Genomic DNA, 55,001 nt, shown 5'->3' on the forward strand with positions numbered 1-55,001 from the left:
ACATGAATGCGTCTGACACACCGCTTTCGCGAGCAAGCCCGCTCCCACAGGGGTTTCACTGCATATTGCGAATCGCACCCGTCCCCGCCCAATCCTTTCCAGACACTTCTGGCATAACACTTGCTCTTGCCTTGCCGTGCGACTGTGAAAACCCGAATAGTGACGGATTATTGGCATGGCGAAGAGCGACGCAGCAGTTAAAGACCCCGCAACCAAAGGCAAACTCAAGCTGATTATCGTGATCGTGGTGGCCCTGCTGCTGGCGATCGGTGTGTCCGTGGGGGCGACCTGGTACTTCATGCACAGCGCTCAGAGCAAGCCTGCCGCCACCGTGGCAGAAACCGCTGCCATCGGCAAACAGCCAGCGATTTTCGAGGCGATGGCGCCGGCCTTCGTGGCCAACTTCAACCAGAACGGCCGCCAGCGCTACATGCAAGTGAGCATCACCATGCTCGCGCGCAACCAGGCGGATCTGGAGGCGCTCAAGGTCCACATGCCGGTGATCCGCAATAACCTGGTCATGCTGTTCTCCGGGCAGGACTTCGCGACCCTCGCCTCGCCGGTCGGACAGGAAATGCTGCGGCAGAAAGCCACCGCCAGCGTCCAGGAAGTGGCGCAGAAAGAGCTCGGCAAAGTGGTGATCGAACAGTTGCTTTTCACTAATTTCGTACTGCAGTAGGAACACGACATGGCCGTGCAGGACCTGCTGTCCCAGGATGAAATCGACGCGCTGTTGCATGGCGTCGACGATGGTCTGGTACAGACCGAAAACGCTGCCGAACCCGGCACCGTCAAAAGCTATGACCTGACCAGCCAGGATCGCATCGTCCGTGGACGCATGCCGACCCTGGAAATGATCAACGAACGTTTCGCCCGCTACACCCGCATCAGCATGTTCAACATGCTGCGTCGCTCGGCGGACGTGGCGGTCGGCGGCGTGCAGGTGATGAAGTTCGGCGAATACGTGCATTCGCTGTACGTGCCGACCAGTCTGAACCTGGTCAAGATCAAACCCCTGCGCGGCACCGCGCTGTTCATCCTCGACGCCAAACTGGTGTTCAAGCTGGTGGACAACTTCTTCGGTGGCGACGGCCGGCACGCCAAGATCGAAGGGCGTGAATTCACCCCGACCGAACTGCGTGTGGTGCGCATGGTGCTGGAGCAGGCCTTTGTCGACTTGAAGGAAGCCTGGCAAGCGATCATGGAAGTCAACTTCGAGTACATCAACTCGGAAGTGAACCCGGCCATGGCCAACATCGTCGGCCCGAGCGAAGCCATTGTGGTGTCGACCTTCCACATCGAACTCGATGGCGGTGGCGGCGACCTGCACGTGACCATGCCGTACTCGATGATCGAGCCGGTGCGCGAAATGCTCGACGCCGGCTTTCAGTCGGACCTCGATGACCAGGACGAGCGGTGGGTCAACGCCCTGCGCCAGGACGTGCTGGACGTCGACGTGCCGATCGGGGCGACGGTGGCTCGTCGTCAGTTGCGCCTGCGCGACATCCTGCACATGCAGCCGGGGGATGTGATCCCGGTCGAGATGCCGGAAGAAATGATCATGCGCGCCAACGGCGTGCCGGCCTTCAAGGTCAAGATGGGCTCGCACAAGGGCAACCTGGCGTTGCAAGTGATCGAGCCGATCGAGCGCCGTTGACCGGCGCTCGTACCCATTCGCGATTAACCGAATTCTGAATTTTTGCTCGCCGAGGACACTGACAATATGAACACGCAGGACGATCAGGCGCTGGCCGATGAATGGGCTGCGGCCCTGGAAGAAACCGGTGATGCCGGGCAGGCTGACATCGACGCTTTGCTGGCCGCCGATTCCGGCAGTTCCGCGTCTAACCGTTTGCCAATGGAAGAGTTCGGCAGCGTGCCGAAAAACAACGACCCGGTCAGCCTCGAAGGCCCGAACCTGGACGTGATCCTTGATATCCCGGTGTCGATTTCCATGGAAGTGGGCAGCACCGACATCAACATCCGCAACCTGCTGCAACTGAACCAGGGTTCGGTGATCGAGCTTGATCGCCTGGCCGGCGAGCCACTGGACGTGCTGGTCAATGGCACGCTCATCGCCCACGGCGAAGTGGTGGTGGTCAACGAGAAGTTCGGCATCCGCCTGACGGACGTGATCAGCCCAAGCGAACGCATCAAGAAGCTGCGCTGAGTGAAAAAGGTTCTGGGGTTTGTGCTCGCAATGCCGCTCAGCGTGCTGGCGGCCGAGCCGGTTGCGACAGCTGTTACCGCCGCTGCGCCGGCGGTGAGCAGCGGTGTGGCTGGCCAGTTGACGCAACTGGTGTTCGGCTTGCTGCTGGTGCTGGGGCTGATCTTTCTCCTCGCCTGGTTGCTGCGTCGGGTCCAGCAGGCCGGTCCGGCAGGCAAGGGGCAGGTGATCGAGATTGTCGGCTCCCGCGCGCTGGGGCCTCGTGACCGCCTGATGCTGGTGCAGGTCGGCAACGAGCAGATTCTGTTGGGCCTGAGCCCCGGCAACATTGCTGCGCTGCACGTTCTCAAGGAACCGGTGCAAGTGCCGAGTACCGAAAAGCCGACGCCGGAGTTTGCACAGCGCCTGCTGGAGATGCTGGGTAAAGATCAGAAGGATAAGAAGTAATGGGTGCGCTACGCATCGTCTTGATGCTGGCCCTGATGCTGGCCGCGCCGCTGGCATTCGGTGCCGATCCGCTGTCGATCCCGGCCATCACCCTGGGCACCAATGCGCAGGGTGCGCAGGAATACTCGGTCAGCCTGCAAATCCTGCTGATCATGACCGCGCTGAGTTTTATCCCGGCGTTTGTCATGCTGATGACCAGCTTCACCCGGATCATCATCGTGTTCTCGATCCTGCGCCAGGCCCTGGGCCTGCAGCAGACACCGTCGAACCAGATCCTCACCGGCATGGCACTGTTCCTGACCCTGTTCATCATGGCGCCGGTGTTCGACCGGGTAAATCAGGACGCCTTGCAACCGTACCTGGCAGAAAAAATGACCGCCCAGGATGCGGTCGCCAAGGCCCAGGTGCCGATCAAGGACTTCATGCTCGCCCAGACCCGCTCCAGTGATCTGGAGCTGTTCATGCGCCTGTCCAAGCGCACTGACATCGCGACGCCGGATCAGGCGCCGTTGACCATCCTGGTGCCGGCCTTCGTCACCTCCGAGCTGAAAACGGCGTTCCAGATCGGCTTCATGATCTTCATTCCGTTCCTGATCATCGACCTGGTCGTGGCCAGTGTGTTGATGGCCATGGGTATGATGATGCTCTCGCCGCTGATCATTTCCCTGCCGTTCAAGATCATGTTGTTCGTGCTGGTGGATGGCTGGGCGCTGATCATCGGCACGCTGGCCAGCAGCTTCGGTGGTGTCTCGCCATGACGCCAGAAGTCGCGGTCGACATCTTTCGCGAAGCGTTGTGGCTGACCACCATGATGGTGGCGATCCTGGTGATTCCAAGTTTGCTTGTGGGCCTGCTGGTGGCGATGTTCCAGGCCGCCACCCAGATCAACGAACAGACCCTGAGCTTCCTGCCGCGCCTGCTGGTGATGCTGGTGACGCTGATCGTCGGCGGTCCATGGATGGTGCAGACCTTCATGGACTACATCCTGCAGTTGTACGGCAGCATTCCTCAGGTCATCGGCTAAACCATGTCACTGCTAGCGCTGACCGATACGCAGATCAGCACCTGGGTGGCGACGTTCATGCTGCCGCTGTTTCGCGTCGGCTCCTTGCTGATGGTCATGCCGGTATTTGGCACGACCCTGCTGCCCCGGCGCATCCGCCTGTATTTCGCCTTGGCCATTACCGTGGTCATCGCGCCGGGCCTGCCGCCGATGCCGCCGGTGAATCCACTGGATTTGAGCGGGTTGTTGCTGATTGCCGAGCAGATTCTCATCGGTGCGGTGATGGGTTTTTCCTTGCAGCTGTTCTTTCAGGCCTTTGTGGTCGCCGGGCAAATCGTCGCCATCCAGATGGGCATGGGCTTCGCTTCCATGATCGACCCGGCGAACGGTGTATCGACGGCGGTGATCGGGCAGTTTTTCACCATGCTGGTGACGCTGCTGTTCCTATCCATGAACGGTCATCTGGTGGTGTTCGAGATCCTCACCGAGAGTTTCACCACGTTGCCGGTGGGTGGCGGCCTGATGGTCAATCACTACTGGGAGCTGGCCGGCAAGCTCGGCTGGGTGCTCGGTTCGGCGTTGTTGCTGGTGCTGCCGGCGATCACCGCGTTGCTGGTGGTCAACATCGCGTTTGGCGTCATGACCCGGGCGGCGCCGCAACTCAATATTTTCTCTGTCGGCTTCCCGCTGATCCTGGTGCTTGGGCTGTTCATCGTCTGGGTCGGGCTGGCGGACATTCTCAACCAGTATCAACCGCTGGCCACTGAGGCATTGCAGTTGTTACGCGAAATGGCACGGGCGAGCTGAGTCATGGCTGAGAGCGAAAGCGGTCAGGACAAAACAGAAGACCCCACGGAGAAGCGCAAGCAGGACTCCCGTGAAAAGGGGGAGATAGCGCGGTCCAAGGAACTCAACACCCTGGCGATCATGCTGGTCGGTGCCTCGGCGCTGCTGATTTTTGGCGGCGCCATGGCGCAGGACATGATGGAGCTGATGCGCATCAACTTCTCGCTGCCGCGGGAAGTGATTCTGGATCAGCGCTCCATGGCCACCTACCTGATGCGCTCGGGGCAAATTGCCCTGTGGTCGATCCAGCCGGTGATGATCACGCTGGTGCTGGCCGCCATCATCGGTCCGATTTCCCTGGGTGGCTGGTTGTTCGCGGCGAGTTCCATGGCGCCCAAGTTCAGTCGCTTGAACCCCGGTCCCGGCCTCAAGCGCATGTTCTCCACCAAGTCGCTGATCGAACTGCTCAAGGCTCTGGCCAAGTTCATCATCATCCTGTTCGTGGCGCTGGCGGTGTTGTCATCGGACATCGATGACCTACTGCGCATCGCCCATGAGCCCTTGGACATGGCGATCATTCACAGCCTGCAAGTGGTGGGCTGGAGCACCTTGTGGATGGCGTGCGGGCTGATCCTGATCGCTGTGGTGGATGTGCCGGTACAACTCTGGGAAAGCCACAAGAAACTGCTGATGACCAAGCAGGAAGTGCGTGACGAGCATAAGGACCAGGAGGGGCGGCCGGAGGTCAAGCAGCGGATTCGACAGCTGCAACGCGAGATGTCCCAGCGGCGGATGATGGCCGCCATTCCCGAGGCCGACGTGGTCATCACCAACCCGACGCACTATGCCGTGGCCCTGAAGTACGACCCGGAAAAGGGTAATGCGCCGGTGTTGCTGGCCAAGGGTAGCGACTTCCTGGCCCTGAAGATCCGCGAGATCGCGGCGGCCAACGAGATCCTGCTGCTGGAGTCGCCGGCGCTGGCGCGATCGATCTACTACTCCACCGAGCTTGAGCAGGAAATCCCCGGCGGGCTCTACCTGGCGGTCGCGCAGGTGCTGGCTTACGTTTATCAGATTCGACAGTACCAGGCGGGCAAGGGCAAGCGACCGGATCCGCTCAAGGATGACCTGCCGATTCCGCCGGATCTGCGGCGCGATTCCTGAGATTCGCGCTGTCGCTGATGGCCCCTTCGCGGGCAAGCCCACAGGTTCGGCGATAACTTGTGGGAGCGGGCTTGCTCGCGAAGAGGCCAGTCAAGGCACTACATAACCCCCTGAAAAACTCTGTATTTCTCCCTCTGCAAAAGTTGGAAAGCTTCTTGCAGTAGCCGTTCTGCGCCTGCTTCAGGCGTCAAAAGTTTGCTTTAAAGGAACGGGGAAAACCGGTGGATCGCTCTCAGTTAATCAACAGTGCCCGCACAAACATTGCCGACCTCAGTCGAGGCAATCTGGGCGTGCCGCTGTTGCTGCTGGTCATGCTGGCGATGATGATGTTGCCGGTGCCGCCGTTCCTGCTGGACGTGTTCTTCACCTTCAACATTGCCCTGTCCATCGTCGTGCTGCTGGTGTGCGTCTACGCTTTGCGGCCGCTGGATTTCGCGGTGTTCCCGACCATTCTGCTGGTGGCGACGCTATTGCGCCTGGCGTTGAACGTGGCCTCCACGCGGGTGGTGATGCTCCACGGCCAGGACGGTCATGCGGCGGCCGGCAAGGTGATCCAGGCCTTCGGCGAGGTGGTGATTGGCGGTAACTACGTGGTTGGTATCGTGGTCTTCGCGATCTTGATGATCATCAACTTCGTCGTGGTGACCAAGGGCGCAGGGCGGATTTCCGAGGTGAGCGCGCGTTTCACCCTCGATGCGATGCCCGGCAAGCAAATGGCGATCGACGCCGACCTCAACGCCGGCCTGATCGATCAGGCCCAGGCCAAGGCCCGTCGTTCGGAAGTGGCCCAGGAAGCCGAGTTCTACGGTTCCATGGACGGTGCCAGCAAATTCGTCCGCGGTGACGCCATCGCCGGCCTGCTGATTCTGTTCATCAACCTGATCGGCGGCATGGCGGTCGGTATCTTCCAGCACAACATGAACTTCGCCGACGCCGGCAAGGTGTATGCGCTGTTGACCATCGGTGACGGATTGGTGGCGCAATTGCCATCACTGTTGTTATCGACAGCCGCCGCGATCATGGTGACCCGTGCTTCCGGTTCGGAAGACATGGGCAAGCAAATCAATCGCCAGATGTTCGCCTCGCCCAAGGCGCTGGCGGTGGCGGCAGGCTTGATGGCGGTCATGGGCCTGGTGCCCGGCATGCCGCACTTCTCGTTCCTCAGCATGGCGGCCCTGGCGGCCGGTGGCGCCTACCTGTTCTGGAAAAAGCAGAACGTCGCCAAGGTGCAGGCCCTGCAAGAGGTCAAGCGCCAGCAGGAGTTGTTGCCGTCGCCGGCCCGTGCCCAGGAAACCAAGGAGCTTGGCTGGGATGACGTGACGCCCATCGACATGATCGGCCTGGAGGTGGGTTATCGCCTGATTCCGTTGGTGGACCGCAACCAGGGCGGCCAGTTGCTGGCGCGGATCAAGGGTGTGCGCAAGAAGCTGTCCCAGGATCTGGGTTTCCTGATGCCGACCGTGCATATCCGCGACAACCTCGACCTGGCGCCCAGTGCCTATCGCCTGACCCTCATGGGGGTAATCCTGGCCGAAGCAGAGATTTACCCGGATCGCGAGCTGGCGATCAACCCGGGGCAGGTCTACGGCACGCTCAACGGCATTACCGCCAAAGATCCGGCTTTCGGCCTGGAGGCGGTCTGGATCGAAATCAGCCAGCGCGCCCAGGCGCAATCCCTCGGTTATACGGTGGTCGATGCCAGTACAGTAGTGGCTACCCACCTGAACCAGATTCTCTACAAGCATTCCAGTGAACTGATCGGTCACGAAGAAGTGCAGCAGCTCATGCAATTGCTGGGCAAAAGCTCGCCGAAACTGGCCGAGGAGCTGGTGCCGGGCGTGGTTTCGCTGTCGCAGCTGCTCAAGGTGCTGCAAGCGCTGTTGGCCGAACAAGTGCCGGTGCGCGACATCCGCAGCATTGCCGAAGCCATCGCCAACAATGCCGCCAAGAGTCAAGATACCGCCGCGCTGGTGGCTGCCGTGCGTGTTGGCGTATCCCGTGCAATCGTCCAAAGCATTGTAGGCACTGAGTCGGAGCTGCCAGTTATCACGCTGGAGCCAAGGTTGGAACAGATATTGCTCAATAGTCTGCAAAAGGCCGGGCAAGGCTCGGAAGAGGGTGTTCTGCTGGAGCCAAGCATGGCTGAGAAGCTGCAACGTTCGTTGATCGACGCAGCGCAGCGCCAGGAGATGCAAGGTCAGCCGGTGATTCTGCTGGTGGCCGGTCCGGTTCGCGCGATGCTCTCGCGATTCGGCCGGCTCGCAGTCCCGGGTTTGCACGTGTTGGCTTACCAGGAAATCCCTGACAACAAGCAAGTGACCATCGTTGCGACAGTAGGGCCCAACGGCTGAGGTAGTGGTTTATGCAAGTTAAGCGTTTTTTCGCCGCCGATATGCGTCAGGCCATGAAGCTGGTTCGCGATGAGCTGGGCGCTGATGCCGCCATCATTGGCAACCGCCGGATCGCAGGAGGTGTCGAACTGACGGCTGCACTGGATTACAAGTTGTCGGCGCTGGCACCGCGGGTTCCGAACATGGAACTCGAAGACGAGCTGCGCAAGACTCAGTCGCGGATCGTCACTGCCCAGGCCGAACTGAGCCTGCGTGGCGACGGCGAGAGCGACAATGCGACCAATCGCCAGTTGTTCGCCGGCTTGCCGCTCACCGCAGCCGAGCCGTTGATCGAACCAACGTACGCCGAACCCCGTCGCCCCGCACCGGCTGCTGCACCAGCCTCCACTGGCGTGGACCCGCGCGCGTTCGACTCGATGCGTTTCGAACTCAACAGCCTGCGCGAACTCATGGAAGTCCAACTCGGCTCGCTGGCCTGGAATCAGCTGCAGGGCAGCCGTCCGGACCAGGCCAACCTCTGGCGTCGCCTGCAACGCATCGGCCTGTCCGGCCCGCTGTCGCGCGACCTTTTGACGATGATCACCGATATCGAAGAGCCTCGTCAGGCCTGGCGCATGTTGCTGGCGCACCTGGCGCGCATGATCGTGACACCGGAAATCGAGCCGCTGGAAGAGGGCGGTGTGATCGCCATGGTAGGCCCGGCCGGCATGGGCAAGACCACCACCCTGGCCAAGCTGGCTGCCCGTTACGTGCTCAAGTACGGCGCGCAGAACATTGCGCTGGTGAGCATGGACAGCTTCCGCATCGGTGCCCAGGAGCAGCTCAAGACCCTGGGGCGCATACTCAACGTGTCGGTGACCCACGTCGATCCGGGCCAGTCGCTGGTGCAGGCGCTGGAACCCTTGCTGCGCAAGCGCGTGGTACTGATCGATACCGCCGGCCTGCAGGCCAGCGACCCGGCCCTGCGCATGCAGCTCGAAAGCCTGGCCGGTCGAGGCATCCGCTCGAAAAATTATCTGGTTCTGGCAACCACCAGCCAGAAACAGGTTCTAACCGCCGCTTATCACAGTTACAAGCGTTGTGGGCTCGCTGGCTGCATCCTGACTAAACTGGATGAAACGGCTAGTCTGGGCGAGGTGTTGAGCCTGGCCATCAGTCATGAGCTGCCGGTGGCCTACCTGACCGATGGCCCGCGGATTCCGGATGATCTCCATCTGCCGCGCCGTCATCAGTTGGTCAGTCGCGCCGTCAGCGTGCAAATGCAGGAAGAACCCAGCGAAGAAGCCATGGCTGACATGTTCGCTGATATTTACCACAGCCAAACCAAGCAGGTTGGCTAAGGTAGTAATGAACAGTTTTTGTACCTACATCGATGGTCTGCCATGCATTGTTCCGTTTGTGAACGCGCAGCCAGTAATGTGGCCTCCGTCTATGCAAGACAAGGTAAAGAAATAACATGGGCAGCATGCATCCCGTACAGGTGATCGCGGTGACCGGCGGCAAAGGTGGCGTCGGGAAAACTAATGTGTCAGTGAACTTGTCCCTGGCTCTGGCTGAGCTTGGCCGGCGCGTCATGCTGTTGGACGCCGACCTGGGACTGGCGAACGTTGACGTTCTGCTGGGCCTGACACCCAAACGTACCCTGGCCGACGTGATCGAGGGCCGCTGCGAACTGCGCGATGTACTGCTGCAGGGACCCGGCGGCATCCGTATCGTTCCGGCCGCATCCGGCACTCAGAGCATGGTGCATCTGAGCCCCGCGCAACACGCCGGCCTGATCCAGGCCTTCAGCGATATCGGCGACAACCTCGACGTATTGGTGATCGACACCGCGGCGGGCATTGGTGACTCGGTAGTCAGTTTCGTTCGCGCAGCCCAGGAAGTGCTGCTGGTGGTGTGCGACGAGCCGACCTCGATCACTGACGCCTACGCATTGATCAAATTGCTTAACCGTGACTACGGCATGAACCGCTTCCGCGTCCTGGCCAACATGGCCCAGAGCCCGCAGGAAGGGCGCAACCTGTTCGCCAAGTTGACCAAGGTCACGGATCGCTTCCTCGACGTCGCCCTGCAATACGTCGGCGCGGTGCCCTACGACGAAAGCGTGCGCAAGGCGGTGCAGAAGCAGCGCGCCGTCTACGAGGCCTTCCCGCGTTCCAAGTGCTCGCTGGCATTCAAGGCGATCGCACAGAAGGTCGATACCTGGCCGCTGCCTGCCAACCCGCGCGGGCACCTGGAATTTTTCGTCGAGCGCCTCGTGCAGCAGACAGCAGGACCGGTTCTATGACGGCAAGCGGTTACAACCTCTACAAAACATCGGCGCGTGATGCGCAGTACGAGCTGATCGAGCGTTACGCGCCGCTGGTTAAACGCATTGCCTACCACTTGTTGGCGCGCCTGCCGGCCAGTGTCCAGGTCGAAGACCTGATCCAGGCCGGGATGATCGGCCTGCTTGAAGTGTCGACCAAATATGACGCCAGCAAAGGCGCCAGTTTCGAGACGTACGCGGGCATTCGAATCCGCGGCGCCATGCTCGATGAAGTGCGTAAGGGGGACTGGGCGCCACGTTCGGTTCACCGCAATACACGCATGGTCAGCGACGCCATTCGCTCGATTGAAGCGAAAACCGGTCGTGATGCTAAAGATCACGAAGTTGCGGCCGAACTCCAATTGAGTCTCGACGATTACTACGGGATTTTGAACGACACCCTGGGCAGCCGGCTGTTCAGTTTCGACGATCTGTTGCAGGACGGCGAACACGAAGGGCTGCACGAGGATGGGGCGAGTGCTCATATCGAGCCGTCACGCGACCTGGAAGATGAACGCTTCCAGGCTGCGCTGGCAGATGCGATTGCCAATTTGCCGGAGCGTGAGCGACTGGTGTTGGCGCTGTACTACGACGAAGAGTTGAACCTCAAGGAAATCGGTGAGGTCCTTGGGGTCAGCGAATCTCGGGTCAGCCAGTTACACAGCCAGTGCGCGGCCCGTTTGCGGGGGCGTTTGGGGGAGTGGCGAGCGCGCTGAAGGCAGTGTGGGGGACACTGCGAACGAGGCCGGTGTGGTGTTGAACTGCGCCGGTCGCGATCTGTTGTGCTCCAGACAGTCATCGAGTGCTTTGCCGGATTGATTGAAATGGCGTGTCCAGGTGCTGGGCGCGTTTAAGACTGCTTGGAGGTCGAATTGGACAAGAACATGAAAATCCTCATCGTTGATGACTTCTCAACGATGCGGCGGATCATCAAGAACCTGCTGCGTGACCTTGGGTTCACCAACACCGTCGAGGCCGACGATGGCACTACCGCCATTCCGGTGCTCAACAGCGGAAGCATCGACTTTCTGGTAACGGACTGGAACATGCCTGGCATGACCGGTATCGATCTGCTGCGCCATGTGCGTGCCGATGAAAAGCTCAAGCACCTGCCGGTGCTGATGGTGACCGCTGAAGCCAAGCGTGAGCAGATCATCGAAGCGGCCCAGGCCGGCGTTAACGGCTATGTGGTCAAACCCTTCACGGCCCAGGCGTTGAAAGAAAAAATCGAGAAGATTTTCGAACGCATCGGTTGATGAGTGCGCCATGGGGGAGCTATGGGCAATAACGAAACTTCATTGGGCGATTTTGAATCGACCCTGAAAAAACACGCCGTCGAATTGGTCGCCAGCCTTGAAAAAGGCAAGTTCGGCGACGCGGTGCAATTGATCCATGAGCTCAACCAGACCCGTGACCGCGGCCTGTATCAGGAAGTGGGCAAGCTCACTCGCGAACTGCATAGCGCGATCGTCAATTTCCAGATTGACCCGCACATGCCGCAAGCCGAAGAAGTGTCGCAGATCACCGACGCCACCGAGCGTCTGGGGTATGTGGTCAAGCTGACCGAGGCCGCGGCCAACCGCACCATGGATCTGGTGGAAAGTGCCACGCCGCTGGTCAATGGCCTGGCGGATGAAGCCAAGGTGTTGAGCGCGGACTGGGGGCGCTTCATGCGTCGCGAAGTCGGCGCGCAAGAGTTTCGTGAACTGGCCCGGCGGGTCGACGGGTTCCTGGCGCGCAGCGGCACGGACAATCGCGCGGTGTCGGGCAACCTCAACGACATCCTGCTCGCCCAGGATTACCAGGACCTCACAGGCCAGGTGATCAAGCGTGTGACCCAGTTGGTCACCGAAGTTGAAAGCAACCTGCTCAAGCTCGTGCTGATGGCCAGTCAGGTGGACCGCTTTGCGGGCATCGAACATGACCGCGAAGCGATGCTTGCTGAAAAAGATCCACAAAAACATCTATCTCAGGGTGAAGGTCCGCAGATTCATGCCGATAAAAGAGAAGACGTTGTGTCCGGTCAGGACGATGTGGACGATTTGCTATCCAGCCTTGGATTTTAGGTAGACCTGTTAGGAGCATCCCCTTAATGAGCTTCGGCGCCGATGAAGAGATCCTTCAGGATTTCCTGGTTGAGGCCGGCGAGATTCTAGAGCAACTGTCCGAGCAACTGGTCGAGCTGGAAAGCCGTCCGGATGATGCGGATCTGCTCAATGCAATTTTTCGCGGTTTTCACACTGTAAAAGGGGGCGCCGGCTTCCTCCAGCTCAACGAGCTGGTGGAGTGCTGCCACATCGCCGAGAACGTGTTCGACATCCTGCGCAAGGGTGAACGTCGCGTCGACTCGGAACTGATGGACGTGGTTCTCGAAGCGCTGGACGCGGTGAACAGCATGTTCAGCGAAGTCCGCGAACGCCGCCCGATCACGGCTGCGACACCTGAATTGCTTGCGGCGCTGGCCCGCCTGGCCGAGCCGCAATCGGCTGACGAGGTGGTATCCGCGCCTGTCGCTGCTGTGGTTCAAACGCCTGTGGCTGAAGCCGAATCGGGCGACATCACCGACAATGAATTCGAACAACTGCTGGACTCGCTGAACGCCGTCAAGGCGCAGGCCGAGGCCCCGGCGGCTGCTCCAGCGCCTGCCAGCAATGCCGCTGCCAGCGACGAAATCACCGATGCCGAGTTCGAGTCGTTGCTCGATCAACTGCATGGTAAAGGCCAGTTCGCCGTTGACGCAGTGGTCCCTACGCCGGCTGCGCCAGAAGCACCGAAAGCGGCCGGCGACAGCTCCGATATTACTGACGACGAATTCGAAGCACTGCTCGACCAACTGCACGGCAAGGGTAACTTTGCTGTCGATGCGCTCGAGTCGGCCATTGCTTCTGTGCCAGCACCTGCCGCGCCAGCCGCCGCAGCGGTCGGCAGCGATCTGATCACCGATCACGAATTTGAATCGCTGCTCGATGAGTTGCACGGCAAAGGCAGGTTCAGCGAAGTCGGCAAGGCGACGGTTGCCAGCGGATCGAACACGTCCGTTGCCGCGCCGGCCGCGAAGGCTGCGGCGCCGAAACCAGTGACCAAGGCACCCGAACCAAAAGCTGAAACGCCGGCTGCTGCCGCTGCACCTGCTGCTGCGCGTGCCCCGGCCGCGCCACCGGCGGAAAAACCGGCGAGCGAAGCCGAGACCACCGTGCGCGTCGATACCGCGCGTCTCGACGAGATCATGAACATGGTCGGCGAGTTGGTGCTGGTGCGTAACCGCCTGGTCCGCCTCGGCCTCAACAGCGGCGACGAAGCCATGTCCAAGGCTGTGTCGAACCTCGACGTGGTCACCGCCGACCTGCAAACCGCGGTCATGAAGACCCGGATGCAACCGATCAAGAAAGTCTTCGGGCGCTTCCCGCGCCTGGTTCGCGACCTGGCTCGCCAGCTCAAGAAAGAGATCAACCTGGAACTGGTCGGCGAAGAAACCGACCTCGACAAGAACCTCGTCGAGGCCTTGGCCGACCCGCTGGTCCACTTGGTGCGCAACGCGGTCGACCACGGTATCGAGTCACCGGAAGAACGCGAAGCCTCGGGCAAGGCCCGGGGCGGCAAGGTGATTCTTGCAGCCGAGCAGGAAGGCGACCACATCCTGCTGTCGATCTCCGATGACGGCAAAGGCATGGACCCGAACGTCCTGCGATCCATCGCGGTTAAACGCGGTGTGATGGACAAGGATGCGGCGGACCGTTTGAGCGACACCGAATGCTACAACCTGATCTTCGCCCCGGGTTTCTCGACCAAGACCGAGATATCCGACGTATCGGGTCGCGGCGTGGGCATGGACGTGGTGAAAACCAAGATTTCCCAGCTCAACGGTTCGATCAACATCTACTCGGCCAAGGGCCAGGGTTCGAAGATCGTCATCAAGGTCCCGCTGACCCTGGCGATCATGCCGACGCTGATGGTCATGCTCGGCAACCAGGCCTTTGCGTTCCCGCTGGTGAACGTCAACGAGATCTTCCACCTCGACCTGTCGACCACCAACGTCGTGGACGGTCAGGAAGTGGTGATCGTGCGGGACAAGGCACTGCCATTGTTCTATCTCAAACGCTGGCTGGTCAGCTCCGCCGCTCACGAAGAGCAGCGCGAGGGCCATGTGGTGATCCTTTCGGTGGGCACGCAGCGGATCGGCTTTGTCGTCGATCAACTGGTGGGTCAGGAAGAAGTGGTCATCAAGCCATTGGGCAAAATGCTCCAGGGAACGCCGGGTATGTCCGGCGCCACCATCACCGGTGACGGCCGCATTGCGCTGATTCTCGATGTTCCGAGCATGCTCAAGCGTTACGCCACACGGCGTATTTGATTCTGGTGGAGCGGGGCGCCTGGCCTCGCTCCATCTAATGGAGTGTTTATGGCAGTCAAAGTCCTGGTGGTGGACGATTCGGGGTTTTTCCGCCGCCGCGTCTCGGAAATTCTTTCAGCGGATTCCAATATCCAGGTCGTCGGCACGGCGACCAACGGCAAAGAGGCGATCGATCAGGCACTGGCCCTCAAGCCCGACGTGATCACCATGGACTACGAGATGCCGATGATGGACGGCATCACCGCCGTGCGGCACATCATGCAACGCTGCCCGACCCCGGTCCTGATGTTCTCCTCGCTGACCCACGAAGGCGCCCGGGTCACCCTCGATGCGCTGGATGCCGGCGCGGTGGACTTCCTGCCGAAGAATTTCGAAGACATCTCGCGCAACCCCGAGAAGGTCAAGCAACTGCTGTGCGAGAAGATCCTGAGCATTGCGCGCAGCAATCGTCGTGTCAGTGCCTACAGCGCTCCGGCCCCTGTGGCCGCACCCGCTCCAACACCTGCGCCTTCGAGTGTCGGCAGTTACGGCAGCAGCGCGCCCGTGCGTCCGGCACCGGCACCGATCCCTGTGCGTACGCATGCGGCCACCGCGCCGTCGCCCGCGCCGAAACGCAAAGCCTACAAACTGGTGGCCATTGGTACGTCCACCGGCGGCCCGGTTGCCCTGCAGCGGGTGTTGACCCAATTGCCGGCCAACTTCCCGGCCCCGCTCGTGCTGGTTCAACACATGCCGGCCGCCTTCACCAAGGCCTTCGCCGAGCGCCTGGACAAGCTGTGCCGCATCAGCGTCAAGGAAGCCGAGGATGGCGACATCCTGCGTCCGGGCCTGGCGCTGCTGGCGCCGGGTGGCAAGCAAATGATGATCGACGGCCGCGGTGCGGTGAAAATCCTCCCGGGTGACGAACGTCTGAATTACAAGCCATGCGTGGACATCACGTTCGGTTCGGCAGCCAAGTCCTACGGCGACAAGGTTCTGGCGGTGGTCCTGACCGGCATGGGCGCCGACGGCCGTGAAGGCGCGCGCCTGCTCAAGCAGGGCGGCAGTTCGATCTGGGCACAGGACGAAGCCAGTTGCGTGATCTACGGCATGCCGATGGCCATCGTCAAAGCCGAGCTCGCCGACGCGGTGTATAGCCTCGACGACATTGGCAAGCACCTGGTCGAGGCCTGTATCTGATGGATGTTCTAAGCCTGATCGGCATCATCATGGCCTTCGTCGCCATCATCGGCGGCAACTACCTCGAAGGCGGTCATCTCGGCGCCCTGGCCAACGGCCCGGCAGCGCTGATCGTGCTCGGTGGCACCATTGGCGCCGCGCTACTGCAATCGCCGATGAGCGCCTTCAAGCGCGCCATGCAGATCCTCGCCTGGATCCTGTTCCCGCCCCGTGTCGACCTGGCCGGTGGCATCGATCGCGTGGTGAACTGGAGCCTGACCGCACGCAAGGAAGGCCTGCTGGGCCTTGAAGGTATCGCCGACGCCGAACCCGACAACTACGCACGCAAAGGCCTGCAACTGCTGGTCGACGGCGCCGAGCCGGAAGCGATTCGCAGCATTCTCGAAGTGGACTTCTACACCCAGGAAAGCCGCGATGTCGAAGCTTCGAAGGTCTTCGAAAGCATGGGCGGTTACGCGCCGACCATAGGCATCATCGGTGCGGTGATGGGCCTGATTCACGTCATGGGCAACCTGGGTGATCCGTCGCAACTGGGTAACGGCATCGCCGTGGCCTTCGTCGCCACCATCTACGGCGTGGCCAGTGCCAACCTGGTGCTGCTGCCGATTGCCGCCAAACTCAAATCCATTGCGTTGCGCCAGTCGCGTTATCGCGAAATGCTGCTGGAAGGGCTGCTGTCGATCGCCGAAGGTGAAAACCCTCGCTCCATTGAGTTGAAGCTCCAGGGCTTCATGGATTAAGGGAAAAAACTCATGGCCCGTCGTCGCCAGCAAGAAGAGCATGTAAACCATGAACGTTGGCTGGTTTCCTATGCCGACTTCATCACCTTGCTGTTCGCCTTTTTCGTGGTGATGTACTCGATCTCTTCGATCAACGAAGGCAAGTACAAGGTCATTTCCGAAGCGCTGATCGGGGTCTTCACCGATTCCGATCGTTCGCTCAAGCCGATCCCCATCGGTGACGAGAGGCCAAAGACCGTGACCCCGGCCAAGCCGCTGGTCAAGGACAGTGACCAGGTCGATGCCGGTGTCGCCGGCGCCAGCGATCCCCTCAAAAGCATCGCCGACGACATCAGTGCGGCGTTCGGTGACCTGATCAGCTCCAACCAGATGACCGTGCGCGGCAATGAGTTGTGGGTCGAGATCGAGCTCAATTCCAGCCTGTTGTTCGGCAGCGGCGACGCCATGCCCAGCGACATCGCGTTCAACATCATCGACAAGGTTGCGGCGATCCTGAAGCCGTTCGACAACCCGATTCATGTCGAAGGTTTCACCGACGATCAGCCGATCCGCACCGCGCACTATCCGACCAACTGGGAGCTGTCTTCGGCCCGCTCGGCCAGCATCGTGCGCATGCTGGCGATGCAAGGGGTGAACCCCGGTCGCCTGGCTTCGGTGGGCTATGGCGAGTTTCAGCCGGTGGCCAACAACGCTACCGCTGAAGGCCGCGCACGCAACCGTCGCGTGGTGCTGGTGGTGTCGCGCAACCTCGATGTTCGCCGCAGCCTGACCGGCACCGGAACCGCCCATGCGCAACCGGATGCCGCATTGAAGCGTGCTGGCACACAAACTGCACCGACCCCGGTCAAGTCGCCGGTACGAGAGAGCGCCGTCAATTCTCCGTCACCCGCATTAACACGTTGAGCTATTTCTCGGTCGATCCATTCGGCCGGGAGGAACAATCCGAATGAGAGTCTGGGCAGTCGCCAATCAAAAGGGTGGTGTCGGTAAAACGACTTCCTCCATCGCTTTAGCCGGTTTACTGGCGGAGGCGGGCAAGCGCGTGGTCGTGGTCGATCTCGACCCCCACGGCTCGATGACCAGTTACTTCGGCTACGATCCCGACGCCCTGGAGCACAGCAGCTACGACTTGTTCTTGCACAAGGGCAGCGTGCCCCAAGGCCTGCCGGGTCAACTGCTGCTGTCGACCAGTGACGAACGCATCTCCCTGTTGCCCTCCAGCACCGCGCTGGCCACCCTTGAGCGCCAGTCGCCGGGGCAGAGTGGTTTGGGCCTGGTGATTGCCAAGAGCCTGGCGCAACTGTGGCAGGACTTCGATTACGCCGTGATCGACAGCCCGCCCTTGCTCGGCGTGCTGATGGTCAATGCCTTGGCGGCGAGCCAGCAACTGGTGATCCCGGTGCAGACCGAACACCTGGCGGTCAAGGGCCTGGAGCGCATGGTCAACACCCTGGCGATGATCAACCGCTCGCGCAAACAGGCGTTGCCCTTCACCATCGTGCCAACCCTGTTTGACCGCCGCACCCAAGCGTCCCTCGGAACGTTGCGCGTGCTGCGCGACAAGTTTCCAGAGGAAATCTGGCAGGGCTACATCCCGGTGGACACACGCCTGCGCGATGCCAGCCGCGCCGGTCTGACACCTTCGCAATTCGACGGTAAGAGCCGAGGCGTTCTCGCTTATCGCGCGTTGCTCAAGCATCTGCTGGCGGCGCAACTTGTTGCGCAGGTGGCGTGACATGAGCCCAATTCCCGTAGCGCCCGCGCAGGTGTGCCAATGAATCGGCCGATGAAGACGACATCGCGCCCGCAACTGGCGTTGCAGTCGTATCTGGACAACTTGCTGCAAGACGCAACCGAGGACATGGCCCCGGAGATTGAGGCGCTTGTCGAAGTGGTGAAAGTCGTCGAAGAGCAAGGCGTACTGGATGAATTTCAGGCTGCGGTGCTCGAAGAACAGGCCCGGGATTCACAGAAAACCGCAGTGGCTGCCGCTCCGGTGGTCGCGCCTTTGGCAAAGGCTCCCGTAGCCGTGGTCGAAGCGCAGGAACCCGTTCTGGCGCCGGTATCGACTCTTGCGCCACTGTTGCAAGCCCTGGTGGTTCCGATTGAGGAAGCTGAAGCGCTGGAGACTACGGTTATCGAGGCGCCTCAGGCGCTGGTGCCGCCCGTCGTTGAAGTTCATTTGCCGCCGAGCAATACGCCGCCACCGGTGGAAACCGACGGTCGTCCGTCCTGGGCTGCCGAACCCTTCGAATGCCTGTTGTTCGATGTCGCCGGTTTGACCCTGGCGGTGCCGCTGGTGTGCCTGGGCTCGATTTACTCACTGGCCGGTCACGAGCTGACGCCGCTGTTCGGCCAGCCGGAGTGGTTCCTGGGCATTCTGCCGAGCCAGGCCGGCAACCTCAAGGTGCTCGATACCGCGCGTTGGGTCATGCCCGACCGTTACCGCGACGATTTCAAGCAGGGCCTGCAATACGTGATTTCGGTGCAGGGCTACGAGTGGGGGCTGGCGGTGCATCAGGTCAGCCGTTCGTTGCGCCTGGACCCGAATGAAATCAAATGGAGAAGTCACCGAGGTCAGCGGCCATGGCTCGCCGGCACGGTGATTGAACACATGTGCGCCTTGCTCGATGTCGCCTCGTTGGCCGAGTTGATCGCCAGCGGCGGAGCCAAGCACATGTCTGGCGTCAAGCCGGGCCAAAAACCGACATCAGTCAAATAAACAAAACAGGCGACGTCACTCTGATGGCGTTGCACGGAACACACACCGCCAGGGCGGTTTCTTGAGGGGTCAGGGTATGAATGACAAGGCAACGGCGGCAAAAGGTTCCGAAGATCCGATCCTGCAATGGGTCACCTTCAAGCTGGACAACGAGACCTACGGCATCAACGTGATGCGCGTCCAGGAAGTCCTGCGTTACACCGAAATCGCCCCGGTCCCGGGTGCCCCGAGCTACGTGCTGGGCATCATCAACCTGCGCGGCAACGTCGTCACCGTGATCGACACCCGCCAGCGCTTCGGCCTGATGAATGCCGAGATCAGCGACAACACCCGTATCGTCATCATCGAAGCCGACAAGCAGGTTGTCGGGATCATGGTCGACAGCGTGGCCGAAGTGGTTTACCTGCGTCAGTCGGAAATCGAAACCGCGCCGAACGTGGGTAACGAAGAGTCCGCCAAGTTCATTCAAGGCGTGTGCAACAAGAACAACGAACTGCTCATCCTGGTCGAACTCGACAAGATGATGAGCGAAGAAGAATGGTCGGAACTGGAGAGTATCTGATTGATTCTCGAGGTTGCGGTCATTGTCCTGTTCCTGTTTTGGGCAGGCACGCTGGCGATGTTCCTGGCGTACATTCGCGGTCAAAAGCACATCGCCGCGCAACAGGCCAAGGGTGATGCGCTGCGTGATCAGCGCATCAAGGACCTGGCCAAGCGCGTCGACGACTACCAGAACGGCAATGTGCGCATGGGCGAAGACCTGCACGAGCTGCGGGCGATCGTTGCGCCGTTGCCGGACAAACTCACCCAGCTGGAACAGCGTGATCCTTCAAGCCTGTCGTTTGCCCAGGCAGCGCGGTTAGTCGGAATGGGCGCCAGCGTCAACGAACTGACCCAGTCCTGCGGCTTGACCCAGGCTGAGGCGGAGTTGATGAGTAAGCTTCACAAGAACTGAGTGTTGCTATCCGGCTGAAATCGCTTTCGTCGGAACGCCGCCCGGAGCAAACCCGCTCCCACACTGGATCAATGTCGTACACAAAATTTGTGTTCACAGAAGACCAAATGTGGGAGCGGGCTTGCTCGCGAAGGCGTCCTCGAATGCGCAGCAATCTTCCCCGCGATCCGACTCATTCCTCTCTATCCTCAGACAGGGATTACGCTGTCGTAGTCTCCTGCCTATAACATTCTCAGATCCCACCGTCTTGTGATCGCAACCAGCGATCAGTAGTTTGATCTGCTCAAACATACACAGTGCCAGGAAGGCTTATGATCGACATTTTGCGTGGTACACCGCTGTGGGTTTATGCGGTGTTTTTTATTCTGAGTTACTACGGCGTCATCGCCTGTTTCAGGAGCCACGTATCGAAAAGGTCATTGCAGATATCACCCGTGATATTCGTGGCTTTGTCCCTCGCATCGCTCAATCCCTCCCAGGAAATTGCAATCCAGCTTTCAGTCTATGCATTGGGATTGCTGGCGGGGTGGTTGCTGGCACTGCGTTTTTTCTCGTACAACAATGTGCAGTGCGAGGGGCAACATCTGGTTCTACCCGGTACGTTCAAGGTACTGATTGTGTATTGGGGCTTTTTTGCCTGGCGTTATTACGAAGGTTACCAGGCGGCCATGTACCCGGAACTGGCCAATGAAATGTCGACGGTTGCAGCGGCGGCGCTGGGGGCAGGGCTCATCAATGGTTTGATTGTTGGTCGCAGTTTCAAGCTATTGCGTTTCGTAGGAGCTGGCTTGCCAGCGAAGGCGGCTAAATGATCGGTGCAATATTCAAGTTCGCATTCGCCGGCAAACCGGCTCCTACATAACGGGTTCGTAAGCTCAATAATCATCCCCGCGCTCGGTGATGTCCTTCTCGACCATCAGCGCATCCGGATCCTGCCCCGCCGGAAATTTCCCCTTCAGATTCCACGCAAACGCAATGATCTCGGCAATCGTCCGATAGAGCTCCTGCGGAATGCTGTCCCCCAGCTCCATCTTCGTCAGCAGCCTCACCAGTTCGGCGTTTTCGTAGATCGGCACTTCGCAGTCGCGGGCAATCCGCAGGATTTCTTTCGCCAGGGCTTCGTCGCCCTTGGCGGTGAGGGTGGGGGCGTGGCTGCCGTCGTATTTGAGGGCAATGGCCTGGCGTGGGGCGTTGGGATTTTTCATGCGGTTTCGTCGACCCAGCGTTGTTCGAGGCGGGTTTGCGGGCCTTGGGGCGGTGTGCCGAGGTGGCAATCGAGGTCGCCGACGTTCAGGCCGGCGGACAGCAAGCGGTCACGCAGCCCGCTCAGGTTGCTTTCGATCAGGCTGGCGGTGTAAGGCCGCTCTGCCCAGAGCTGGCTGCCGAGGCTGCCCTTGATCAGTTGCGCCTGAATTTGCAGCGGCCCCAATGGCTCCATGGCGAAGGCCAGTTCGACGCGCCACAGCTGTTGCTTGGGTTCGCGTTCTTCGCGACGTTCCTTCGGCTGTTCTTTTTCGGGTGAATCTTCACGCTGGAACTTGACCTGCAAGGGCACGATGTCCTGCATATTGCGCATCGGGATTTCCAGCTGCCAGGTGCTCATCAGCCGTCCGTCGGCGGTTAGGCCGGTTTGTTCCAGACTCGACAGTTGATGGCTTTGCAGGCGTGAAACCGCGGCGGCGGCCAGGCGCAGCAGGTGTTCGAGGTCGTTTTCACCCTCGGTGCTTTGCAACAGGCGTTCGGGCAGCGGGAAACCGCTCGGCGACGGCTTGGCGCTGACCTGGCCGAGCATGCCCAGGGCGTTGCGGACAAAGTTCGGCATGGCTTGGGCCAGGGTGTTGGCGGCGATGATCGCGCCGAGGCTGGTGTTGGCCGGCAAGCCCTGACTCAACTGCGCAACCAGTTTCAGCAGGTCACCTTTCATGTCCGGCGCGAGCGTCGGGTTTTGCCCGGTCAGCAGTTTGCTTTCGAGAAACACACCGCTGCTGGCCAGGGCCTGGGCCAGGCCCTTGGGGGTGCTCAACTGTTGAACATCCGGCAAGCCGGCGAGCAACCGGGCAGCGGCGCTGCGCAATTCAACGGATGTCTGGTCCGAGGGCGCAAGGTTCTGCAGGAGCTTGAGCAAGCCGTCCAGCGAGCCCTGGCGGCTTTGCTGGTCGACCAGTTGCCGGGTCACCGCCAGTTGCTCCTGTCGGCTGCTCAGTGGCACGAATTTCACGGTCTGGGCGTCTTGCACCTGCGCGCTCAATAAGGTGCCGATGCGCAAGGGCTGTGGGCTGTCGATGTTCAGGGTGCTGCCGCTCAGTGCGGTATTGAGCAGGCCCACCATCGAGCGAAAGATCATGGGCTGGCCGGGTACCTGGGGCAGCACTTGCGAGGTCAGCACTTTGCCTTGCAGCAGGGTGCCAACGGGCAGTTGCGAGGTATCGAGGCGGGTGAGGGTGGTGATGTTGGAGGCAATGGCCTGTTGCACCGTCACGGCCAGGTTGCCGGCCGAGGGTTGGCTGACGACCAGCGTGGTGCCCTGGGCCAGCGGTTGATTACTGGTAGTCTGGACCGTGGTCTGGCGGCCGCTGTCGAGGGTGACCTTGAGCAGCATCTGGAAAGTCTGATCCGCCTGCTTGAGCGACAGTACTTCGGCCTGGGCGGTTTGACCGACGCTGATCAGCCCCTCCACCGGCGTCAGCAACTTGAGCAACTCACCACTGACCACCGGCGGGTGCGAAGTCGCCGGGAGGGTTTGCGGTAGCGGGAGGATGTTCATTTCGCCTGTCATACGCGGTCACAACCTGAGGAAAATGCACTCTTTAGAGTAAGGTCTGGCATGTATAATGCCGCGCCGTTGTATCCAAAAATGGCGAAAACTTTGCAATTGTTTGACGCAGCTCTCTAGAACAAGACGTCATTGCATCTATGCTGCATCTCTTTAACGGCCGCGCCAGAGCCGACTTGAACCGTATAAGGCCCGTGAACCCTTGACCAGTCCTGTCCTGCAAACCGTTGCCCTTGCCTGTGAGCGAGACCTTCGGCTGCTCTTCGAAAATCTCGAATTGCGACTGGCCAGTGGCGAAATGGTACAAATCAGCGGCCCCAACGGCAGCGGCAAGACCAGCCTGTTGCGCCTGCTCTCGGGGCTGATGCAGCCGACCGCCGGTCAGGTGCTGCTCAACGGCCAGCCACTGAATGCACAACGCGGCGAACTGGCGCGCAACCTGCTGTGGATCGGCCACGCGGCCGGGATCAAGGATTTGCTGACGCCGGAAGAGAATCTGAGCTGGCTGTGCGCCTTGCATCATCCGGCGACCCATGAGGCGATCTGGCAGGCGCTGGACGCGGTCGGGCTGCGCGGATTCGAGGATGTGCCTTGCCACACCCTGTCTGCCGGTCAACAGCGCCGCGTCGCGCTGGCGCGTCTGTATCTGGACAGCCCGCCGCTGTGGATCCTCGATGAACCCTTTACCGCCCTCGACAAGCAGGGCGTGGCACAGCTTGAATCTCATCTGGCCGGCCACTGCGAACGCGGCGGCATGGTGGTGTTGACCACTCATCACACGCTGAGCCGGATGCCGGCCGGTTATCGCGACATCGATCTGGGGAGCTGGGCCGTATGAGTGTTTTCGGCCTGCTGGTCGCCCGCGAGGCTCGTCTGCTGTTCCGCCGCCCGGCGGAACTGGCCAATCCGCTGGTGTTCTTCGCCATCGTCGTTTCCCTGTTCCCGTTGGCCGTCGGTCCTGAGTCTCAATTGTTGCAAACCTTGTCTCCGGGGCTGGTCTGGGTCGCGGCACTTTTATCGGTCCTGCTCTCGCTGGACGGGCTTTTCCGCAGTGATTTCGAGGATGGATCCCTCGAACAGTGGGTCCTTTCGCCGCACCCCCTGGCTCTTCTGGTTTTGGCCAAGGTGCTGGCACACTGGGCTTTTTCCGGCCTGGCACTGGTTTTGCTCGCGCCCTTGCTGGCGCTGATGCTCGGTTTGCCTGCCGCCTGTCTGCCAGTGTTGCTGCTTTCGTTGCTGCTCGGTACACCGGTACTGAGCCTGCTCGGTGCGGTGGGCGCGGCGCTGACGGTGGGCTTGAAGCGTGGCGGCCTTTTGCTAGCGCTACTGATTCTGCCGTTGTACATCCCGGTGTTGATCCTTGGCAGTGGCGCCTTGCAGGCTGCCTTGCAGGGGATGCCGGCGACCGGTTATCTGTTGTGGCTTGGTAGCCTGACCGCCCTGGCGATAACCCTGACACCTTTTGCAATAGCTGCTGGCCTGAAGATCAGCGTCGGCGAATAATGAGGTCTGGTTAAAAAATAACCAGTAAAGGCCCTGGCTCTTCACAGTAAAGAGCAACCGTGATGGAAACAGTATGAACTGGACGTGGTTTCACAAGCTTGGCTCGCCCAAATGGTTTTACGGCATCAGCGGCAAACTGCTGCCCTGGCTGAGCGTCGCGGCGTTGCTGTTGATCAGCGTTGGCGTGGTCTGGGGCCTGGCCTTTGCGCCGCCGGACTACCAGCAGGGCAACAGCTTCCGCATCATCTATATCCACGTCCCGGCCGCCATGCTGGCCCAGTCCATCTACGTGATGCTGGCCGTGTGCGGCATCGTCGGCCTTGTGTGGAAGATGAAACTGGCCGATGTCGCCCTGCAATGCGCAGCGCCCATCGGCGCCTGGATGACCGCCGTGGCGCTGGTCACCGGGGCGATCTGGGGCAAGCCGACCTGGGGCTCGTGGTGGGTCTGGGATGCACGCCTAACGTCCATGCTTATCCTGCTTTTCCTGTACTTCGGTCTCATTGCATTGGGCAACGCGATCAGCAATCGTGACAGCGCGGCCAAGGCCTGTGCGGTGCTGGCGATCGTCGGCGTGATCAACATCCCGATCATCAAGTACTCGGTGGAGTGGTGGAACACCCTGCACCAGGGCGCGACCTTCACCCTCACCGAAAAACCGGCGATGCCCGCCGAGATGTGGCTGCCACTGCTGCTGACGGCGTTGGGTTTCTACTGTTTCTTCGGCGCCGTCCTGCTGCTGCGCATGCGTCTTGAAGTGCTCAAGCGCGAAGCCCGGGCCAGTTGGGTCAAAGCCGAAGTGGAAAACAGTCTGGAGGTCGCTCGATGAGTTTTGCTTCATTCGGCGACTTCATCGCCATGGGCCATCATGGCCTGTATGTCTGGTCGGCCTATGGCATCTGCCTGACGGTATTGGCCCTCAACGTGGCGGCGCCGATCCTGGCCCGCAAGCGGTATCTGCAACAAGAGGCGCGTCGTTTGCGCCGGGAGAACGGCAAGTGAATCCGCTGCGCAAAAAGCGTCTTATCATTATTCTCGCGATCCTGGTCGGGGTCGGCGCTGCCGTCGGCCTGGCCCTGAGCGCCCTGCAGCAGAACATCAACCTGTTTTACACACCGACGCAGATCGCCAACGGTGAAGCCCCACAAGACACGCGCATTCGCGCCGGCGGCATGGTCGAGAAGGGCTCGCTGGAGCGTTCCAGTGATTCCCTGGATGTGAAATTCGTCGTCACCGACTTTAATAAATCCGTGACCATCACTTATCGCGGCATCCTGCCGGACCTGTTCCGCGAAGGGCAGGGCATCGTCGCCCTGGGCAAGCTCAATGCCGATGGCGTGGTGGTGGCCGATGAAGTGCTGGCCAAGCACGACGAGAAGTACATGCCGCCGGAAGTGACCAAGGCGTTGAAAGACAGCGGTCAATCGGCTCCAACACCCGCGAAGGAGGGTTGATCCATGACGTCCGGCATCTTTATTCCCGAGTTGGGTCATCTGGCGATGATCCTGGCCCTGTGCTTTGCCCTGGCCCAGGCCGTGGTGCCGCTGTTCGGTGCCTGGCGCGGTGACCGCCTGTGGATGAGCCTGGCCCAGCCGGCCGCCTGGGGGCAATTCACCTTTCTGGTGTTTGCCTTCGGTTGCCTGACCTACGCCTTCATGGTCGACGATTTCTCCGTGGCCTATGTGGCCAACAACTCCAACAGCGCCTTGCCGTGGTACTACAAGTTCAGCGCCGTATGGGGTGCCCACGAAGGTTCCCTGCTGTTGTGGGCCTTGATTCTCGGCGGCTGGACCTTCGCGGTGTCGGTGTTTTCCCGGCAGTTGCCGCAGGTCATGCTGGCCCGCGTGCTGGCAGTGATGGGCATGATCAGCACCGGTTTCCTGCTGTTCCTGATCATAACCTCCAACCCGTTCAAGCGCATCCTGCCGCAAGTGCCCAGCGACGGTGCCGACCTCAACCCCTTGCTGCAAGACATCGGCCTGATCGTTCACCCGCCGATGCTGTACATGGGCTACGTCGGTTTCTCGGTGGCCTTCGCCTTCGCCATCGCCGCGCTGATGGGCGGTCGCCTGGATGCCGCGTGGGCGCGCTGGTCGCGTCCGTGGACCATCGTGGCCTGGGCGTTCCTCGGCATCGGCATCACCCTCGGTTCGTGGTGGGCGTACTACGAACTCGGCTGGGGCGGCTGGTGGTTCTGGGACCCGGTGGAAAACGCCTCGTTCATGCCGTGGCTGGTGGGCACCGCACTGATTCACTCGTTGGCGGTCACGGAAAAACGTGGCGTGTTCAAGAGCTGGACCGTGTTGCTGGCCATCGCTGCGTTTTCGCTGAGCCTGTTGGGTACTTTCCTCGTGCGTTCCGGCGTGCTGACCTCGGTGCACGCCTTTGCGTCCGATCCGGAGCGCGGGGTGTTCATCCTGATTTTCCTGCTGTTCGTGGTCGGTGGTTCGCTGACGCTGTTCGCCCTGCGCGCACCGGTGGTCAAGAGCCAGGTCGGCTTCAACCTCTGGTCCCGAGAAACCCTGTTGCTGGGCAACAACCTGGTGCTGGTGGTGGCGGCTTCGATGATCCTGCTCGGCACCTTGTACCCGCTGATTCTGGACGCCATGACCGGCGCCAAGCTGTCGGTCGGCCCGCCGTACTTCAACGCGCTGTTCATTCCGTTGATGGCGTTGCTGATGATGGTGATGGCGGTCGGCGTGATCGTGCGCTGGAAAGACACCCCGGTGAAATGGCTGGTGAGCATGCTGACTCCGATATTGCTCGGAAGCGCCGCCATGGCCGTGGTGGCCGGCGTCGCGTACGGCGATTTCAACTGGGCAGTGCTCGCGACCTTCATGCTCGCCGCCTGGGTGTTGCTGGCCGGTGTGCGTGACATCTTCGACAAGACTCGCCACAAGGGCCTGATCAAAGGCCTGCCAACCCTGACCCGCAGCTACTGGGGCATGCAGGTCGCGCACCTGGGTATTGCCGTGTGTGCGCTGGGTGTCGTGCTGTCGAGCCAGAACAGTGCCGAGCGCGACCTGCGCCTGGCGCCGGGCGAATCCATGGACCTGGGCGGCTATCAGTTCGTCTTCGAAGGCGCCAAGCATTTCGAAGGCCCGAACTTCACCTCCGACAAGGGCACCGTGCGGGTGATCCGCGATGGCAAGGAAGTCAGTGTACTGCACCCGGAAAAACGCCTGTACACCGTGCAGAACTCGGTAATGACCGAAGCGGGCATCGACGCCGGTTTCACCCGCGACCTCTATGTCGCCCTCGGTGAACCCTTGGGTAACGGTGCCTGGGCTGTGCGCGTGCACGTCAAACCATTCGTGCGCTGGATCTGGTTCGGTGGTTTGCTGACCGGCTTCGGCGGGTTGCTGGCGGCGCTGGATCGGCGTTATCGGGTCAAGGTCAAAAGCCGCGTGCGCGAAGCACTGGGCATGTCGGGAGCCACTGCATGAAGCGTTGGTTGATGTTGTTGCCACTGGCGATTTTTCTGGTGGTCGCTGTATTCCTTTACCGAGGGTTGTACCTGGATCCGGCCGAGCTGCCTTCGGCCATGATCAACAAGCCGTTCCCGGAGTTTTCCCTGCCAACGGTGCAGGGCGACAAGACCCTGACCCGCGCTGACATTCTGGGCAAACCGGCGCTGGTCAACGTCTGGGGCACCTGGTGCATTTCCTGCCGGGTCGAGCACCCGGTGCTGAACAAACTGGCCCAGCAGGGCGTGGTGATCTACGGCATCAACTACAAGGACACCAACGCCGATGCCTTGAAGTGGCTGACGGACTTCCACAATCCGTATGTATTGGACATCCGTGACGACGAAGGCTCGCTGGGCCTGAACCTCGGCGTGTACGGCGCGCCGGAAACCTTCTTCATCGACGCCAAGGGCATCATCCGCGACAAGTTTGTCGGCGTGATCGACGAGCAGGTCTGGCGCGAAAAACTGGCGGCCAAGTACCAGGCGCTGGTCGACGAGGCCAAGCCATGAAGCGCTGGATCGCTGCCGTTGTCCTGGGCTTGAGCCTGGCGGGCGTGGCCCACGCGGCCATCGACACCTACGAGTTCGCCAAGGAAGGTGATCGCGAGCGTTTCCGCGAGTTGACCAAAGAGCTGCGTTGCCCCAAGTGCCAGAATCAGGACATCGCCGATTCCAACGCACCGATTGCCGCCGACCTGCGCAAAGAGATTTTCCGCATGCTCGGCGAGGGCAAGGACAACCAGCAGATCATCGACTTCATGGTCGATCGCTACGGTGATTTCGTCCGCTACAAGCCTGCGCTGAACGCCAAGACCGCCTTGCTCTGGTTCGGCCCCGCCGGCCTGCTGCTGGGCGGTGTCGTGATCATCGCGGTGATCGTCCGCCGTCGTCGCGTGCAACGCGCCGGCACCCCGGACTCGCTTTCTGCCGAGGAGCGCTCGCGCCTCGACCACCTGTTGGATAAAACCAAGAATGATTGATTTCTGGCTCGCTGCAGGTCTGCTGCTTCTGGTTGCCCTGAGTTTTCTGTTGATCCCGGTGCTGCGCAGCCGTCGCGCCCAGCGCGAAGAGGATCGCACCGCCCTGAACGTCGCGCTGTATCAGGAGCGCGTGGCTGAGTTGCAGACTCAGCAGGAAGAGGGCGTGCTCGACGCGGCGCAAATGGACGCCGGTCGCGCCGAAGCCGCTCGTGAATTGCTGGCGGACACCGAAGGCGCTGAAGCGCCGCGGGTGTCGCGTCTGGGCAAACCCTTGCCGTTGCTGGCGGCCATTCTGGTGCCGGTGCTGGGCCTGGGGCTGTACATGCATTACGGTGCCAGCGACAAGGTTGAGCTGACCCGCGAGTTCGCGCAGGCACCGCAGTCGATGGAAGAAATGACCAAACGCCTGGAGCGCGCGGTCGCCGCTCAGCCGGAATCCGCTGAAGGCATGTACTTCCTCGGTCGCACCTACATGGCTCAGGATCGCCCGGCGGACGCGGCGAAGATGTTCGAACGAACCGTGAACTTGGCCGGTCGTCAGCCCGAGCTGCTCGGTCAATGGGCCCAGGCCCAGTACTTCGCCGATGGCAAGAAGTGGTCGGACAAGGTCCAGGCCCTGACCGACGAAGCGCTCAAGGCCGATCCGAAAGAAGTCACCAGTCTCGGACTGCTCGGCATTGCCGCGTTCGAAAGCGAGCGTTATCAGGACGCCATCGATTACTGGAATCGCCTGTTGGCGCAATTGCCGCCGGAAGACAAGTCCCGCGAGGCACTGCAAGGCGGAATTACCCGGGCCACGGAGAAGCTGGTGGCCAGTGGCGGCAAGGTTGCGCAAGCACCGGCGGCCAAGACCGCGGCGTTGCTCAAGGTCAGCGTCGATCTGGCAGCGGACCTCAAAGCCAAGGTCCAGCCTGGCGACAGCGTGTTCATCTTCGCCCGTGCGATCTCCGGTCCTCCAGCCCCGCTGGCGGTCAAGCGCATGACTGTGGCCGACCTGCCGGTGACTGTCGAACTGGGTGATGCCGACGCAATGATGCCGCAATTGAAACTGTCGAACTTCCCTGAAGTCCAACTGGTTGCGCGCATTTCCCGTGCCGGCAAACCGACCGCCGGCGAATGGATCGGTCGCAGCCAGCCCCTGGCCAGCAGCACCACCGCGCCGCAAACACTGACCATCGACAGCCCGGATAAATAACAGGAAAACGCAATCATGACCGCATTCGCTCGTATCACCCTGCTCAGCGTCGTTATGGGGTTAAGCGCTTGTGCGGTCCAGCAACCAACGGAACATCAGGCACCACCACCGTTCCCGCCGTCGCAGCCCAGTCCCATGCCTTCGACGTCGCCTGTACCGAGCAAGCCGACCATTCCGGTGAAACCCTCCAAGCCGTTGCCACGCACCTCTGCGAGCTTCGCGCCACCACCAGGGGGGAATAGCCATTGGGATCCGAAGCTTGGGGTGTATGTGCTTGATGATCAGCCCAATACCTTTTATCGCCAGCGTACCTATTACCGCTGGGATAACGGCTGGAGCCGGTCGATCGGTCCGAACGGGCCGTGGGAGGATACTGACATTCACGGTGTGCCGGGTGGCCTGGGGCGGCAATTCGGGCAGTAACGCAAAGAGGCGACCTTCGGGTTGCCTTTTTTGTGCCTGCTGAAATGTGATTGCCGGGGCATTGCTGAACCCTGTGGGAGCGAGCCTGCTCGCGAAGGCGGCCTGATAGCCGGCCTGTCTTTTGTTGACTGTGTACATATCCGTTTTTTGGTAACGGCGGCTTATGGTTTCGCCCTTACGGCGAGTCACTTTTTTTACAAGCGCCTAAAAAAAGTAACCCAAAAAACGCTCGCCCCGAACGTACGGCCCCTCGCTAAGGCTCGGGGTTCCTTCGCTCCGGCATTCATCCGGGGGCATCGCCTCCGGTCGGCTTCGCTCGACCTCCTCTCGATGTGTTCGGCTGCGCCGAACGGCGCTGCGCGCCTACCCCCCGGATGAACGCCTCCACTCAGCCTTCCGAGGGGGCGGGTGGATCAAGATCAAGAGCTGCAGGCGAGCTAACGCTCGGCCTGATGAGTGGTGAGAAGCGACGGGGTGGTGTGGGCTGCTCTGCTTTTGCTGTTCTGTGGGAGCGAGCTTGCTCGCGATGGCGGCCTGCCAGCCGACCAGTTGCATCACAGGCGAACGAACCCCGCGATCAGGCCGGCCGGTAGGCCGCCTCGCTTTGGCTTTTGATCTTGATCTTGATCTTCTTGCCCCCTCGAGAGGCCGAGTGGAGGTTCTGCGTAGTGGGCAACCCGGCATGGATGCCGGGTTAGCCGCCGCCGGCCATGGATGGCCGATGGCGGCGGGCCCACGGAGCAGGACCGGAGCGAGGGTATGCCGAGCCTTGGCGAGGCACCGAACGTCAGGGGCAAGAGCCCTTGGTTACTTGGGGCTCTTCCAAGTAACCCGCTGTAAGAGCGGAACCCTAAGTGGCCGTTACCGCAGCAATGGATATGTACACCCTCAAAAATCCATGTCGCCTGCCAAGCAGCCATCGCGGGCAAGCCCGCTCCAACAGGGTTCGTGAGTGATCACAACAATGGGTACAACCGGGACCAAATGCGGAAACCTCCAGCTCAACCTTTCACAAAACCTTCATCAAATGGTCCATCCAGCGACATGTGCAAGTCATAGGGCTGACATGCCCCATGCCTAAAGTCTGTTGAACTCAAATACAGCCACGGACGGCTGTTCAACCAGACAGAGAAGCCCATGAACGCAGCTATCCATGTCGATCATCTGAACAAGACCTTTGCGCGCAAAACCGCACTGGTCGACCTCGAATTGACCATCGCGGCCGGTGAGATGGTCGCGCTGATCGGCGCGTCCGGCTCCGGCAAATCCACATTGTTGCGCCATCTCGCGGGCCTGGCCTGTTGCGATCGCAACAACGGCGGCAGCGTCAAGGTGCTGGGCCGCGAGGTGCAGGCATCCGGCCGTTTGAATGGCAAGGTGCGCCGCCTGCGCGCCGACATTGGCTACATCTTCCAGCAGTTCAACCTGGTCAACCGTTTGAGCGTGCTCGACAACGTGCTGCTCGGCTGCCTGGGGCGCATGCCGCGCTGGCGTGGCAACTTGAGCCTGTTCAATGCCGAGGAAAAGCAGTTCGCCATGGAGTCCCTGGACCGTGTCGGCCTGGCTGACCTGGCGGCACAACGGGCCTCGACCCTGTCCGGCGGCCAGCAGCAGCGTGTGGCGATTGCCCGTGCATTGACCCAGCGGGCCGAGGTGATTCTGGCGGATGAGCCGATTGCCTCCCTCGACCCGGAGTCGGCGCGCAAGGTCATGGAGATCCTCGCCGACATCAATCGCCGCGACGGCAAGACGGTTGTGGTGACCCTGCATCAAGTCGACTACGCCACCCGTTATTGCCCGCGAGCCGTGGCGCTCAAGGCCGGCCGGATTCATTTCGACGGTCTGGGTTCTCAATTGAGCGGCCAGTTCCTCAACGATTTGTACGGTGCCGACGTCGACACCAGCCTCATGTGTTCCGAGTCTTCCCGTCACAGCGAAACTGCGCCTCGACTGGTGTTGGCGCGCGTGTGATCAACCCCGGATTCCCCAACCGTTCACCCTCAGGAAACCTTTCCATGTTGAACCGTATCGGTCGCGTTTTTGCTGGTGCAGCGCTACTCGCCAGCTGTGTATTGGGCACCGCCCAGGCGGAAGAAAAAGCCATCAACTTCGGCATCATGTCCACCGAGTCTTCACAAAACCTCAAGAGCATCTGGCAGCCGTTCCTGGATGACATGCAGAAGAAGACCGGCCTGAAGATCAACGCCACGTTTGCCTCTGACTATGCCGGCCTGATCCAGGGCATGCGCTTCAACAAGGTCGATGTGGCCTGGCTGGGCAATAAGGCCGCCATCGAAGCGGTGGACCGCTCCAACGGCGAGATCTTCGCCCAGACCGCAGCCGCCAGTGGCGCCGCCGGTTACTGGAGCGTGCTGATCGTGCGCAAGGACAGCCCGATCAACTCCGTCGACGACATGCTGAAAAACGCCAAGAACCTGACCTTCGGCAACGGTGACCCGAACTCCACCTCGGGCTACCTGGTGCCGGGCTACTACGTGTTTGCCAAGAACAACGTCGACGCCGCCACCGCGTTCAAGCGCACCCTCAACTCCAGCCATGAAGTCAACGCGTTGAGCGTGGCCAAGGGCCAAGTGGATGTGGCGACCTTCAATACCGAAAGCTGGGACCGCCTGGAAGTCACCCAGCCTGACAAGGCGGCACAGCTCAAGGTGATCTGGAAGTCGCCGCTGATTCCGGCCGACCCGCTGGTGTGGAGCAAGGCGCTGAGTGACAGCGAGAAAACCAAGATCCGCGATTTCATCTTCAGCTACGGCGACACCGACGAAGAGAAAGCTGTGCTCAAGGGCATGCAACTGGGCAAGTTCCTGAAATCCAGCGACGACCAGTTGCTGCCGATCCGTCAGCTGGAACTGTTCAAGCAACGCACCACCGTCAGTGCCGACGACAAGCTGGAAGCCGCCGACAAGGCCAAAAAACTGGCCGACATCGATGCCGAGTTGGCCAAGCTGCAAGAGCGCATCACCTTGCTCGACAAAACCGCCGAAAAAAAATCCGCAGCCAACGGCTAACCCCTGTAGGAGCGAGCCTGCTCGTGATGAACGTAAGGACACCGCGTTTCTCCCGGTTTCCCGCGTCATCGTTGACGACCATCGCGAGCAGGCTCGCTCCTACATGTTCTGCATTACGCAATTTAGAGAACCCTCATGACCACTCTGCACGCTGAAGCTGTCGGTAAGCGCACCTGGCCGCAGTACCTCGGTTGGGGCCTGTTCCTGGTCCTGCTGGCCTGGGCCTGGCACGGCGCCGAAATGAATCCGATGGCGCTGTACCGCGACTCGGGAAACATGGCGACCTTCGCCGCGGATTTCTTCCCGCCGGACTTCCATGAATGGCGCATGTACCTCAAGGAAATGATCGTCACCGTACAAATCGCCCTGTGGGGCACGGTGCTGGCGATTGTCTGCTCGGTGCCGCTGGGCATTCTCTGCTCGGAAAACATCACGCCGTGGTGGATTCACCAACCGCTGCGCCGGGTGATGGACGCGTTCCGTTCGATCAACGAAATGGTGTTTGCCATGTTGTTCGTGGTGGCCGTCGGCCTGGGACCCTTTGCCGGGGTGCTGGCTCTGTGGATCAGCACCACCGGGGTACTTGCCAAGCTGTTCGCCGAAGCCGTGGAAGCGATTGATCCGGGACCGGTCGAAGGCGTTCGGGCGACGGGTGCCAGTGCCTTGCAAGAAGTGATCTACGGGGTGATCCCACAAGTGATGCCGCTGTGGGTGTCCTACGCTCTTTATCGCTTCGAGGCCAATGTGCGTTCGGCGACGGTGGTGGGGATGGTCGGGGCCGGCGGCATCGGGGTGATTCTCTGGGAGAACATCCGCGCCTTTCAGTTTGTTCAGACTTGCGCCGTTTTGCTGGTGATCATCGTTGTGGTCAGCCTGATCGACATTCTCTCGCAACGCCTGCGCAAGCAGTTCATCTGATTTTCGGAGGGGTGCCTGCGGGCGCTTTTTTTAAAGCATGCAGTTGTCTAGACAAGATGAGCCGGTGTACCGCGAATTGGCCGACATCCTGCGCCGGGAGCTGGCGGACTACCGCGCCGGAGATTTCCTGCCGGGCGAGGTGATGTTGGCCGAGCGCTTCGGGGTCAACCGCCATACCTTGCGCCGCGCCATCGATGAACTGGTGTTCGAAGGCAGCCTGTTGCGCCGCCAGGGCAAGGGCACTCAGGTGCTGGAGCGGCCGCTGATTTACTCGGTGACCGCCGACAGTGCCTACAGCCAGTCGCTGTCGGCCCAGGGGCATGGCGTCGAAGCGTTGTTGCTAAAGCGCCGTTACTGCTTCGCCAGCCGTGAAGAGGCGCAGCACTTAGGGCTAGCCGAGATGGCGCCGATGATCGAGTTGCAGACCTTGCGCAAGCTCGACAACCAACCGGTCAGCCTGATCCGCCATCGCTACTGCGCCAGCCACGCGTCGCTGCTGGCGGACTACAACGGCGGCTCCCTGCGCCAGTACCTGCGCGAGCGGGACCTGCCGCTGACCCGCACCCAGAGCCTGATCGGCGCTCGCTTGCCCAACCGTGAAGAGGCTGCGTTGCTGCTGATGCCCCGGCATCTGCCGGCGCTGAGTGTGTTCACCCTTTCCCGCGATCGCGACGGCCGTGCCGTGGAGCTGGCCCAGTCCACCAGCCGTTCGGATCGCTTCCAGTACCAGGTCGTCACCTGATGGAGAACGCAATGCACAACCCTGTTCCTCATACCGAACGGCAGCACTGGATCGGTGTGCTGGCCCGCGCCAGCCGCAGTGAATTGCAGCCCTTCGAAGCCGCTTTGCGTGATGTCGAGTACCAACTGATCCGCGCCCCGGAAATCGGCATGACCCTGGTCCGTGGCCGCATGGGCGGTAACGGCGCGCCGTTCAACGTAGGCGAAATGAGCGTGACCCGCTGCGTGGTGCGCCTGGCCGATGGTCGTACCGGCTACAGCTATCTGGCGGGTCGCGACAAGGTCCACGCCGAACTGGCCGCCCTGGCCGACGCGCACTTGCAGGGCGCGCAACAGCGTCATTGGCTGGCGGAGATGATCACGCCGCTGGCGACTGTTCAGGCCGAACGCCGGGCGCAAAAAGAGGCGGAAACCGCCGCCACCAAAGTCGAATTCTTCACCCTCGTGCGAGGAGAAAACTGATGAGCGCACAGTTGTTGCAACCGGCTTTCGCCGACCCGGTGCTGGATGCCCAGCGCGGATTTCGTGCTGCACTCAAGGCCTTGGCCGGCCCCGGTCTGATCCAGACGCTGCACACCTCGCCGAGCCTCGAAGGCTTGGCGCCCGCGACCTACGCACTGTGCCTGGCGCTGCTGGATGTCGACACCCCGCTGTGGCTGGCGCCGTCCTTCGACACGCCGCTGATCCGCGCCAACCTGGCGTTCCACTGTGGTTGCCCGTTGACCGCAAAACGTGAAGACGCACGGTTTGCCTTGCTTGCCGCCGAGGATCTGCTCGACCTGAGCGGTTTCGATGCAGGCAACGACCGTTACCCGGACCAGTCCTGCACCCTGCTGGTTCAACTGCCAAGCCTCGACGGCGGGGCAGGGCTGGTGTGGCGCGGGCCGGGCATCGAAAGCGAACACGGCGTCGCGCTGCCGGTGGCCGATGGCTTCTGGCGCGAACGTGAACTGCGCAACGAATTCCCCCGTGGGCTTGACCTGTTTTTCACCGCCGGCCATGACCTGATCGGCCTGCCCCGCAGCACCCGCATCGCAGAGGAGCGCGCCTGATGTACGTAGCCGTCAAGGGTGGCGAACAGGCCATCGACAATGCCCACCGACTGCTGGCGAAAAAGCGCCGGGGCGATACCTCGGTCACTGAGCTCGGCGTCGAGCAGATCCGTCAGCAACTGCCGCTGGCGGTGGCGCGGGTGATGAGCGAAGGCTCGCTGTACGACGAAGAACTCGCTGCGCTGGCCATCAAGCAAGCGGCGGGGGATCTGGTGGAAGCGATCTTCCTGCTGCGCGCCTACCGCACCACGTTGCCGCGCTTCAGCCCGAGCCTGCCGATCGATACCCAGAACATGCAACTGAGTCGGCGCTTGTCCGCTACGTTCAAGGACGTGCCGGGTGGGCAACTGCTGGGCCCGACCTTCGATTACTCCCATCGTCTGCTGGACTTTGCGCTGCTGGCCGAAGGCGAATACCCGGGACCGCAAGTGACCCCGAATGCCAGCCTCGAAGCCTGCCCGCGAGTTCTCGGATTGCTGGCGCAGGAAGGCCTGATCAAGAACGAATCGGACAACGGCGAAAGCGTGGCCGACATCACCCGCGACCCGCTGGAACTGCCGGCCAGTCGCGCCCAGCGACTGCAAGCCCTGGCCCGTGGCGACGAAGGTTTCCTGCTGGCGCTGGGTTATTCCACCCAGCGCGGTTATGGCCGCAATCACCCGTTCGCCGGGGAAATCCGTATCGGCGAAGTGGAGGTGTGGATCGATCCCGAAGAGCTGGGTTTCCCGATCAACCTGGGCAGCATCGAAGTCACCGAGTGCGAGATGGTCAACCAGTTCGTCGGTTCGGCCACGGAGTTGGCGCAGTTCACCCGTGGCTACGGTCTGGCTTTCGGACACGCCGAGCGCAAGTCCATGGGTATGGCGCTGGTCGACCGAGCGCTGCGCGCTGACGAATACAACGAAGAAATCGTCTCGCCGGCCCAGCAGGAAGAGTTCGTGCTGATGCACTGCGACAACGTCGAGGCCGCAGGCTTCGTCTCGCACCTGAAGTTACCTCACTACGTCGACTTCCAGGCCGAACTGGAACTGATCCGCAAACTGCGCAAGCCTGCCGAGGGGCAAAACCATGAATGACTTGAGCCAGGCTCCGGTGCGCGATGCGGCGTACAACTTCGCCTACCTCGATGAACAGACCAAACGCATGATCCGCCGCGCCTTGCTCAAGGCCGTGGCGATCCCCGGGTACCAGGTGCCGTTCGGTGGTCGCGAGATGCCGCTGCCTTATGGCTGGGGCACCGGCGGCATGCAGTTGACCGCCGCGATTCTCGGCGACGATGACGTACTCAAGGTCATCGATCAGGGCGCGGACGACACCACCAACGCTGTGTCGATTCGCCGATTCTTCGCCCGCACCGCAGGCGTCGTAACCACCGAAAGCACGCCGGAGGCGACGGTGATCCAGACCCGTCACCGCATCCCGGAAACGCCACTGCACGCCGATCAGATCATGGTCTATCAGGTACCGATTCCCGAGCCGCTGCGCTTTATCGAACCGTCGGAAACCGAGACCCGGACCATGCACGCCCTCAACGATTACGGGGTCATGCACGTCAAGCTCTACGAAGACATCGCCACCTTCGGCCACATCGCCACGGCCTACGCCTACCCGGTGATGGTCGACGAACGCTACGTGATGGACCCGTCGCCGATCCCCAAATTCGACAACCCGAAACTCGACATGAGCCCGGCGCTGATGCTGTTCGGCGCCGGCCGTGAGAAGCGTCTGTACGCGGTGCCGCCGTACACCAAGGTCACCAGCCTCGACTTCGAGGATCACCCCTTCGAAGCGCAGAAGTGGGAAGAGTGCTGCGCGATCTGTGGCAGCCGCGACTCGTTCCTCGATGAGTTGATTCTCGACGACGCCGGCACCCAGAGCTTCGTCTGTTCCGACACCTATTACTGCGCCCAGCGCGTCAGCCAGCAGGAGCAGGGCCAATGAACCAGGCGCTGAAAAACCAAGTGTCCGTGTCCACCCAACCCTTGCTGCGGGTGCGCGATCTGTCGCTGTTGTACGGCCCGGAGAAGGGTTGCCAGGACGTCAGCTTCGACTTGTATCCCGGTGAAGTGCTGGGGATTGTCGGCGAGTCCGGCTCGGGCAAATCCACCTTGCTTTCGCTGCTCAGCGGGCGCTTGCCGCCGCAGCGCGGACAGATCGGCTACCACGACAAACAGGGCCAATGGCTGGACCTGTACAGCGCCAGCGAAGCCGAGCGCCGCACCTTGCTGCGCACCGAATGGGGCTTCGTCGAACAGAACCCGCGGGACGGTTTGCGCATGGGCGTGTCCGCCGGGGCCAACATCGGCGAACGCCTGATGGCCCAGGGCGTGCGCAATTACCAGCAACTGCGCGGGGCTGGGCTCGATTGGCTGAGCCAGGTGGAAATCGATCCGCAGCGCATCGACGACTTGCCGCGGACCTTCTCCGGCGGCATGCAACAACGTCTGCAAATCGCTCGCAACCTGGTGTCCAGTCCACGGCTGGTGTTCATGGACGAGCCGACCGGTGGCCTCGATGTGTCGGTGCAGGCGCGCTTGCTCGACCTGCTGCGCGGACTGGTGCGTGAGCTGGATCTGGCCGTGGTGATCGTCACCCACGACCTGGCAGTCGCTCGCTTGCTGGCCGATCGCTTGATGGTGATGCGCCGCTCGCGGGTGGTGGAAACCGGGCTGACCGATCAGATCCTCGACGATCCGCAGCACCCTTATTCGCAACTGCTGGTGTCGTCGGTGTTGCAGCCGTGAAGCCTCGTTCAATAGTGGAAAACCCTGCGATGAATACCTTGATCGAGGTCCGTGACCTCTCGAAAACCTTCACTTTGCATCAGCAGAACGGCGTGGTCCTCAACGTGCTGCGCGCAGTGGATTTCAGTGTGGCGGCCGGCGAATGCCTGGTCCTGCATGGCCAGTCCGGCGCGGGCAAGAGCACCTTGCTGCGCACCCTGTACGGCAACTATCTGCCGGCGGGCGGCAGCATCCGCGTGCAGCACGACGGCCAATGGCGGGAGCTGGTCGGCGCCGAGCCCCGGGACATCCTGCAAGTGCGCCAGCGCACCCTGGGTTATGTCAGTCAGTTCCTGCGGGTGATCCCGCGAGTGGCGTGCCTGGACGTGGTGATGGAGCCGGCCTTGGCCCGTGGCTGGTCGAAAGAGCAGGCGCAAGCACGTGCCGAATCCTTGCTCACTCGCCTGAACATCCCGCAACGCCTCTGGCAACTGGCGCCCGGAACCTTCTCCGGCGGCGAGCAGCAGCGGGTCAACATCGCCCGTGGTTTCATGGTGGAGTGGCCGGTGATGTTGCTCGATGAGCCCACGGCCTCCCTCGACGACAGCAATCGCCAGGTGGTGCTGGAGTTGATGAACGAAGCCAAGAACGCCGGTGCCGCGCTGATCGGCATCTTCCACGACCGCATCGCCCGCGAGGCGGTTGCCGATCGCCATCTCGACATGACTCCAGCCGCCGTGAACCAAGAGGAATACGCCGATGTCCGTTGAACAGATCCTCAGCAATGCCCAACTGGTCACCGCTGACCGTGTGTTCTACGGCACCGTGGTGCTGCGCGACGGTTTGATCGCCGAGGTCGCCGAAGGCCCGAGCCGTTTACCCCAGGCCCTGGACCTCAATGGCGATTACCTGCTGCCGGGTCTTGTGGAGCTGCACACCGACAACCTGGAACGCCACATGACCCCGCGTCCCGGCGTGGACTGGCCGTCGGTGCCAGCGGTGCTCAGCCACGATGCGCAGATCATCGCGGCGGGCATCACCACGGTATTCGACGCTGTGTCCATCGGCGATGTGAACCCCAAGGGCAATCGCATGCAGAAACTGCCGGCGATGCTCGACGCCATCTCCAAAGCCTCCGATGCCGGGCTGACCCGCGCCGAACACCGTTTGCACTTGCGCTGCGAACTGTGCCACCCGGACACCCTCAGCGTGTTCCGCGATTTGGTGGAAAACCCGCTGGTGCAACTGGTGTCGGTGATGGACCACTCGCCGGGTCAGCGCCAGTTCGTGCTGGAATCCAAGTACCGTGAGTACTACATGGGCAAGTACCACCTGACGACCACGCAGATGGATGACTTCATCACTTTGCAGATGGCCAACTCGCGCACCTACAGCGACCGCTACCGCGCGGCGATTGTCGAGCACTGCCTGGCCATTGGCCTGTCGGTGGCCAGTCATGATGACGCGACCCTGGCCCACGTCGAGGAGTCGGCGCGCTACGGCATGACCATCGCCGAGTTCCCGACCACCGTCGAGGCCGCGCGCGGTTGCCGGGAGCACGGCATGAATGTGTTGATGGGCGCACCGAACATCGTGCGCGGCGGGTCGCACTCGGGTAACGTGGCCGCCTTCGATCTGGCCGCCGAAGGTTTGCTGGATATTCTGTCCAGTGACTACTACCCGGCGAGCCTGCTGCAATCGGCGTTCGCGCTGGCGGCGCAGAGTGAGCGGATCGGTCTGGCCGAAGCGGTGCGCATGGTCAGCCTGAATCCGGCCCGGGCCGCCGGGCTGAACGATCGTGGCGAGATTGCACCGGGCCTGCGGGCTGATCTGCTGCAAGCGCGCAGTCAGGACGGTTTGCCGGTGGTCCAGCAAGTATGGCGACAAGCGAAGAGGGTGTTTTGATGGCAGGCAGGTTGATCTATCTCATCGGGCCTTCAGGTTCGGGCAAGGACAGCCTGCTGGATGCCGCGCGAACGCGGTTGGCCGAACGCGGCTGTCGAATCGTGCGGCGGGTCATTACCCGCTCGGCCGAAGCCGTGGGCGAGGCGGCGCTGGGCGTCAGCGCGCAACAATTCGCCGACATGGAAGCCCGGGGCGCGTTTGCCCTGAGCTGGCACGCCAATGGGTTGTCCTATGGCATCCCGCGGGAAATCGACGATTGGCTGGCAGCCGGCCAGGATGTACTGGTCAATGGCTCGCGGGGGCATTTGCAGAACACGCGCCTGCGTTATCCGAAGGCATTGGTGCTGTTGCTGACCGTAGATCAAGCGGTGTTGCGCCAACGACTGCTGGAGCGCGGGCGAGAATCATTGGTCGAGATCGATCAGCGTCTGGCACGCAATACCCGATTCAACGAGCGGCTGTTGGCTGAAGATCAGGCCGTGCACTTGCTCGACAACTCCGGGCCGCTGGAGTCTACGGTCGAACGTTTGCTGGCCTGCATTGACGAGCAATCTACATGCGCCTGACGTTGCTGGGCACCGGTGATGCCCGGCAAGTGCCGGTCTACGGTTGCGAGTGTGTGGCTTGCGATGCGGCCCGCCACGATCAGCGCTTGCAGCGTCGACCGTGCAGCGCGCTGATCGAGTGCGCAGATCAGCGCTGGTTGATCGACAGCGGTTTGCCTGACCTGTGCGAACGTTTCCCGCCGCGCAGTTTCAATGGCATTTTCCAGACCCACTACCACGCCGATCACGCTCAGGGCCTGTTGCATATGCGCTGGGGCCAGGGCCTGGTGATTCCGGTCCACGGTCCCGTGGACCCGGAAGGCCTGGCCGACCTCTACAAACACCCCGGCATTCTCGATTTCAGCCAGCCGTTCGATAGCTTCGAAACCCGGCAGTTCGCTGTGCTCAGCGTCACCGCACTGCCACTGCAACACTCGAAACCGACCCTCGGTTATTTGCTGGAAGGAGAGGGGCGGCGAATCGCCTACCTGACCGACACCGTAGGCCTGCCGCCGGACACGTTGAGCTGGCTGCGGCGTGAACCACTGGATGTGCTGGTGCTGGATTGCTCCATGCCACCGCAACCCCAGGCCCCGCGCAATCACAACGACCTGAACCTGGCCTTGCAGTGCATTGATGAGTTGCAGCCGAAGTCGGCGGTATTGACCCATGTCGGGCATACCCTGGATGCGTGGTTGATGGAGCATCGGGGTGAATTGCCGGTGAATGTCAGGGTCGGGTTTGATGGGTGTGTGTTGTAACGATCAGGCGTGGTGACTTTCAGAGCATTGCCCGGAAACTGTTCAATGCCTTGACCGACTGAACCAGGCCTTGACGTAACAAGAGATCGAGATAAGTGTCAGTGTTCATCGGTGGGGCCTTCAGTTGCTTGCGCTGTCGTTGTGCCGCGGCGACCACCGCTGCCGGATCCAGGTCGAAAAGGTTATCGACGAACTCGTCGGGGTGCTGGGCCTCGATGCCATAAGGTTGCAGCGCGGTGCGGGGGAAGTCTTTCTGGTTGAAGGTGACAATGACGCTGGCGTTGCAACGAATGGCAGCCGCCAGGACATGTCGGTCATCCGCATCGGGCAGCGTCAGTCCTTGTATCAAAGCTTCGTACCCCGACACGCAGGCGTCGGGAATCGCCAGATCCATTAGCTCGCAGGTGCGATTCAATTGCGTGGCGTTGAGATCCGGGCGGTTTCTTAGCAGATTGCGTTTCCATTCATCGTGTATTGCCACTGACCATTTCGCCCTGAAAAGCCCGGAGAGCGCGAGCCACATCAGAAAGTCTCTCAAGGGAGCGGGGTAAAGCACGCAAGCGTCATATACAGCGGTAAATGAAGTGTGCCTCACTCGTATCCTGTCCTTAACGCCTGTGCCTGCTCGGCGAGAAGCATCATTGCCTGCTCGCTGGCGGTGTCGCGCCGGTTTTTATAGTCCATCAAATCGGCAAAGCGCACACGTCGGTGCTTGCCGGTTTTGTGGTAGGACAGTTCACCGGATTCGAGCAGTTTGATCAGGTGTGGACGTGAGACATTGAGCAGGTCCGCCGCTTCTTGTGTAGTCAGTTCCGCGTGGACCGGGACTACTTTCACAGCGTTACCGGCTGCGAGCTCCGCCAGAATATCGACTAGCAAACGGAGCGCCGAGGTGGGCATTTCGATGTTGTGCGCTTCGTTCTGCTCATCGAATATCTGGATGTGCTGAGTTTCGAACTGGGTGGCGAGATAGGCAGCCAGGGTGCGTTGCCCCTCGATTGCGGCCTGTATTTCGTGTTTCGCGGGCAAATTGATTGGCGGATGAATGACGGTCGACATGACGGTTTCCAATATTCTGAATAATCGATGTCGGCAGGCTATTCGAATTAATCGAAAATCGCAATAAACGAAACGGGCGGTTTTCAGACTGCTTTTGTCAACAACCCCTGCACATACTCCACAAACGCCCGAGCCTTGGCGCTGGCCATTCTCCCGGTGGGGAACACCGCCCACAGATCCAGGTTCGGCAGTGCCCAGTCCTTCATCACTTCCCGGACTGAACCGTCGGCCAGTTCCGGCGCGAACATCCATTGCGAGGCCATGGTCAGCCCTTGATGGGCCAGCACGGCTTCACGCAGGCCTTCGGCGGCGTTGACGCGGATCCGGCCGCTGATGATCACCGATTGCTCATCGCCGTCCTTGTTGAACTGCCAATTGGCGCCGCCTCCGAGGGTGTAGACGATTGCTTGATGCTTGCACAGGTCGGCGGGGCAGGTGGGCTCGCCGTGTTTTGCGAAGTACGCCGGTGTGCCTAGTACCATGCGCCGGCATTCGGCGATCTTGCGGGCGGTCAGCCCCGAGTCGCTCAGCACGCCCATGCGCAGGGCGATGTCGACGCCTTCTTCCACCAGATTGACGTTGCGATCATCGAGCATCAGGTCGATGTTCAGCGCCGGGTTTTGCTCCAGGAAGGGGCCCAAATGCGGAACGATGTGCAGCCGGCCGAAGGTGACCGCCGCACAGATACGCAGGTTGCCACTCAGCCCGCTGGCGGAACCCCGTGCGGCGTTATCGGCCTCGTCGGCTTCTTCGATGGCGCGCTTGGCCCGTTCGAAAAAGGCCAGCCCGGCCTCGGTGGGCGTCAGGCCCCGGGTCGAACGCAGCAACAGTCGCACCGCCAACCGCGATTCGAGTTGCGCGATGGTTTTCGACACGGCCGGCTGGCCGATATTCAGGCGTCGGGCCGCTGCGGAAAACGAACCGGTTTCCACCACGTAGACGAAGGTTTCCATTGCGCCGAGGCGGTCCATTGAAGGTCCTTGTGCAAAATCTGGAAGTTATCGCAAGCCCACAAGGGATAGATGTTGTCAGTGCGAACCGCGAATCGCATCCAGCATCGCTTCAGGCTCTGGGCGCTGAGTGTAATCGGGGTTGACCTCGGCGTAACGGATCACGCCATCTTGCCCGATCACATAGCGAGCCGGCATCGGCAATGTCCAGGACGGATCATCGTTGAAGGTCGGCAGATCATTGCGCAGGTTTTTATACAACTCGATCAGGTAGTCCGGCAACGCGAAGCGCAGCCCGAAGGCGTCGGCCACATCGTTATGGCGGTCGCTGAGGATCGGGAATTGCAGGCCATTGCTGCGCATCGACTTGCGGCTGTTGGCGGCAATCTGCGGCGAGATGGCCACCAGGCTGGCGCCGGCTTCCTGCAACGTCGGCAGGAAAGCCTGCAAGGCTTGCAGTTCCAGATTGCAGTATGGGCACCACACGCCTCGGTAGAACGTCAGCACCAATGGACCTTTGGCCAGCAAGTCGGCGGATGACAGCGGATGACCGTCGGGATCTTTCAGAGTGAACAGCGGCGCCTTGTCGCCAACCTTAAGCGCCTTGTTCGCCGCGCCCGAAGCAATCAGTTCGGCGGTTGCCCGCTCCATCACCGGGTGGATATCAGCCGGTGCGTTGTACGGTGGTTTGCCGGCCTTGAAGTCGGCTTTGAAGGCATCGAGTTTTGTTTGCAGGGACATGATCGTAATCCTCGTGGACGGAGCCGGTCTGGCTGGGATCAATGTTGACCTTGGGGCGGGGAGCGCGGAACACGGGCGGGAGGCATAGCATTCATGCCTGGGGGGAATGGCGGGGCTTTCATCAGGGGCTTTCATCACACTCTGTAAAACAACCGGACGTCGCACTTCGGGTTTTTGTGCTTGAGCAAAGATAACTCTAGGGTTATTTTTGTTTTTGCCAAGCAAGGAGGCTGGTGGTGCAGAGCAGGCTATTGATCAAGGAGTTGGTGGAAGCGGGTTGGACCCTGGACCGGGTCACTGGCAGTCATCACATCTTCACGCACCCTTACAACCCGTACACCATTCCCGTCCCTCATCCAAAAAAGGATTTACCGATCGGGACGGTCAAGAGCATCAGGCGGCGAGCCGGGCTGTACTGCCCGCCAGCCAGTTACGCAGGAGATCCATAATGCAATATCCAATCTGTATCGAATGGGGCGACGAGAACACCGCCATCGGTATCCAGATCCCCGATATTCCAGGCGCGGTGACCGCCGGGGATACCTTTGAAGAGGCTTACAACGCAGCCGTCGAAATTGCCCACATCATGCTGCAGGAGATGGCGGCGGACGGCGATACGATACCGATGCCGACTTCGGCGGCATTGCACCGCGGCAATCCGGAATTCGCCGACATGGGCTGGGGCATGCTGGAACTGGACATCTCGCCGTACATGGGCAAGACCGAGAAGGTCAATGTCACGCTGCCCGGCTATGTGATCCAGCGCATTGACCGCTATGTGCGCGAGCACAACGTCAAAAGCCGCTCCTCCTTTTTGGCGGATGCGGCGATGGAGAAGCTGGTTCGGCAGTAAGTCGGGGGCGCCGCTGGCATTCGCGAGCAGGCTCGCTCCCACAAGGTTTGCAAGCAACCTGTGGGAGCAGCCGGTCGACGCTCGATTGCTCCGGGCGGCGATCCGACGATGCTTTAAAGCTTACGCCGTCGCCAGCGAAGCCTTCGGCGAAACACTCAAGAACCGCAATAACGCCAACAGCGGAAACGCGCTGCCGACGATCACGATCCACAACCAGCCGCCGTGTTCGTACACCGCGCTGGCCACCGAAGAGCCGAAGGCGCCGCCGATGAAGATGCTGGTCATGTACAGCGCATTCAGGCGGCTGCGGCTTTTGCCGTCGAGGGCGTAGACCGCACGCTGGCCGAGGACCATGTTCATCTGCACGCAGAAGTCGAGCACCACGCCGGTCACCGCCAGGCCGATGACGCTGTAGGCCGGATGGATAAACGCTGGCATGAAACTCAGGCTGGCGAACAGCAGGGCCAGCAATGAGGCGAAGCGGGTGTGACCGGCATCGGCCAGGCGCCCGGCGATCGGGGCGGCAATGGCGCCGATGGCGCCCACCAGCGCGAAAATCGCGATCTCGCTTTGCGACAAACCGTGATTGCGCGCCAGTTCCAGTGGCACGGCGGTCCAGAACAGGCTGAAAGTGGCAAACATGCAACCCTGGTAAAACGCCCGCTGGCGCAGGACCGGTTGTTTGCGCAACAGCGTCCACAGCGAGCCCAGCAATTGGCCATAGGAAGCACTGTGATCAGGTTCACGTTTGGGAATGGTCACGGCCAGCACGATGCTGATGGCCGCCATCAACACCGCGGCAATCATGAACATCGCCCGCCAGCCGAAGTGGTCGGCCACCACGCTGGACACCGGCCGGGCCAGCAGGATACCGAGCAGCAAACCGCCCATGATCCCGCCCACCACACGACCACGGGTTTCCTCCGGCGCCAGATGCGCGGCCAACGGAATCAGGATTTGCACCGACACCGAACTGAACCCCACCAACAGCGAAATCAGCAAAAACACGTTCGGCTGATCGGTGAACGCGGCGCCCAGCAGGCTGACAATTGCCACCAGCGTGGTGATGATCATCAACCGGCGGTTCTCCAGCAGATCCCCCAGCGGCACCAGGAAAAACAGCCCCAGCGCGTAGCCGATCTGGGTCAGGGAAACGATCAGGCTGGCCATGGTGTTTGTCAGGCCGATGTCCGGGGCGATCAGGCCGATGATCGGCTGGGCGTAGTAGATGTTGGCGACAATCGCGCCGCAGCAGAACGCGAACAGCAGCACCATGCCTCGGGTCATTGTCGCGGTGCCGTGGGGCACCTGGGTCGCTGGGTTCATAACGGGTCTCGCTATACGGAAAGGAATGCGCGCAGGCTAATGGGCTGCCTGAAACGGCGGAAGTGGGATTGGAGTGATAGCAATCATTCCATTGCGGAATGACTGACGAACGCGTGTGTCGTCCGTCGAAGAGCCTTGCGTCAGAACTATGCAGGTGAATGATACATTCACTTACATCTTGTTCGATAGCGTGCTTATGTTCTCTCTTCCTGTCTTGCCACCGGAGGGCCGTCCCATGAATATGAAGTTTCGTCAGCTGATTCGCCGCGTTTGTGTCGCTACCTTGATCAGCGTCTTCAGCGTTGGCCTGGTCCAGGCCGAGGATGCGCCGGGCACGCGCATCGGGGTGCGTGGCGAGATTACCGGTGTCAGCCCGGACATTCTGAAAGTCCATGCCAACAGCGGCGACAACGTGGTGATCAACCTGACCAAGGACACCAAGGTCCGCGCCGTGACCCTGGCCAACATCGAAAACATCAAGCCCGGCAACTACATTGGTTCCGCGGCTGTTCCCTAAGAGGATGGGACCCTCAAGGCCCTGGAGGTCCACGTTTTTCCGCCGGAGCTGGCCGGCAGTGGCGACGGTCATCGGCCGTTTGATCTGGTCAAGGGCAGCAGTATGACCAACGGCAGCGTCGGCGACCTGGTGGTGAGCAATGGCCGGGTACTGACCGTCAACTACAAGGGCGGCCAGCAAAAGATTCTGGTCCCCGAAGACGTACCCATCGTCAACCTGATGCCGGCCGATCGCAGCCTGTTGAAGGTGGGCGTGAAGATCGTGACCTTTGTCACGCAGGGTGCTGACGGCACGCTTACCGCTCAATCCATCTCGGCGGGCAAGGATGGCGTGACGCCGCCGATGTAGTCTTTGCAGGCCTGACCGACCATCCGAAGAAATGCCCACATTGGCCTGACAACTAGAATCAACAGGGGGATCACTTCAACGCGTCCTTTCAAGCGGGAGTATCACGATGAAAATCGTATCGTCGCTGGCGTTGGTGGTAGCGGTTGGGTTGATCTCTGGGTGCTCGACGGTGCCTGATCGTCAGGTCACCAACGTTCCCCTGAACGCTACTTCCATCAATGCCGGGAAAATCGCCCGGCCCATCATGATGTCCGACGGTAATGCAACGGTGTTCTGGTTCGCGGTCAGTGGCGAAAGCATGGGTAGTGCTTTGCCGGGTCGTTTGCAGGCTTATATCTATCCGGGAAGCTGTGCGAGCCTGGGTGCGAAACCGGCCTATGACATGAACGACGGGCCGAATGCGCGGTTCTATTCTGCGGCGTCGCATCAGTATTTCTGGAAGAGCGCACCGGTCGCCTACGAGACTCTTCGAGCGGGCGGCTTTTCATTGGTTGTGCGTGAAAGCCCGGCCGACGGGAACCAGAATATTTTCTGCGGCAACCTGAGCTGAAATGGCAGCCACAAAAAAGGCGACCTGCACAGGTCGCCTTTTTCATTGCCGCTCAGCGATTACTGACCGCTGTAGATCTGGTCGAAAACCCCGCCATCATTGAAGTGGGTCTTCTGCACGGTGCGCCAGTCGCCGAAGGTCTTCTCGACCGACAGGAAGTCCACTTTCGGGAAGCGGTCGGTGTACTTGGCCAGCACGGCCGGGTCGCGCGGGCGCAGGTAGTTCGCCGCGGCAATCTCCTGGCCTTCCGGTGACCACAGGTACTTCAGGTATTCCTCGGCCGCTGCGCGGGTGCCTTTCTTGTCGACGGTCTTGTCGACCACCGACACCGGTGGCTCGGCTTCGGCGGAAACGCTTGGGTAGATGACTTCGAACTGATCACGGCCGAACTCGCGGGCGATCATTTCCGCTTCGTTTTCGAAGGTCACCAGAACGTCGCCGATCTGGTTGGTCATGAAGGTGGTGGTGGCGGCACGGCCGCCGGTGTCGAGTACCGGCGCTTGCTTGAACAGTTTGCCGACGAAGTCTTTGGCCTTGTTTTCGTCGCCGCCGTTTTTCAGCACGTAGCCCCAGGCCGAGAGGTAGGTGTAGCGACCGTTACCGGAGGTTTTCGGGTTCGGGACGATGACCTGAACGCCGTCCTTGAGCAGGTCCGGCCAGTCTTTCAGGGCTTTCGGGTTGCCCTTGCGCACGATGAACACGGTGGCCGAAGTGAACGGCGCGCTGTTGTTCGGCAGGCGCGTGACCCAGTTGTCCGGGACCAGTTTGCCGTTGTCCGCCAGGGCGTTGATGTCGGTGGCCATGTTCATGGTGATCACGTCAGCCGGCAGGCCGTCGATGACCGAGCGCGCCTGTTTGCTGGAGCCGCCGAAGGACATCTGCAGGATGATGTTTTCGTTGTGCTCGGCTTGCCAGTGTTTCTGGAACGCAGTGTTGTAGTCCTTATAGAAATCTCGCATCACGTCGTAGGAAACGTTGAGCAGGGTCGGTGCAGCCTGGGCGATGTTGCCCAGGGCCAAGCCAGCAGCGAGAAGTGAGGCGCCAAAGAGTTTTTTCACTGCGCATTCCTTGTTCTATTAAAAGTGGGGCAATTTGCCAGCGACTATAGCTGGGCTCGTATAGTCCTTTAAAGATTAAAAAGCTCTTTGCTTATTCCAGTTTTTTGAACAATGCGTTGCCACAACGGGAGCAGAACGACGCCTCGGGTTCATGGCTGTCTTTGGCACACACCGGGCAGTCGCGATGCAGCTGGCCGCCACGCATGGCCGTGGCCAGTTCGGCGGTGAAGATCCCGGTGGGCACGGCGATGATCGAGTAACCGGTGATCATCACCATCGACGAGATGACCTGGCCCAGTGCGGTCTTGGGCACGATGTCGCCGTACCCGACGGTGGTCAAGGTCACGATAGCCCAGTAAATGCCCTTGGGAATGCTGGTGAAGCCATGTTGCGGGCCTTCGACCACATACATCAGGGTGCCGAACACGATGACCAGAGTGCAGACGCTGAGCAGGAACACGAGGATTTTCTGCTTGCTGCCGCGCAAGGCATCGAGCAGGTAATGGGCTTGCTTGAGGTACGGGCCGAGCTTGAGCACGCGGAAGATCCGCAGCATCCGGATCACCCGGATGATCAGCAGGTACTGGGCATCGCTGTAGTACAGCGCGAGGATGCCGGGCACGATGGCCAGCAGGTCCACCAGCCCATAGAAACTGAACGCGTAGTGCAGCGGTTTGGGCGAGCAGTACAGGCGCAGGATGTACTCGCCGAGGAAGATGATCGTGAAGCCCCACTCGATGTACGCCAGCAGGCTGGCGTAGTTCTGGTGGACGTCATCGATGCTGTCCAGGATCACCACCACCAGGCTGGCGAGGATGATCAGCAGCAAGGTGGAGTCGAAGCGTCGACCGGCAACGGTGTCGGTCTGGAAAATAATCACGTACAGGCGATTACGCCACGTGTCGTTGCTGTTCATGCGCATCGCCTTGGCTGAAAATCAGCGCAGCCTAGGTTGATTCTCCCCGGGAGCGCAAGGCGCGCTTTCGACCGTGGCTTTGCCAAGCATTTGCACAACGCTGCGAATCAGCCAGCCGGCAAGAATGAACGGCGCGGTCAGCGTGGGCAGGCCGATGGCGGCAAACACCGGCGTCAGCAACAGCGCCAGGCCGATGCCAAGCAGCGGCAACCACGGTTGGCGACGCTGCGAGCTGAAGGCGAGGGCGGCCAGCACGGCGTTATAGCCACCGAGGCCGAGCAGTGCGGTATAGAAGTCGTGGTGCAACAGGCTCCAGCCCATGCCCGCGACAGAGGCCAATATTGCCCAGCAAAATGCGCGGCGATCAGCGATCAGCAAACCGGCGGCAATCATCGCACCGGCCAGCGGATGGCCGAGGAACATCACCTGACCAATGCCTTTGAGGGGGGCGGTGAGCATGTTCAGGGTGCTGACTTCGATCAAGTGCGCCTCTGTCGAGGGCGTGGCGACGCACAGCAGCAACCAGCCCAGCCCGACGAAGGGCGCGGTGTAGGCCGGCAGGCATTGGCTGAACCGGACGCGCTTGAGCCACTGCTGAGTGATCATCGCGCTCAGGCCTCCGGCGGCCAGAATCAGTGGCGGCATCATCGCCGACCAGGGGAAATACAGGCTCAGTAACAGTCCGAGCAGGACGCCGTTGTAGCTGAACAACCCGGCCTGACGATCAGCCTTGGCATAGTTGCGGCGTTGCGCGGTGAGCAGCCCGGCGACACCACCGAGCAAGGCGCCGCCGAGCAAGGCGGGCGCCGTGAACAAAATGGCCAGGACGCACAGCAGGCCGCACAGCGGATTGCGCTGGAGAAAGATCTGGCTGAAGCCGTTGAGCAATGCTTCGGCCCAGTCGGGGCAGTGGGTGTTGAAATGGTTGGCAGGCATGATGAAGTCTGTGGTGTTTCCGGTGAATCGTGTCGCCTGCTTCGCGAGCAAGTCGGGTCGCCGCATCGCCGCTCCCACATTGAATCTTTGTTCAGTCATTGATTCTGTGGTGCACACAGATCAACTGTGGGAGCGGGCTTGCTCGCGAAGAGGCCAGTTCAAGCGCTAGATCAATGTCTCAATGCGCAAAGAGTTAGTCGACCCCGGCTGCCCAAACGGCACACCTGCTGTGATCAACAGTGTGTCGCCACGCTGCGCCATACCCTGGGCCTGGGCAATTTCCAGTGCCGTGGAGCAGACTTCATCGACCTGACGCAGGCGGTCATTGACCACCGAGTGCACACCCCACGCCACGCTCAGGCGACGGGCGGTTTGCAGGTTCGGCGTCAGGTTGAGGATCGGCACCGTCGGCCGCTCCCGCGCCGCGCGCAGGCTCGACGCGCCAGACTCGCTGTAGTTCACCAGCACCGCCACCGGCAGCACGTTACTGATGCGACGAATGGCGCAGCTGATCGCGTCGGAAACAGTCGCCTCGGCCTTCGGTCGGCTGACGTCGAGTTGAGTCTGATAGTCCGGACCGTTTTCCACCTGGCGGATGATCTTGCTCATCATCTGCACGGCTTCGAGCGGGTATTCGCCGGACGCGGTTTCCGCCGACAGCATTACCGCGTCTGCACCTTCGGCCACGGCGTTGGCCACATCGGTGACTTCGGCGCGAGTTGGCGCCGGTGAGAAGCGCATCGACTCCAGCATCTGCGTCGCCACCACCACCGGTTTGCCGAGCTGGCGGCAGGTGCTGATGATGTTCTTCTGGATCTGCGGCACGCTTTCGGCCGGCACCTCCACGCCCAGGTCACCACGGGCGACCATGATCGCGTCGCTCAATTCGGCAATCTCGCGCAGTTGTTCGACGGCCGAGGGCTTCTCGATCTTGGCCATCAGGAACGCCTTGTCGCCGATCAGGGTGCGGGCTTCGCGGATGTCATCGGGACGTTGCACGAACGACAGCGCCACCCAATCCACACCCAACTCCAGACCGAAGGTCAAGTCGCGGCGATCCTTGGCGGTCAGCGGGCTCAGGTCGAGCACCGCTTGTGGCACGTTCACGCCCTTGCGGTCCGACAGTTCGCCGCCATTGAGCACGGTGGTGTCGATGGCGTCGGCGTACTTGGTCACTACCCGCAGACGCAACTTGCCGTCGTCCAGCAGCAGGTCCATGCCGGGTTCCAGCGCGGCGATGATTTCCGGATGGGGCAGGTTGACCCGGCGCTCATCGCCCGGCGTGGCATCGAGGTCCAGGCGCAAGGCCTGACCGCGCACCAGTTGCACCTTGCCTTCGGCGAACTTGCCGACCCGCAGTTTCGGGCCTTGCAGGTCCATCAGGATGCCCAATGGATAGTTCAGCTGGCGCTCGACTTCACGAATCCACTGGAAGCGCTGGGCGTGGTCGGCGTGATCGCCATGGCTGAAGTTCAGGCGGAAGATGTTGACCCCGGCCAGCACCAGCTCACGGATGGCGTCGATGCCATCGGTGGCCGGGCCGAGCGTGGCGAGGATTTTGACCTTTTTATCAGGCGTCATGTTTAGTGCTCTCAAGGATCAGAATGGCGCGGAAGTCGTTGACGTTGGTACGGGTCGGCTCGGTGACGATCAGGGCGTCGAGCGCCTCGAAGTAGCCGTAACCGTTGTTGTTGTCCAACTCGTCGCTGGCGCTCAGGCCCCGGGCGGCAGCACGGGCGTAGCTGTCCGGGGTCATGATCGCGCCGGCGTTGTCTTCGGAGCCGTCGATGCCATCGGTGTCGCCGGCCAGCGCATAGACGCCGGGCAGGCCCTTGAGGCTGTCGGTCAGGCTTAGCAGGAACTCGGCATTGCGTCCGCCACGGCCATTGCCGCGCACGGTGACGGTGGTTTCACCGCCAGAGAGAATCACGCAGGGCCCTGCCAGTGGCTGGCCATGCAGGACGATCTGCCGTGCGATGCCGGCGTGGACTTTCGCCACCTCGCGGGATTCGCCTTCGAGGTCGCCGAGGATCAGCGGACTGAACCCGGCCTGACGGCATTTCACCGCCGCCGCATCAAGGGATTGCTGCGGGCGGGCGATCAACTGGAAATGACTGCGCGCCAGGTTCGGGTCGCCGGGTTTGACGGTTTCCGACTCGGGGCTTTGCAGCCAGGTGCGCACCGAAGCCGGAACCTCGATGGCGTAGCGTTTGAGGATCGCCAGGGCTTCGGCCGAGGTACTCGGATCGGCCACGGTGGGGCCGGAGGCGATGACCGTGGCGAGGTCGCCCGGTACATCGGAAATCGCATAGGTGTAAACCGTGGCAGGCCAGCAGGCTTTGCCCAGGCGGCCACCCTTGATCGCCGAGAGGTGCTTGCGCACGCAGTTCATCTCGCCGATGGTCGCGCCGGACTTGAGCAGGGCTTTGTTGATCGACTGCTTGTCGGCCAGGGTGATGCCTTCGGCCGGCAGTGCCAGCAAGGCAGAGCCACCACCGGAGAGCAGGAAGATCACACGGTCGTTCTCGCTCAGGTCGCTGACCAGTTCCAGCACACGCTTGGCCACGGCCAGACCTGCAGCGTCTGGTACCGGATGCGCGGCTTCGACCACTTCGATTTTTTCGCAAGGTGCGCCGTGACCGTAACGGGTCACCACCAGGCCGGACACTTCGCCCTGCCAGCAACGCTCGACCACTTGAGCCATGGCGGCGGCAGCTTTGCCGGCACCGATGACAATCACGCGACCGCTGCGGTCGGCAGGCAAATGGGCTTCGAGGACTTGTTGCGGATGCGCCGCGTCGATGGCTGTGGCAAACAGCTCGCGCAGCAATTGTTGCGGATCGACCGACATGGCGGGCTCCCGGAATTCTTGTTATTTGAAGGGCAACTCGGTCCAGTGTGGGAGCGGGCTTGCTCGCGAATGCGGCTTCAAATTCAACAGAGATGTTGACTGACCTGACGCTTTCGCGAGCAAGCCCGCTCCCACATAGGGATGGGGCAGGGCTTACTTCTTGTCGCGAATCGAGAAGTTCGCCATGTGTTCCAGACCCTTGATCAGCGCCGAGTGGTCCCAGTTGCTGCCGCCGATGGCTGCGCAGGTGCTGAACACTTGCTGGGTGTTGGCGGTGTTCGGCAGGTTGATGTTCAGCTCCTTGGCGCCTTGCAGGGCCAGGTTCAGGTCCTTCTGGTGCAGGCTGATGCGGAAGCCTGGATCGAAGGTGCCCTTGATCATGCGCTCGCCGTGCACTTCGAGGATCTTCGAGGACGCGAAACCGCCCATCAGTGCTTCACGCACCTTGGCTGGATCGGCACCGTTTTTCGAAGCGAACAGCAGGGCTTCAGCCACGGCCTGGATGTTCAGGGCCACGATGATCTGGTTGGCCACCTTGGCGGTTTGACCGTCGCCGTTGCCACCGACCAGGGTGATGTTCTTGCCCATGGCCTGGAACAGCGGCAGGGCGCGTTCGAAAGCGTCGGCATCGCCGCCGACCATGATGCTCAGGGTCGCAGCCTTGGCGCCGACTTCACCGCCGGATACCGGGGCGTCGAGGTATTGC

62 protein-coding genes and 1 pseudogene (1 of these 63 running past the window's edge) are annotated in these 55,001 nt (G+C 61.2%); 50 read left to right on the plus strand and 13 right to left on the minus strand.

Annotated features, from left to right (window positions below; translation table 11 throughout):
- Positions 1–175: 175 nt before the first annotated feature.
- The 23 genes from fliL (at position 176) to KGA85_RS20195 (ending at position 20,985) form a co-directional block, all read left to right on the plus strand.
- Positions 176–679, plus strand: a complete 504-nt coding sequence (fliL, locus tag KGA85_RS20085; RefSeq protein WP_223537491.1) for a flagellar basal body-associated protein FliL — start codon at positions 176–178, stop codon at positions 677–679.
- Between the two features lie 9 nt (positions 680–688).
- On the plus strand, positions 689–1,657 hold the full coding sequence (gene fliM, locus KGA85_RS20090) for a flagellar motor switch protein FliM (RefSeq protein WP_057398369.1): 969 nt from the start codon (positions 689–691) through the stop codon (positions 1,655–1,657).
- A 66-nt stretch (positions 1,658–1,723) separates the two neighbouring features.
- Positions 1,724–2,170, plus strand: a complete 447-nt coding sequence (gene fliN / locus KGA85_RS20095; RefSeq protein ID WP_057398370.1) for a flagellar motor switch protein FliN — start codon at positions 1,724–1,726, stop codon at positions 2,168–2,170.
- Positions 2,171–2,614, plus strand: a complete 444-nt coding sequence (gene fliO, locus KGA85_RS20100; RefSeq protein WP_223460038.1) for a flagellar biosynthetic protein FliO — start codon at positions 2,171–2,173, stop codon at positions 2,612–2,614.
- Entirely contained in the window at positions 2,614–3,372 is a 759-nt protein-coding gene (gene fliP / locus KGA85_RS20105; protein WP_223460036.1) for a flagellar type III secretion system pore protein FliP, read from the plus strand. The genes fliO and fliP overlap by 1 nt, the downstream gene beginning before the upstream one ends.
- A complete protein-coding gene (fliQ, locus tag KGA85_RS20110) occupies positions 3,369–3,638 on the plus strand; it encodes a flagellar biosynthesis protein FliQ (RefSeq protein ID WP_007983364.1) in 270 nt (89 codons plus the stop codon). The genes fliP and fliQ overlap by 4 nt, the downstream gene beginning before the upstream one ends.
- A gap of 3 nt (positions 3,639–3,641) precedes the next feature.
- On the plus strand, positions 3,642–4,424 hold the full coding sequence (gene fliR, locus KGA85_RS20115) for a flagellar biosynthetic protein FliR (RefSeq protein ID WP_150724473.1): 783 nt from the start codon (positions 3,642–3,644) through the stop codon (positions 4,422–4,424).
- Between the two features lie 3 nt (positions 4,425–4,427).
- On the plus strand, positions 4,428–5,567 hold the full coding sequence (gene flhB, locus KGA85_RS20120) for a flagellar biosynthesis protein FlhB (RefSeq protein WP_223460034.1): 1,140 nt from the start codon (positions 4,428–4,430) through the stop codon (positions 5,565–5,567).
- A gap of 221 nt (positions 5,568–5,788) precedes the next feature.
- Complete coding sequence (gene flhA / locus KGA85_RS20125; protein WP_223460032.1) at positions 5,789–7,918, plus strand: flagellar biosynthesis protein FlhA; 2,130 nt, start codon at positions 5,789–5,791, stop codon at positions 7,916–7,918.
- Between the two features lie 11 nt (positions 7,919–7,929).
- A complete protein-coding gene (gene flhF / locus KGA85_RS20130) occupies positions 7,930–9,258 on the plus strand; it encodes a flagellar biosynthesis protein FlhF (protein ID WP_223460030.1) in 1,329 nt (442 codons plus the stop codon).
- 116 nt (positions 9,259–9,374) lie between these two features.
- Positions 9,375–10,205 carry a flagellar synthesis regulator FleN gene (gene fleN / locus KGA85_RS20135; protein ID WP_008001746.1) on the plus strand — a complete coding sequence of 277 codons (831 nt, stop codon included), beginning with the start codon at positions 9,375–9,377 and terminating at the stop codon, positions 10,203–10,205.
- Positions 10,202–10,942 (plus strand): RNA polymerase sigma factor FliA, encoded by a 741-nt coding sequence (gene fliA, locus KGA85_RS20140; RefSeq protein WP_223460028.1) that lies wholly within the window; start codon positions 10,202–10,204, stop codon positions 10,940–10,942. Before fleN ends, fliA begins: the two co-directional genes overlap by 4 nt.
- A gap of 168 nt (positions 10,943–11,110) precedes the next feature.
- Positions 11,111–11,482, plus strand: a complete 372-nt coding sequence (locus tag KGA85_RS20145; RefSeq protein WP_003183998.1) for a chemotaxis response regulator CheY — start codon at positions 11,111–11,113, stop codon at positions 11,480–11,482.
- A gap of 21 nt (positions 11,483–11,503) precedes the next feature.
- On the plus strand, positions 11,504–12,292 hold the full coding sequence (locus KGA85_RS20150) for a protein phosphatase CheZ (RefSeq protein ID WP_223460026.1): 789 nt from the start codon (positions 11,504–11,506) through the stop codon (positions 12,290–12,292).
- Between the two features lie 26 nt (positions 12,293–12,318).
- On the plus strand, positions 12,319–14,577 hold the full coding sequence (locus tag KGA85_RS20155; protein ID WP_223460024.1) for a chemotaxis protein CheA: 2,259 nt from the start codon (positions 12,319–12,321) through the stop codon (positions 14,575–14,577).
- Positions 14,578–14,625: 48 nt separating this feature from the next.
- Entirely contained in the window at positions 14,626–15,756 is a 1,131-nt protein-coding gene (locus KGA85_RS20160; RefSeq protein WP_223460022.1) for a chemotaxis response regulator protein-glutamate methylesterase, read from the plus strand.
- Positions 15,756–16,496 (plus strand): flagellar motor protein, encoded by a 741-nt coding sequence (locus tag KGA85_RS20165; protein WP_150724481.1) that lies wholly within the window; start codon positions 15,756–15,758, stop codon positions 16,494–16,496. The genes KGA85_RS20160 and KGA85_RS20165 overlap by 1 nt, the downstream gene beginning before the upstream one ends.
- A gap of 12 nt (positions 16,497–16,508) precedes the next feature.
- Positions 16,509–17,399 (plus strand): flagellar motor protein MotD, encoded by an 891-nt coding sequence (gene motD / locus KGA85_RS20170; RefSeq protein WP_223460020.1) that lies wholly within the window; start codon positions 16,509–16,511, stop codon positions 17,397–17,399.
- A 43-nt stretch (positions 17,400–17,442) separates the two neighbouring features.
- Positions 17,443–18,231, plus strand: coding sequence for a ParA family protein (locus KGA85_RS20175; protein ID WP_046037687.1), 789 nt, complete (start codon positions 17,443–17,445; stop codon positions 18,229–18,231).
- 39 nt (positions 18,232–18,270) lie between these two features.
- Positions 18,271–19,218, plus strand: a complete 948-nt coding sequence (locus KGA85_RS20180; protein WP_223460018.1) for a CheW domain-containing protein — start codon at positions 18,271–18,273, stop codon at positions 19,216–19,218.
- Positions 19,219–19,294: 76 nt separating this feature from the next.
- Positions 19,295–19,780, plus strand: a complete 486-nt coding sequence (locus KGA85_RS20185; RefSeq protein WP_007980742.1) for a chemotaxis protein CheW — start codon at positions 19,295–19,297, stop codon at positions 19,778–19,780.
- Positions 19,781–20,173, plus strand: a complete 393-nt coding sequence (locus tag KGA85_RS20190; RefSeq protein ID WP_223460016.1) for a DUF2802 domain-containing protein — start codon at positions 19,781–19,783, stop codon at positions 20,171–20,173.
- Between the two features lie 311 nt (positions 20,174–20,484).
- Complete coding sequence (locus tag KGA85_RS20195; RefSeq protein WP_223460015.1) at positions 20,485–20,985, plus strand: DUF6622 family protein; 501 nt, start codon at positions 20,485–20,487, stop codon at positions 20,983–20,985.
- A gap of 63 nt (positions 20,986–21,048) precedes the next feature.
- Here KGA85_RS20195 and KGA85_RS20200 read toward each other — a convergent pair whose 3' ends face one another.
- Both KGA85_RS20200 and KGA85_RS20205 read right to left on the minus strand, forming a co-directional pair.
- On the minus strand, positions 21,049–21,378 hold the full coding sequence (locus KGA85_RS20200; protein WP_223460013.1) for an EscU/YscU/HrcU family type III secretion system export apparatus switch protein: 330 nt from the start codon (positions 21,376–21,378) through the stop codon (positions 21,049–21,051).
- Positions 21,375–22,949 carry a flagellar hook-length control protein FliK gene (locus KGA85_RS20205; RefSeq protein WP_223460011.1) on the minus strand — a complete coding sequence of 525 codons (1,575 nt, stop codon included), beginning with the start codon at positions 22,947–22,949 and terminating at the stop codon, positions 21,375–21,377. Before KGA85_RS20205 ends, KGA85_RS20200 begins: the two co-directional genes overlap by 4 nt.
- A 199-nt stretch (positions 22,950–23,148) precedes the next feature.
- Between KGA85_RS20205 and ccmA the strand changes: the two genes are divergently transcribed.
- From ccmA to phnP, 23 genes are all read left to right on the plus strand, one after another.
- Positions 23,149–23,784 (plus strand): cytochrome c biogenesis heme-transporting ATPase CcmA, encoded by a 636-nt coding sequence (gene ccmA, locus KGA85_RS20210; protein WP_223460010.1) that lies wholly within the window; start codon positions 23,149–23,151, stop codon positions 23,782–23,784.
- Complete coding sequence (ccmB, locus tag KGA85_RS20215; RefSeq protein ID WP_007980754.1) at positions 23,781–24,449, plus strand: heme exporter protein CcmB; 669 nt, start codon at positions 23,781–23,783, stop codon at positions 24,447–24,449. Before ccmA ends, ccmB begins: the two co-directional genes overlap by 4 nt.
- Before the next feature lie 73 nt (positions 24,450–24,522).
- Positions 24,523–25,278 carry a heme ABC transporter permease gene (locus KGA85_RS20220; RefSeq protein WP_046037680.1) on the plus strand — a complete coding sequence of 252 codons (756 nt, stop codon included), beginning with the start codon at positions 24,523–24,525 and terminating at the stop codon, positions 25,276–25,278.
- Positions 25,275–25,451, plus strand: coding sequence for a heme exporter protein CcmD (ccmD, locus tag KGA85_RS20225; RefSeq protein WP_007983322.1), 177 nt, complete (start codon positions 25,275–25,277; stop codon positions 25,449–25,451). Before KGA85_RS20220 ends, ccmD begins: the two co-directional genes overlap by 4 nt.
- The gene (gene ccmE, locus KGA85_RS20230; protein WP_046037679.1) at positions 25,448–25,903 is read left to right on the plus strand and encodes a cytochrome c maturation protein CcmE; all 456 of its coding nucleotides are present in this window, start codon (positions 25,448–25,450) and stop codon (positions 25,901–25,903) included. The genes ccmD and ccmE overlap by 4 nt, the downstream gene beginning before the upstream one ends.
- Before the next feature lie 3 nt (positions 25,904–25,906).
- Positions 25,907–27,895 carry a heme lyase CcmF/NrfE family subunit gene (locus tag KGA85_RS20235; RefSeq protein WP_223543336.1) on the plus strand — a complete coding sequence of 663 codons (1,989 nt, stop codon included), beginning with the start codon at positions 25,907–25,909 and terminating at the stop codon, positions 27,893–27,895.
- Positions 27,892–28,428 (plus strand): DsbE family thiol:disulfide interchange protein, encoded by a 537-nt coding sequence (locus KGA85_RS20240; RefSeq protein WP_223460007.1) that lies wholly within the window; start codon positions 27,892–27,894, stop codon positions 28,426–28,428. The genes KGA85_RS20235 and KGA85_RS20240 overlap by 4 nt, the downstream gene beginning before the upstream one ends.
- Positions 28,425–28,898 carry a cytochrome c-type biogenesis protein gene (locus KGA85_RS20245; RefSeq protein WP_223460005.1) on the plus strand — a complete coding sequence of 158 codons (474 nt, stop codon included), beginning with the start codon at positions 28,425–28,427 and terminating at the stop codon, positions 28,896–28,898. Before KGA85_RS20240 ends, KGA85_RS20245 begins: the two co-directional genes overlap by 4 nt.
- Entirely contained in the window at positions 28,891–30,093 is a 1,203-nt protein-coding gene (gene ccmI / locus KGA85_RS20250; protein ID WP_223533563.1) for a c-type cytochrome biogenesis protein CcmI, read from the plus strand. Before KGA85_RS20245 ends, ccmI begins: the two co-directional genes overlap by 8 nt.
- Positions 30,094–30,108: 15 nt before the next feature.
- Entirely contained in the window at positions 30,109–30,516 is a 408-nt protein-coding gene (locus tag KGA85_RS20255; protein ID WP_223533562.1) for a hypothetical protein, read from the plus strand.
- A gap of 1,137 nt (positions 30,517–31,653) precedes the next feature.
- Positions 31,654–32,487, plus strand: coding sequence for a phosphonate ABC transporter ATP-binding protein (gene phnC, locus KGA85_RS20260; RefSeq protein ID WP_223453483.1), 834 nt, complete (start codon positions 31,654–31,656; stop codon positions 32,485–32,487).
- Between the two features lie 44 nt (positions 32,488–32,531).
- Entirely contained in the window at positions 32,532–33,545 is a 1,014-nt protein-coding gene (gene phnD / locus KGA85_RS20265; protein ID WP_223453485.1) for a phosphonate ABC transporter substrate-binding protein, read from the plus strand.
- Between the two features lie 135 nt (positions 33,546–33,680).
- Complete coding sequence (gene phnE, locus KGA85_RS20270; protein ID WP_223533561.1) at positions 33,681–34,463, plus strand: phosphonate ABC transporter, permease protein PhnE; 783 nt, start codon at positions 33,681–33,683, stop codon at positions 34,461–34,463.
- Between the two features lie 37 nt (positions 34,464–34,500).
- Entirely contained in the window at positions 34,501–35,205 is a 705-nt protein-coding gene (phnF, locus tag KGA85_RS20275; protein WP_223460689.1) for a phosphonate metabolism transcriptional regulator PhnF, read from the plus strand.
- A gap of 11 nt (positions 35,206–35,216) precedes the next feature.
- Positions 35,217–35,666 (plus strand): phosphonate C-P lyase system protein PhnG, encoded by a 450-nt coding sequence (gene phnG / locus KGA85_RS20280; RefSeq protein ID WP_223460691.1) that lies wholly within the window; start codon positions 35,217–35,219, stop codon positions 35,664–35,666.
- Positions 35,666–36,256 carry a phosphonate C-P lyase system protein PhnH gene (phnH, locus tag KGA85_RS20285; protein WP_223460693.1) on the plus strand — a complete coding sequence of 197 codons (591 nt, stop codon included), beginning with the start codon at positions 35,666–35,668 and terminating at the stop codon, positions 36,254–36,256. The genes phnG and phnH overlap by 1 nt, the downstream gene beginning before the upstream one ends.
- Positions 36,256–37,332 (plus strand): carbon-phosphorus lyase complex subunit PhnI, encoded by a 1,077-nt coding sequence (locus tag KGA85_RS20290; RefSeq protein ID WP_223543337.1) that lies wholly within the window; start codon positions 36,256–36,258, stop codon positions 37,330–37,332. The genes phnH and KGA85_RS20290 overlap by 1 nt, the downstream gene beginning before the upstream one ends.
- Positions 37,325–38,197, plus strand: a complete 873-nt coding sequence (locus KGA85_RS20295) for an alpha-D-ribose 1-methylphosphonate 5-phosphate C-P-lyase PhnJ (RefSeq protein WP_223460697.1) — start codon at positions 37,325–37,327, stop codon at positions 38,195–38,197. Before KGA85_RS20290 ends, KGA85_RS20295 begins: the two co-directional genes overlap by 8 nt.
- Entirely contained in the window at positions 38,194–39,000 is an 807-nt protein-coding gene (gene phnK / locus KGA85_RS20300; protein ID WP_223537512.1) for a phosphonate C-P lyase system protein PhnK, read from the plus strand. Before KGA85_RS20295 ends, phnK begins: the two co-directional genes overlap by 4 nt.
- Before the next feature lie 29 nt (positions 39,001–39,029).
- Positions 39,030–39,749: a phosphonate C-P lyase system protein PhnL gene (gene phnL, locus KGA85_RS20305; protein ID WP_223460701.1), complete on the plus strand. Its 720-nt coding sequence runs from the start codon at positions 39,030–39,032 to the stop codon at positions 39,747–39,749.
- Entirely contained in the window at positions 39,739–40,884 is a 1,146-nt protein-coding gene (locus KGA85_RS20310; RefSeq protein ID WP_223460704.1) for an alpha-D-ribose 1-methylphosphonate 5-triphosphate diphosphatase, read from the plus strand. Before phnL ends, KGA85_RS20310 begins: the two co-directional genes overlap by 11 nt.
- A complete protein-coding gene (gene phnN, locus KGA85_RS20315; protein WP_223460706.1) occupies positions 40,884–41,450 on the plus strand; it encodes a phosphonate metabolism protein/1,5-bisphosphokinase (PRPP-forming) PhnN in 567 nt (188 codons plus the stop codon). Before KGA85_RS20310 ends, phnN begins: the two co-directional genes overlap by 1 nt.
- Positions 41,441–42,190, plus strand: a complete 750-nt coding sequence (phnP, locus tag KGA85_RS20320) for a phosphonate metabolism protein PhnP (RefSeq protein ID WP_223460708.1) — start codon at positions 41,441–41,443, stop codon at positions 42,188–42,190. The genes phnN and phnP overlap by 10 nt, the downstream gene beginning before the upstream one ends.
- Before the next feature lie 19 nt (positions 42,191–42,209).
- Here the strand turns inward: phnP and KGA85_RS20325 are convergent, their stop codons facing one another.
- The 4 genes from KGA85_RS20325 to KGA85_RS20340 form a co-directional block, all read right to left on the minus strand.
- On the minus strand, positions 42,210–42,785 hold the full coding sequence (locus tag KGA85_RS20325; protein WP_223460710.1) for a PIN domain-containing protein: 576 nt from the start codon (positions 42,783–42,785) through the stop codon (positions 42,210–42,212).
- Positions 42,782–43,249, minus strand: coding sequence for a helix-turn-helix domain-containing protein (locus KGA85_RS20330; protein ID WP_223460712.1), 468 nt, complete (start codon positions 43,247–43,249; stop codon positions 42,782–42,784). The genes KGA85_RS20325 and KGA85_RS20330 overlap by 4 nt, the downstream gene beginning before the upstream one ends.
- A gap of 83 nt (positions 43,250–43,332) precedes the next feature.
- Positions 43,333–44,220 carry a LysR family transcriptional regulator gene (locus KGA85_RS20335; protein ID WP_223460713.1) on the minus strand — a complete coding sequence of 296 codons (888 nt, stop codon included), beginning with the start codon at positions 44,218–44,220 and terminating at the stop codon, positions 43,333–43,335.
- Positions 44,221–44,277: 57 nt separating this feature from the next.
- Positions 44,278–44,940 (minus strand): peroxiredoxin-like family protein, encoded by a 663-nt coding sequence (locus KGA85_RS20340; RefSeq protein ID WP_223460715.1) that lies wholly within the window; start codon positions 44,938–44,940, stop codon positions 44,278–44,280.
- 236 nt (positions 44,941–45,176) lie between these two features.
- Between KGA85_RS20340 and KGA85_RS20345 the strand changes: the two genes are divergently transcribed.
- Both KGA85_RS20345 and KGA85_RS20350 read left to right on the plus strand, forming a co-directional pair.
- The gene (locus KGA85_RS20345) at positions 45,177–45,389 is read left to right on the plus strand and encodes a type II toxin-antitoxin system HicA family toxin (RefSeq protein ID WP_223447966.1); all 213 of its coding nucleotides are present in this window, start codon (positions 45,177–45,179) and stop codon (positions 45,387–45,389) included.
- Positions 45,389–45,793 (plus strand): type II toxin-antitoxin system HicB family antitoxin, encoded by a 405-nt coding sequence (locus KGA85_RS20350; protein ID WP_007983297.1) that lies wholly within the window; start codon positions 45,389–45,391, stop codon positions 45,791–45,793. The genes KGA85_RS20345 and KGA85_RS20350 overlap by 1 nt, the downstream gene beginning before the upstream one ends.
- 120 nt (positions 45,794–45,913) lie before the next feature.
- Here the strand turns inward: KGA85_RS20350 and KGA85_RS20355 are convergent, their stop codons facing one another.
- Positions 45,914–47,119, minus strand: a complete 1,206-nt coding sequence (locus tag KGA85_RS20355; protein WP_223460717.1) for an MFS transporter — start codon at positions 47,117–47,119, stop codon at positions 45,914–45,916.
- Between the two features lie 235 nt (positions 47,120–47,354).
- On the opposite strand from KGA85_RS20355, the pseudogene KGA85_RS20360 reads away from it, so the two are divergent.
- Together KGA85_RS20360 and KGA85_RS20365 are read left to right on the plus strand one after the other, a co-directional pair.
- Positions 47,355–47,984 (plus strand): annotated as a pseudogene (locus KGA85_RS20360) (hypothetical protein).
- Positions 47,985–48,090: 106 nt separating this feature from the next.
- Complete coding sequence (locus KGA85_RS20365) at positions 48,091–48,534, plus strand: hypothetical protein (protein WP_223533906.1); 444 nt, start codon at positions 48,091–48,093, stop codon at positions 48,532–48,534.
- Positions 48,535–48,593: 59 nt separating this feature from the next.
- Here the strand turns inward: KGA85_RS20365 and KGA85_RS20370 are convergent, their stop codons facing one another.
- The 6 genes from KGA85_RS20370 to KGA85_RS20395 all read right to left on the minus strand — a co-directional run.
- Positions 48,594–49,592, minus strand: a complete 999-nt coding sequence (locus KGA85_RS20370) for a sulfate ABC transporter substrate-binding protein (protein WP_223460723.1) — start codon at positions 49,590–49,592, stop codon at positions 48,594–48,596.
- A gap of 91 nt (positions 49,593–49,683) precedes the next feature.
- Complete coding sequence (locus KGA85_RS20375) at positions 49,684–50,508, minus strand: ion transporter (protein ID WP_223538119.1); 825 nt, start codon at positions 50,506–50,508, stop codon at positions 49,684–49,686.
- Positions 50,509–50,529: 21 nt separating this feature from the next.
- A complete protein-coding gene (locus KGA85_RS20380; protein ID WP_223538121.1) occupies positions 50,530–51,444 on the minus strand; it encodes an urea transporter in 915 nt (304 codons plus the stop codon).
- Between the two features lie 165 nt (positions 51,445–51,609).
- Positions 51,610–53,025, minus strand: a complete 1,416-nt coding sequence (gene pyk / locus KGA85_RS20385) for a pyruvate kinase (RefSeq protein ID WP_046037667.1) — start codon at positions 53,023–53,025, stop codon at positions 51,610–51,612.
- On the minus strand, positions 53,015–54,295 hold the full coding sequence (locus KGA85_RS20390; protein WP_223543338.1) for a glycerate kinase: 1,281 nt from the start codon (positions 54,293–54,295) through the stop codon (positions 53,015–53,017). The genes pyk and KGA85_RS20390 overlap by 11 nt, the downstream gene beginning before the upstream one ends.
- A 153-nt stretch (positions 54,296–54,448) precedes the next feature.
- A protein-coding gene (locus tag KGA85_RS20395; RefSeq protein WP_223447959.1) for a 2-hydroxy-3-oxopropionate reductase crosses the window boundary here: on the minus strand, positions 54,449–55,001 show its 3' portion. It continues 341 nt past the right edge of the window; only the last 553 of its 894 coding nucleotides appear in the window; its start codon lies off the right edge, out of view — the gene reads right to left on this strand; it ends in the stop codon at positions 54,449–54,451.

The organism is Pseudomonas sp. GL-B-12, from assembly GCF_019955895.1.
Classification (GTDB): Bacteria; Pseudomonadota; Gammaproteobacteria; order Pseudomonadales; family Pseudomonadaceae; genus Aquipseudomonas.

Bases quoted from the DNA above. Each gene is read 5' to 3' on its own strand.
- fliL (WP_223537491.1), top strand. From the start codon at position 176: ATGGCGAAGAGCGACGCAGCAGTTAAAGACCCCGCAACCAAAGGCAAA.
- fliM (WP_057398369.1), top strand. From the start codon at position 689: ATGGCCGTGCAGGACCTGCTGTCCCAGGATGAAATCGACGCGCTGTTG.
- fliN (WP_057398370.1), top strand. From the start codon at position 1,724: ATGAACACGCAGGACGATCAGGCGCTGGCCGATGAATGGGCTGCGGCC.
- fliP (WP_223460036.1), top strand. From the start codon at position 2,614: ATGGGTGCGCTACGCATCGTCTTGATGCTGGCCCTGATGCTGGCCGCG.
- fliQ (WP_007983364.1), top strand. From the start codon at position 3,369: ATGACGCCAGAAGTCGCGGTCGACATCTTTCGCGAAGCGTTGTGGCTG.
- fliR (WP_150724473.1), top strand. From the start codon at position 3,642: ATGTCACTGCTAGCGCTGACCGATACGCAGATCAGCACCTGGGTGGCG.
- flhB (WP_223460034.1), top strand. From the start codon at position 4,428: ATGGCTGAGAGCGAAAGCGGTCAGGACAAAACAGAAGACCCCACGGAG.
- flhF (WP_223460030.1), top strand. From the start codon at position 7,930: ATGCAAGTTAAGCGTTTTTTCGCCGCCGATATGCGTCAGGCCATGAAG.
- fleN (WP_008001746.1), top strand. From the start codon at position 9,375: ATGGGCAGCATGCATCCCGTACAGGTGATCGCGGTGACCGGCGGCAAA.
- fliA (WP_223460028.1), top strand. From the start codon at position 10,202: ATGACGGCAAGCGGTTACAACCTCTACAAAACATCGGCGCGTGATGCG.
- KGA85_RS20145 (WP_003183998.1), top strand. From the start codon at position 11,111: ATGAAAATCCTCATCGTTGATGACTTCTCAACGATGCGGCGGATCATC.
- KGA85_RS20150 (WP_223460026.1), top strand. From the start codon at position 11,504: ATGGGCAATAACGAAACTTCATTGGGCGATTTTGAATCGACCCTGAAA.
- KGA85_RS20155 (WP_223460024.1), top strand. From the start codon at position 12,319: ATGAGCTTCGGCGCCGATGAAGAGATCCTTCAGGATTTCCTGGTTGAG.
- KGA85_RS20160 (WP_223460022.1), top strand. From the start codon at position 14,626: ATGGCAGTCAAAGTCCTGGTGGTGGACGATTCGGGGTTTTTCCGCCGC.
- KGA85_RS20165 (WP_150724481.1), top strand. From the start codon at position 15,756: ATGGATGTTCTAAGCCTGATCGGCATCATCATGGCCTTCGTCGCCATC.
- motD (WP_223460020.1), top strand. From the start codon at position 16,509: ATGGCCCGTCGTCGCCAGCAAGAAGAGCATGTAAACCATGAACGTTGG.
- KGA85_RS20175 (WP_046037687.1), top strand. From the start codon at position 17,443: ATGAGAGTCTGGGCAGTCGCCAATCAAAAGGGTGGTGTCGGTAAAACG.
- KGA85_RS20180 (WP_223460018.1), top strand. From the start codon at position 18,271: ATGAATCGGCCGATGAAGACGACATCGCGCCCGCAACTGGCGTTGCAG.
- KGA85_RS20185 (WP_007980742.1), top strand. From the start codon at position 19,295: ATGAATGACAAGGCAACGGCGGCAAAAGGTTCCGAAGATCCGATCCTG.
- KGA85_RS20195 (WP_223460015.1), top strand. From the start codon at position 20,485: ATGATCGACATTTTGCGTGGTACACCGCTGTGGGTTTATGCGGTGTTT.
- KGA85_RS20200 (WP_223460013.1), bottom strand. From the start codon at position 21,378: ATGAAAAATCCCAACGCCCCACGCCAGGCCATTGCCCTCAAATACGAC.
- KGA85_RS20205 (WP_223460011.1), bottom strand. From the start codon at position 22,949: ATGACAGGCGAAATGAACATCCTCCCGCTACCGCAAACCCTCCCGGCG.
- ccmB (WP_007980754.1), top strand. From the start codon at position 23,781: ATGAGTGTTTTCGGCCTGCTGGTCGCCCGCGAGGCTCGTCTGCTGTTC.
- KGA85_RS20220 (WP_046037680.1), top strand. From the start codon at position 24,523: ATGAACTGGACGTGGTTTCACAAGCTTGGCTCGCCCAAATGGTTTTAC.
- ccmD (WP_007983322.1), top strand. From the start codon at position 25,275: ATGAGTTTTGCTTCATTCGGCGACTTCATCGCCATGGGCCATCATGGC.
- KGA85_RS20235 (WP_223543336.1), top strand. From the start codon at position 25,907: ATGACGTCCGGCATCTTTATTCCCGAGTTGGGTCATCTGGCGATGATC.
- KGA85_RS20240 (WP_223460007.1), top strand. From the start codon at position 27,892: ATGAAGCGTTGGTTGATGTTGTTGCCACTGGCGATTTTTCTGGTGGTC.
- KGA85_RS20245 (WP_223460005.1), top strand. From the start codon at position 28,425: ATGAAGCGCTGGATCGCTGCCGTTGTCCTGGGCTTGAGCCTGGCGGGC.
- ccmI (WP_223533563.1), top strand. From the start codon at position 28,891: ATGATTGATTTCTGGCTCGCTGCAGGTCTGCTGCTTCTGGTTGCCCTG.
- KGA85_RS20255 (WP_223533562.1), top strand. From the start codon at position 30,109: ATGACCGCATTCGCTCGTATCACCCTGCTCAGCGTCGTTATGGGGTTA.
- phnC (WP_223453483.1), top strand. From the start codon at position 31,654: ATGAACGCAGCTATCCATGTCGATCATCTGAACAAGACCTTTGCGCGC.
- phnD (WP_223453485.1), top strand. From the start codon at position 32,532: ATGTTGAACCGTATCGGTCGCGTTTTTGCTGGTGCAGCGCTACTCGCC.
- phnE (WP_223533561.1), top strand. From the start codon at position 33,681: ATGACCACTCTGCACGCTGAAGCTGTCGGTAAGCGCACCTGGCCGCAG.
- phnF (WP_223460689.1), top strand. From the start codon at position 34,501: ATGCAGTTGTCTAGACAAGATGAGCCGGTGTACCGCGAATTGGCCGAC.
- phnG (WP_223460691.1), top strand. From the start codon at position 35,217: ATGCACAACCCTGTTCCTCATACCGAACGGCAGCACTGGATCGGTGTG.
- phnH (WP_223460693.1), top strand. From the start codon at position 35,666: ATGAGCGCACAGTTGTTGCAACCGGCTTTCGCCGACCCGGTGCTGGAT.
- KGA85_RS20290 (WP_223543337.1), top strand. From the start codon at position 36,256: ATGTACGTAGCCGTCAAGGGTGGCGAACAGGCCATCGACAATGCCCAC.
- KGA85_RS20295 (WP_223460697.1), top strand. From the start codon at position 37,325: ATGAATGACTTGAGCCAGGCTCCGGTGCGCGATGCGGCGTACAACTTC.
- phnK (WP_223537512.1), top strand. From the start codon at position 38,194: ATGAACCAGGCGCTGAAAAACCAAGTGTCCGTGTCCACCCAACCCTTG.
- phnL (WP_223460701.1), top strand. From the start codon at position 39,030: ATGAATACCTTGATCGAGGTCCGTGACCTCTCGAAAACCTTCACTTTG.
- KGA85_RS20310 (WP_223460704.1), top strand. From the start codon at position 39,739: ATGTCCGTTGAACAGATCCTCAGCAATGCCCAACTGGTCACCGCTGAC.
- phnN (WP_223460706.1), top strand. From the start codon at position 40,884: ATGGCAGGCAGGTTGATCTATCTCATCGGGCCTTCAGGTTCGGGCAAG.
- phnP (WP_223460708.1), top strand. From the start codon at position 41,441: ATGCGCCTGACGTTGCTGGGCACCGGTGATGCCCGGCAAGTGCCGGTC.
- KGA85_RS20330 (WP_223460712.1), bottom strand. From the start codon at position 43,249: ATGTCGACCGTCATTCATCCGCCAATCAATTTGCCCGCGAAACACGAA.
- KGA85_RS20335 (WP_223460713.1), bottom strand. From the start codon at position 44,220: ATGGACCGCCTCGGCGCAATGGAAACCTTCGTCTACGTGGTGGAAACC.
- KGA85_RS20340 (WP_223460715.1), bottom strand. From the start codon at position 44,940: ATGTCCCTGCAAACAAAACTCGATGCCTTCAAAGCCGACTTCAAGGCC.
- KGA85_RS20350 (WP_007983297.1), top strand. From the start codon at position 45,389: ATGCAATATCCAATCTGTATCGAATGGGGCGACGAGAACACCGCCATC.
- KGA85_RS20355 (WP_223460717.1), bottom strand. From the start codon at position 47,119: ATGAACCCAGCGACCCAGGTGCCCCACGGCACCGCGACAATGACCCGA.
- KGA85_RS20365 (WP_223533906.1), top strand. From the start codon at position 48,091: ATGAAAATCGTATCGTCGCTGGCGTTGGTGGTAGCGGTTGGGTTGATC.
- KGA85_RS20375 (WP_223538119.1), bottom strand. From the start codon at position 50,508: ATGAACAGCAACGACACGTGGCGTAATCGCCTGTACGTGATTATTTTC.
- KGA85_RS20380 (WP_223538121.1), bottom strand. From the start codon at position 51,444: ATGCCTGCCAACCATTTCAACACCCACTGCCCCGACTGGGCCGAAGCA.
- pyk (WP_046037667.1), bottom strand. From the start codon at position 53,025: ATGACGCCTGATAAAAAGGTCAAAATCCTCGCCACGCTCGGCCCGGCC.
- KGA85_RS20390 (WP_223543338.1), bottom strand. From the start codon at position 54,295: ATGTCGGTCGATCCGCAACAATTGCTGCGCGAGCTGTTTGCCACAGCC.